Below are 57671 nucleotides of genomic sequence, written 5' to 3'. Positions count from 1 at the left end.
ATAGCCCATTAAACTTTATTAATAATCGGTTTTTCATATCTTGATCATTGATTGTGAATGTATAGACATTCGAATCAATTTGCACGGTTATTTCCGATTCAATTATTGTAAAGCGGTATAAATCATCTATGGATTGCCCAACTTGATAAGGGGAGGCATCCAGGCTCTCTCCTGCAATGTATACTTGATTAATGGTATCCCCGTTAACGCCTACCATCATATATGAATCGAATGCCTTGTTATAAACCCACCATTCATAACCGAATGCGGAAGGCTCGATTCGGTCAGGTTCCCCATATGAATTCACCATTTTTTCTGTGTGTTGTCCAATAAGCGTCGAGAGCCCTTTTTCGGGTCGGGGAATTGAGTCTTTCCCGGAAGGGGCTATTAAGTTTTCCTGCGGCAAGGCTTGACCCTTAGGACCTGGAGCTTCCAATAAATCATTTTCTTGAACAGTTTGGTCGGAATAAAAAATGACAGTCATGATAATTGCTAATAATATTAAGATTCGAACCAATACTTTCAATAAGACAACTCCTCATTAGGAAAATGATGAGTCTATTATATCAGTGCAAAGCGTATTGACACAATGTTGTCATTGCAACAGATGCAAAATTGCACTATTATAAAATGGAACGCGTTACTTAGGGTAAAGCATGTATAAGGAGGACGATTTTATGTATTTTGAAAACACAGGTATTGAAAATACAGCAGCTGATTTAGAATTATTAGATGAAATTATGTTAAATCATGGTCTTGTACGTGAAGGACAATGGGATTACGAACGTGTAACGTATGACAAAAAATACGAAATTAAAGAAGGCACATTCTATTTACGTATTTTCGGCTTCACTAAAGATGGCGATGTCGGCGCTCACGATGCAATCATTACTTTGATGAAACCAGTTGTAGGAAAGCACTATTTCCCACATGGTGTTGAATATGGAGATCAAGAAGTCTTCCCAGCACATTTGGTTAAATCTTGTCAGCAAACATTGGCTGCTGTTAAAGCAGATATCACTGCTTTTGAAATTCGCGCATAATAGAAACGCCGAAGAATTTTATTTCTTCGGCGTTTTTTCTATAGCTTTTCAAATGTGCCTTTGTTGTCTATACTTATACAATATGGAAAAATGAGGTGTTGCTGATGCCCAAATGGATGAATAAGAAATTTTTAATTATTGCTTTATTGATTTTACTGCTTATCCTCTTTCTAACCTTTGTACTCCCGCTGGCTATACCTATTCTTTTAGCTTTACTGACTGCTTTTTTACTTGAACCTCTAGTTAAATGGAGTAAAGATAAGTTTAAATGGAATCGAAAAACAGCTGTTATTACCGTTTTCATTTTATTCTTATTAATCATTACTGCCACTTTGTATTTCACGATTACACAATTGGTCGGTCAAATCATACAATTGACTAAAATCGCACCTGATTACTTCAATACCCTGTCATTGTCATGGATGAATGTACAAAGCAAATTATTCAGTTTTACTCAGGGTATGCCTATCGAAGTGGTCTCTTCAATCAAGAATGAATTAGATGAATTTTTAAACCTCATGCAGGAAGCCATACTGGGGATTGTAAGCTACGATAGCATCAGTAAGTTGCTCACAGGGATACCTAATTTCTTAGTCAGTTTTATCGTATACATAATCACGTTATTCCTGTTTATGTTAGACTTGACGGATTTAAAGAAAATGGTCTTTCGCCATCTAACACCTGCAACTGCTGAAAAAGTTCGTTTTATGACTTCACGATTAAACTCGGTGATCTTTGGGTTTATGAAAGCACAACTACTCGCGAGTCTATTTATTCTTGTAGGTAGTTTTATCGGTCTATTATTTATTGCCCCAGAATATGCCATCATTATGTCTATCGTTATTTGGATTATCGATATTATTCCGATTTTAGGTTCAATTGCCATTGTCGGTCCATGGTCCATATACCAATTTATCATTGGAGACGTCGCTATGGGAACAAAACTAGCGATCCTTGCATTGGTATTACTTGTCATCCGTCGTGCAGTAGAACCTAAGTTAATGGGCTCACAAATTGGACTTTCCCCACTAGCTACATTAATTGCGATGTTTATCGGTTTACAAATATTTGGATTCCTTGGATTGATCATTGGTCCATTTGTCGTTATCATTTTTACTACCGCGAAAGAAGCTGGGATTATTAAAACGAATTTTAAACTATAAAAAATGCCAATCGCCCATATAAAATGGTGATTGGCATTTTTTATATTAAAATCCTAGAATTGCTTTGAATACAGAAGTAGTTTCCCCACCATTGTAAATGATATAAAGCAATAAATAGACCATTACCCCTGTGATAGCAGTGAAGAACCAGATAACACTTGTAATTGGACCTAGTTTGCGGTGTCTCTGTAAATTATCCTTATACCCCGACCAGATGGTAACTAGTCCGAAAACAGCACCTGTGGTCGCAAGAATGATATGGAAGACTAAAAATGTTGTATAGAAAATTTTATATTCTTCGGGTCCACCAAATGCTGTGTTCCCTATAAACAATGTTCTAGATACATAAATAATGAAGAAGGTCAGTGCAGCAATCGCAGCTGCAAACATTGTTTTCTTATGTGCTTCAATTTTTCTTTGTTTGATCAAAGCCCAGCCAATCGCAACAAGAACGGCACTTAATACAATAAAAAACGTACTGATGGTCGGCAATACAAGTGGATTCATTTCATTTTCTCCTAACACTCACCTATTTATGAAAGTTGATTATTTGTTTGCTGCATATGCTTGGCGATCCAATAACGCTTGTTGAGTAATTTCATCAGCATTTTCCTGTTCTGAACGGTACCACTGGAAAAATACAATTGCTAATATAACTCCATAAATGATTTCTTGAATAATCTTCATAATTATTCCACCTAATTGTTGGTCTTCCATTATGGGCATATTCGAAAATAGTTCAGGACCGGACAAAGTTAACCCAGATAATGTGGATGAAGGAACACATAGCTCCATCGCTTTTAACCAAGCGTCTCCATTCGAATAAGTGTCATACATCGGATGACTCGCAAAGATGATCAATGCGCAAGCAGGTGTAATTAAAATGGCGCTACCTATGATGTACCCAATTTTACCCAAACCATGAACTTGGTGTTCACCCTTTAATTTATTCATGATTGGCCACCATAATAGAATGGCTGACAAGAACAAAATGATAGTGAAAATGGTGTGGTATAGTTCATTTTGTTTAATCGTATCAAAAACAAGTGGGATGTGATAGATAGAAAACATTCCACTGAACACAATTAGAGCCAACAAAGGTTTGGTAAGGAATCTGAACGTAGATTGGATATATCGCATTCTGATGATTTTTTGCCAAATCCAGCTCGGAAGTCCTACAATTAACAATGGAGGAACTAACATTAATAATAGAGCCATTTGTGCCATGTGAACTGAGAATAGAATATGACCCATTAAATCTACAGGTGATCCTTTCACTGCATAAAGCAAAAGCATGGCACTGACAAACGCTGTAATTTCCTTTTTGGTAACGGGTTGAGTATCTTCAAACCAATGCTGCTTTTTTGAAGTGATAAAAAAATATAGACCAATGACTAGTAACGTGGATAATATAAAAAACGGACTCCATAACGCTTGAAATCCAAATATACTTAAAGGCATCGTTTATCGCTCCTTTTTTCTTCAGTAACCTCATTATAAATCCCATCATCCATAACTTCAATGAACGAACTATGAACAATATAATCAAATAGCCTGAATTTCAATAGAAAACGATTTACGTATGTAAATTATTAGATTTACGATTTATAAAAGGCACAAATGATTATGTAGTTTATTTGCGCTAGCCGCATGTTTCGCTGAGACACCTAGCCATAAAAAAAACGAGCGGGGAAAGATAAAACTTTCCTCGCTCATTTCGATGTTAAATTACCACCAAACAATTGTTACGAACGTCAAGACTGTAATTAAACCTACAATTACACCACTGTACAAAAACATAGATGCAGTTTCATGTCCCTTGTGGCTCATGTGCATGAAGTAATACAGTTGTAAAATAACTTGAATTACAGCTAATAACAAAATGATTGGTACAACTAAGTTTGGAGAGAAACCAGCATAAACTGCCGTAAATGCGATCAAAGTTAAGAAAATCATAATCGCAAACGTTGTCAATTGTCCACGCATTTCATTTGCAGAACGGCGACGTTTATACTCATACTCGGTTTGAGATTTTACATGAGTGTGTACATCGTGTGCCATCTTAACCCATCACTCCCATCAAGTATACTACCGTGAAGATAAATACCCAAACTACGTCAATAAAGTGCCAGTATAGAGATGCCAAATAGAATTTAGGAGCGTTGTAAAGATTCAAGCCACGCTTCGCATTTCGAACCATAAGAAGGGTAATCCATCCTAGTCCAACCAAGACGTGAGCTCCGTGTATTCCAACTAGCGTAAAGAAAGCTGAACTGAAAGCACTTTGACCGTAAGTAAATCCTTCATGTACATAATGTTTAAACTCATAAATTTCAAAGCCTAGGAATGCAGCACCAAGTAATACAGTTACCATCAACCAAGCTTGCATCGCTTTGAAGTTATAGTTTTTCATATGATACATTGCATAAACACTCGTTAAAGACGAGGTCAAAAGTAACATTGTCATGATAAATACTAACGGTAATTCAAACAAACCTTGTGTCGTGAATTCCATACCACTTGGTCCCTTGTTCTTAAGAGCAAGGTAAGTTGCAAACAAACTTGCAAAAGTTACAGTTTCTCCACCAAGGAAAAGCCAAAATCCTACGAATTTGTTTTTACCTTCTAATGTGGAATTTTCCGGGTGATCCGGCCAAGACTGTGGGGTGTACTTAGTATTTAAGTCCATTAGTGTTTACCCCCTTTTTCATCCACTAAATCTTCTTTATGAACATGATATCCATGGTCATCTTTTAATGAACGGTAGATCATTGAAGCAAATGTAATTCCTAATCCTAAGAGAATGACAGGCAATGCCCAAGATTTTTCGCCATTGTATAAAGCACCAAATGCAGCTACGAATAGACCAAAAGAAATGACAACAGGAACAAATGAATTGTTAGGCATATGGATATCGCCAACAGGCTCTGCGTAAGTCATACCTTCTTTATTTCCTTCTTGTTTTTCAATCCAGAATGTATCTAGACCACGCACTAATGGTGTTTGTTTAAAGTTGTAGAAAGGCACAGGTTGTGGAACAGCCCATTCTAAAGTACGACCATCACCCCACGGATCACGACCAACTTTTTCGTTTTTAATGATTGTCATGATGATGTTAACCACTAGAACAATTACACCTGCTGCCATGAAAATAGCACCAATTGAACTGATCATGTTATAAGTGTCCCATCCTTGATCTGCAACGTATGTGAATACACGACGTGGCATCCCTAGTAAACCTAAGAAATGTTGGATAAAGAACGTTAAATGGAAACCAATGAAGAATAACCAGAACGTAATTTTACCAAGTTTTTCATTTAACATCGTGTTGAACATTAACGGCCAGTAGAAATGTAAGCCAGCTAATAATCCAAGTACTACCCCACCTACAATAACGTAGTGGAAGTGAGCAACAATAAAGTATGAATCGTGTAATTGATAATCAAGAGGTGCAGCTGCTTGCATGATCCCCGTTACACCACCTGCTACGAAAGATGGGATGAACCCAACCGCATAAAGCATAGGAGTAGTAAAGACGATACTTCCGCCCCACATTGTAAGTAACCAGTTAAATATTTTAACACCTGTCGGAACGGCAATTGCCATTGTAGCAACAGCAAAAATTGCGTTAGCAGTTGGTCCCATACCTACTGTAAACATATGATGCGCCCAAACCATGAAGCCTAAGAAACCGATTAATACAGTTGCAAAAACCATAGCTGAGTAACCAAACAATCGCTTACGTGCGAATGTAGGGAAAATTTCTGAGAAGATACCGAAAGCCGGTAAAATCAAGATGTATACTTCAGGATGTCCGAAAATCCAGAATAAATGTTCCCAGATAATTGTATTACCACCCATTGTATGGTCAAAGAAATTACCTCCGAACATACGGTCTACAATCATGAATAAAATCCCTACAGTCAATGGAGGGAAAGCGAATAGAATTAATGCAGATGCCACGAAAGTTGTCCAAGTGAACAATGGCATACGCATATAAGTCATACCCGGTGCACGCATGTTGATAATCGTAACAAGGAAGTTAATCCCTCCGATTAATGTACCGAAACCAGAAATGAATAGACCCAATGCATAAAAGTCAATCCCGTGTCCTGGTGAAGCTAATGATAGTGATGCATATGAAGTCCATCCTGCATCAGGTGCTCCTCCCATGAACCAAGATAAGTTAAGGAATACTCCCCCGAAGAAGAATAACCAGAAACCTAAAGAGTTTAAGAATGGGAAAGCAACATCACGCGCACCAATTTGTAGTGGCATAACTGCATTCATAAAGCCTAATAACAACGGCATGGCAGCCAGGAATATCATGGTCGTACCATGCATTGTGATAATTTGATTAAACATACCTGCACTCACAAAATCATTGTCAGGTTGTGCAAGTTGTATACGAATAAGCATAGCCTCGATACCGCCGACGATAAAGAAGAATCCACCGGTAATGAGGTAAAGGATGGCAATTTTCTTATGATCGACTGTTGTTAAATAGTCCCAAAGAGTGGCACCAAAGCCTTTTTTCTGTGCGATTGAACTCACAACTTTAACCTCCTTCTTGTCATTCTGTAGAAGATTAATCTTCTACAGATAGTCCCATTAAGTATTCTGTCAGAGCTGTGAGCTCTTGATCTGTGAAATCCTTGCCATTATTGATTTCTTTCGGTTGTGGCATTAAGTTTCCAGGTTTGTGTTCTTCTGGATTATTAATCCATGATTTTATTTTTTCCGGTGTATGCTCCATGAATCCAGCTACTCGATTACGATCGCCGAATGTTGCTAAGTTAGGACCTACCCCACCAGTTGAACCTGCACCTGAAACAGCATGACAAGCAATACAGCTAGTGTTGAAGATTTCCTGACCTTGCTGAGCAACGTCACCTTCTGGTGTTTCTTCTTTAGAAGCTTTCATGTCAGCAACCCAAGCATCGAAATCTTCACGATCTAAAGATTTCACTTTGAAGTCCATTAATGCATGTGAAGGACCGCAAAGCTCTGCACATTTACCATAGAACACACCATCTTGAAGACTTTCTGAAGGGTTATCGAATGTTAAATAGAATTTGTTGAGGTTATCAACGTTATTATCCAATTTACCACCAGCTGCTGGAATCCAGAATGAGTGTTTTACATCGGCTGCTTTAAGGTTAAAGTAAACTTTCTCTTGCGTTGGTACAACTAGTTCTTGAGCTGTAACGATTCCTAAATCAGGATACTCAAATTCCCACCAGTATAGATTTGCTTTAACGTTTACCGTTACTGCTGTTTTGTCACCTTTTGCATTAACTTTATCCATACCACTGACATCTGCCAATTTATATGTAGAGACTACAGTAGGAACTGTCAAAATTAATAGTAAAATAATCGGGACAATAGTCCAAATAAGTTCTAACTTGTGACTTCCTTCTACTTGCTTCGGAATTACATTTTCGCCCACTTTAGAACGACGGAACTTGACGATTGCAAGAATATAAACAATCATTACCACAATAATTACAAGTACCATGATTGCTGTTGAAAGCACCATTAAATCCAATTGATCTCTACCGACTTGTCCTGCTGGAGTAAGTGTAGATAAATGTTCTTCACCGCATCCAGACAAAAAGACCATTAGAGCTGTCAGCAGTGAAAAGAGACGCCACTTTTTGATCCCTTTCATCATAGCTTAATCAAACCCCTCTTTCGTAGTTGTATTCATGTGTAAATCGGACTGTGGTTCCATTCTATATGAATTCTATATTCACAGAAAGAATCCCGATAGTTTAGCTAAAAATCGAGAAAATAATCATGGAAACAAAAATGATGGTCATGTAATTTAAAGAATAAATAAACATGCCTTTTGCCCATTTTAAATCATCTTCCGCTTTAAAGCCTTTTAGTGCAAGTACAAGCCATCCAATATTAAGCACAGTTGCAAGCACAAGGAACCATGTTCCAAGTTCCATGAGTAAGAATGGAAGAGGGAAAAGAACTAAAATCCAAAGCAGCATGGAGCGCTTTGTATGTGCAAATCCTTTAATAACCGGCAACATCGGAATGCCTGCTGCACGATATTCTTCCGTTCGTTTCATAGCAAGTGCATAAAAGTGAGGAGGCTGCCACGCGAACATGATGAGGAATAATGAAAGTGCGCCCCATCCAAGTGTAGGTTCAACTGCTGCCCATCCGATTACTGGAGGAATAGCCCCTGAAATACTCCCAACAATTGTATTGCTCACATGTCTTCTTTTTGACCACATGGTATATAGGACAACATAACTGATAATACCAGCAAGTCCCCATACACCAGCTGAAACCGATGCCATAAATAACAAAATCTCACCAACAACCATGAAGGATAGAGCAACGGACAATACGGCAGTCGGTTTAAACCGTCCAGTCACAGTTGGCCTAGATTTTGTTCTTGCCATAATTGGATCTATATCTTGATCGATGAAGTTGTTCATTGCGGCTGAACCAGCAATTATCAACGCTGCACCGATAAGAGTATAAATCATTAAGTCTAGTTCATCTAAAAAGTGACGGTTGGAAAATTGAAAAGCCAACCACAATCCTGTAAACGTTGTCACAAGGTTTGAGTTTACAATTCCAATCTTAATCAATGCAAGAAAGTCTTTAACAAATGATGTTGTTTCAAGATCCGCATCAGTTCTTGCAGTGATCGCGCGACCGTTTGACATGAAACTCCCCCTTTCAAAGTTGTAAGCATATTCCGCTACCCTTACTATATCGAAAAACTTCTCTTAATTCTATAATTAAGTTGAAATTCGATAAAAAGCCACAGCGGTTTCCTGTCAATGTGACACAACATATCTATAGTAAAGCATTTTATAAAAAGTTTTGTGAATGGAAAGAGAATTTTTTATGAACAATTTGTGAAATGGGTATCCTTACTGTTGTTGTTTATCGGTTTAACATTGTTTTTTATCATGTTCTTAGCTATTATCAAACAAGCAGGTATCGCATTTTCGCGATCAGTATAGACAAAGTAGGTGTCATTCATGCAACAAAGTAAATACTTAAAGTGGTTTGCTGTTGCTTCTACTATCGGCATGTTGCTCATCCTTCTTGGTGGAGCGCTTGTGACGAAGACAGAGAGTGGAATGGGTTGCGGCAGACATTGGCCTGGATGCAATGGAGAGCTAATTCCCGACAAAATCACGACAGAAGTTTTAATTGAATTTTCTCACCGTGTCGTTACGGGCTCGGTAGGTTTTCTCATTCTGGTCTTATCCATTTGGTCATGGAAAGCAATGGGGCATATACGTGAAACCAAATTTTTAGCTTTTATGGCGATGTTTTTCTTGATTTTACAAGCCCTTATCGGAGCAGCTCAAGTTTTATGGGGGCAAGGTGACTTTATATTAGCGTTGCATTTTGGTATTTCCTTGTTATCTTTTGCTTCCGTTTTGTTATTAACACTTCTGGTTTTTGAAGTTGATCGTAAATTTGATGCCGACAAGCTTCGGATTGGAAAGAAACTGAAGTGGCATACAATCGGAGTTGCCCTTTACTCATATGTTGTTGTTTACACAGGCGCCCTCGTCCGTCATACAGATTCTGGTTTAATCTGTGCGGAATGGCCAATGTGCCGCAATGGAGATTTCTCTTTACCTATGAACCTCTACGAGTGGGTACAAATGGGTCATCGTGCGGCGGCTGGATTAATTTTCATTTGGATTGCAACAATCGCATGGCATGCATTCAAGCATTATAAAGATCAACGAGTATTGTATTATGGATGGATCATTGCATTTGTTATCGTTTCGCTTCAGGTCATAGCAGGTATGCTCGTGGTACTCACGAAGCTTAACTTATACTTCGCTTTAGTTCATTCATTGCTCATCACTCTACTCTTTGGGTTATTATGTTATATGATTTTGCTCCTTTCTCGAAGCCGGAACAAAAAAACAGTCAGCTAAAAGCAGTTTCCGCGTTCATGCGGAACTGCTTTTTTATGCATAATCGATAATTTCGACGGTTAAAGCCAAAAAAAGCATCAGTTTCGACCATTACAGGTCTAACTGATGCCATAAATCTCAATTTAAACTTTTTCCATTTCAATCAACAAGTCGCCCGTTGTAATAGAAGAGCCGCTAGTTACATGAATTTCTTTCACCAAACCGTCGTAAGGAGCCTGGACAGTAGTTTCCATTTTCATCGCTTCTGTGATAAGCAAATGGTCACGGCGTTTCACTCGACTTCCTTTATCTATCACTACTTTCAATACCGTTCCTGGCATCGTAGCACCAATATGATCTGGATTTGAAACGTCTGCTTTCGGTTTTTGCGTAATATCCGATTCAATCGTCATATCCTGAATAATAACTTCCCTAGGCTGTCCATTCAACTCGAAATAAAGGACGCGATTTCCGTCAGATTGAGGTTGGCTAATCGATACCAGTTTTACAAGTAAAGTTTTGCCTTTCTCTATCTCAACTTCAATTTCTTCGCCTAAGCGCATGCCGTATAAGAATGTTGGCGTATCCAATACAGAAACATCACCAAATTTCTTGACCATGTCCGAAAATTCATCAAACACTTTTGGATACAATGCATATGCCAGTACCTCATGAATTGTGACAGGACGACTTAATTTATGGAATAGCTCTTCTTTAAGCTGCTCGAAATCGACAGGTTCTAATAATTCTCCAGGACGAACTGTAATCGCTTCGCGTCCTTTTAAAATCACTTTTTGCAATTCTTTAGGGAACCCACCGTACGGCTGCCCAATATATCCTTGGAAGAACTCGATAACTGAATCAGGGAAATCGATCGTTTGTCCACGAGTCAGTACTGTTTCTTCCGTTAAATCATTTTGAACCATGAAGAGCGCCATATCTCCGACAACTTTTGATGAAGGCGTAACTTTTACAACATCACCAAACATTAAGTTTACAGTCGAATACATTTCTTTTACTTCTTCAAAGCGTTCACCCAAGCCAACTGCTTTCGCTTGTTGCTGTAAATTGGAGTATTGGCCACCTGGCATTTCATGAACGTATATTTCAGAATGTGGACTCATCATACCAGATTCGAAATCCTGGTAGTATTTGCGAACATCTTCCCAGTAGTGTGAAAGTTGCTCCAATGCTTTAATATCAGTTCGCACTTCACGTTTACTGCCTTTTAACGCATATGCTAGCGTATTTGTGCTTGGTTGGGATGTCAGACCTGCCATCGTTCCTAAAGCCGTGTCAACAATATCCACACCAGCATCTATTGCTCTGCCGTACAAGTAAATTCCGTTGCCGCTTGTATCATGCGTGTGCAAATGAATCGGCAGTGAAACCGTGTCTTTTAATTCTGAAATTAATCGATACGCGGCTTCAGGTTTCAGCAAACCAGCCATATCTTTAATCGCTAAAATATGTGCACCTGCAGCTTCCAATTCTTTTGCCATTTCTTTGTAATAAGTAACTGTATATTTGTCACGGCTGTCGTCTAATATATCACCTGTATAACAAATTGCCGCTTCCGCTATTTTGCCTGATTGTCTCGTTGCATCTATGGCAACTTCCATCCCTTTGATCCAGTTTAAACTATCAAATACACGGAAAACATCAATTCCTGCTTCCGCTGATGTCTGTACAAATTCACGGATTACGTTGTCCGGGTAGTTTTTATAACCCACGGCATTTGCCCCTCGAATCAGCATCTGCAGCAACACATTCGGAATCATTTCTCGCATTTTAATGAGACGATCCCATGGGTTTTCTTTCAGGAATCGGTAGGCAACGTCAAATGTTGCACCGCCCCACATTTCAAAAGAAAATGCATCATGCATGGCTCTCGCAGACTGCTCTGCAATTTCATACATGTCATGTGAACGTACGCGAGTAGCAAGTAAAGATTGATGTGCATCACGGAAAGTAGTGTCCGTCACCAACACGTCTTTTTGTTCATGAATCCACTTAACCAGACCATCAGCACCACGCTCAGTCAGAATTTGTTTTGTTCCGGCTGTCGGAGGAGTAAGCAAATCAATCTGCGGTTTTCTCGGCATGATAAACACTGGTTTTGATGCTTTTTCGATTCCAGGGAAACCATTCACTGTTACGTTCCCAATATAGTTAAGTAGCTTTGTCCCTCGGTCTTTACGGGTTGGAAACAGGAATAATTCCGGTGTGGAATCAATAAAGCTCGTATTGAAATTTCCAGTAATGAAATCTTTATGTTTTACTACGTTTTCTAAGAATGGAATATTCGTTTTAATGCCACGGATACGGAATTCCTGTAAGTTACGATCCATTTTAGCTGCTGCTTCTTTAAACGTTTTCCCCCAAGTTGATACTTTGACAAGTAGTGAGTCATAGTATGGGGAAATAACTGCCCCCTGGAACCCATTACCAGCATCTAGACGAACACCAAATCCTCCACCTGAGCGGTAGACCATTAATTTACCGGTATCCGGCATAAACTGATTTAATGGGTCCTCGGTTGTTACTCGTGATTGAATGGCAAACCCGAATAACGGAATGTCTTGTTGTGCCGGCATGCCGATTTCTTCATCATACAAAAACGAACCATCGGCTATGTGAATTTGTGTGTGGACGATATCGATTCCAGTAATCATCTCGGTAATCGTATGTTCCACTTGAATTCTCGGATTCACTTCGATGAAGTAAAACTCATCTCCTGCTACTAAAAATTCAACTGTTCCGGCATTTATGTACTGTACATTATTCATTAATTGAACTGCTGCATCACAAATGCGATCACGCAATTCTTTTGATATGGAATTGGATGGGGCGATTTCAACGACTTTTTGATGTCTACGCTGAATCGAGCAATCACGTTCATACAAATGAACCAAATTACCATGCTTATCCCCTAAAATTTGAACTTCAATGTGTTTCGGTTTGTCCACAAATTTCTCTACATATACTTCATCTGATCCAAAAGCGGCTTTCGCTTCTGATTTCGCCCGTTCATAAGCGGATTCCAAGTCTGCCGCAGTAGGAACCACGCGCATCCCACGACCGCCACCACCTAGCGATGCTTTAATCATTAAAGGATATCCATTGGCTTCCCCAAATTCTTTTACTTCCTGAACGGATTGCACAGGGCCATCACTACCTGGTATTACAGGTATGCCTGCGAGAACAGCTTGTTCTCGTGCTTTAACTTTGTCTCCAAACATGTCCAAATGGGTTGAAGTAGGACCGATAAAAATGATTCCTTCCTCTTCACAACGTCTTGCAAAATCCACGTTCTCAGACAAAAATCCATAGCCAGGATGAATTGCGTCTGCTCCACTAGTTTTTGCAATCTGCAAAATGCCTTCGATGTCTAAATAGGCATCAATCGGCTTTTTTCCATCTCCTACTAAATACGATTCGTCTGCTTTGTATCGATGAAATGAACCATTATCTTCTCTCGAATAAATCGATACGGTACGCAAGTTTAATTCGGTACAAGCACGGAAAATGCGAATAGCAATTTCTCCGCGGTTAGCTACTAATATCTTCTGAATCGTTTTCATAAGACGACACCCCTTAGCTTCGCGTTTTTTCGTATTTGACAAACATGGACACATTTAGCAGTATGCCCATAGCTAAAGATAACAAAATCACAGAAGTTCCGCCATAACTTATAAATGGTAGTGGTACTCCAGTTAGAGGAATCAGACCAAGCAATCCACCTAGATTGATAAATGTCTGGAAACCTATGAAACTTCCAAAACCCGCTGCAATCATACGGGCATGTGGGTCTTCTGCCGATAAAGCAATGACCATTGCTCGTAATACGATATATCCTAGACCACCGATAACAATCAATACCCCGAATATTCCCAGTTCCTCAGCGATGATCGCCATGATAAAGTCTGTTTGTGGTTCCGGTAAATAACCTAGTTTCTGTACGGACTGTCCAAGCCCAAGACCTTTTAGACCCCCTGCACCGATCGCCAAATAACCATTTACCACTTGGTATCCATAGCCTTGTTCATATTCAAATGGATTTAGAAAAGCCTCAATTCGACCTAATCGTCTTTCCGTAATAAATTTATCTCTTACTAAATACAAAAGTGGTGTTATTAAAGCAAGTGCGCCAATGATAATACCACTTATTTTTACAAAGGTCTGGATACGGATACCACTAGCAGCCATTACAGAAATGGCCGTAAAAAAGATAATCATGGCTGAACCCATATCTACTTCACTCAACACCAAGGCAACGGCCAATACAAGCACTGTTACAGGAGGTGCAATTGACTGGTTAAAACTATCAATGGGACCTTTTCTCGCTTTATTGGCAAATACACCGGCAAAATAGAGCACCATAATTATTTTTGCGAGCTCTGAAGGCTGGATATTCCCAAATCCAAGATTAATCCAACTCTTCGCACCACCCGCAGCATAGCCAATAAAATGAACGGCTACCAGCAATATAAACATAACAACCAACATCGCAATCATCATTGGTTTTTTTCGATAATGCTTATAAGGAAATAGAGCACCAACCAAAAATACTGGAACCGCTAATATCAAATTCAAGATTTGTTTTTTGTAAAAGTGATCCGGCTCGAAATCGTATCGATTGACGGACCATACCATGCTGGCACTGTAAATCATCACCAAGCCAAACAGGCATAAAAACATATATGTAATAAATAAGGAGTAATCAAAGTTTTTTGCATAGCGCTTGATGTATGGGATCATTTTTGAAACCTCTTTTTCTTTTTTTCTAGCAAAAAAACTCAAACACATGTTGAGTTTGAGTTTTTTACTTATTTCTCTGTATAAGCATCGTGCAACACAGATAATTCTTTTTCAAGTGTAGAAAGAATTAACTTTCCTTCTTCACGCTCAATAAGCCCTAATTTTACTGCGAAATCGATTTCTTTAGATAGACCGTACATTTGGGTATCTAAGACTTCTTCGTAAAGTGGGCATTGCGGCATCGTCAAATGGTCCATTTGAACCTTGATAAGTTTTGCTATTTTTTCCGCATCAGCTTTTAATAATTCCATAGCTTTCTGCTGGTACGATTGTTGAGATTTAGTATCCATGAGGACGCCCCCATTACCTTATATTGTCTTAGTAAAGTGTATCTTTCTAGTGACAAAAATGCAAGTATCGCTTCCACTGTGAATCTTTCTGAACTTAATTCTTTTTTACCTATAAGCAAAGGGTTATACTAGTAGAAGAAATGCAACTTGCAAGGAGGCACCAACAAAATGGAAACGATTATTCCTATTAAAGGCAATGTTAAATTTAAAATTACTTTAGATCCTGGTGTTTGGATTTTTGATGATCGACGAATTGATTTAAAAACATTTTTCACTGAACAACAACTAGAAAAGAATGAACTGGATGAATATACTAAAAATATGTCTGCCCATTGGTCGCGTGAAATCATGGAGGGTGCAACATATCCACCTACATTAAAAACAGAGAAAAAATACGAGAAGACAAAAATTCTGACTGGGACTTTTGGTATTTATTTAAAACATTTTTTAAAAAATGCGGAAGTCAATGATGACGCAAAATCTGTCATTATCGAAACTGCGAATGGCGAAGAACATTCTTTTACATTGGAACAAGCAGATTTGTTAATTTTTAAATATAGCCAGGACGGGAAACCTTTACTTGAAGATGGCCCAGTTTATGTCCTTCTTGCAGATGGATCGAACTTGGAAAATCCCATCAAACATGTACAAGCAGTCCGAGTAGATTAGGAGGTCGTTTTGATGCGTGTAAAATGTGTCATTTGTGATAACATCAACCAATTACCTGATGATTCACCACAAGCAAAAAAATTGCGTAATCGACCAATTCATACGTATATGTGTGATCCGTGCCATGAACGTATAGAAGAAAAGACGCAAGCACGATTGGCAACCGGTGACTTTATTTTTTACAAAAGTTCACGCAGAATAGAAGAAGATTTCTAATGTTTACCCGTTCACATATCGTCAATTCACTTTACATTGGCATATTTAGCGGGATTTTATTAGGTCTCTTAATGAAATTTATTCAATCTGTAACGAATGTACATGTCTATACTTTATTGCTTAATGTTGACTTCATCCCTATTTTCGGTAGTGTACAATGGCCCGAAACGATTGAATTCTTATTTCATATACTCATCTCTATAGTGATCGCATTCGCCTTTGTTACCTTTGCGAAAAGATTGCATATCGAAGACAGTCTTCCAAAATTGTGGTTACTTAGTTTTTTACTTTGCTTACCAACGTTCGGTTTGTATTTTATTCTTAGTGCACTCGCCATTAAAGAAGTTCCAGTATGGAATGATTGGCAGGCATTTGGCTATTGGTCACTTGCACACTTGTTTTATGTTTGGTTACTTCCCATGTTATATAGAAAAAAGAGAAGCACTAGCTTGCGCTAGCGCTTCTCTTTTTTTCATTATGCAAACGAATTTTATACAAAATCAATATCATTGCGGCAATAATTAATCCTTCTACTATTGGTAGGAAGAAAGCTAAAAAAGTAAGCATGATACATCCAATCAACAAAAATAAGTAGATTACGATGTTTTGTCCCATTCTTAATTTTTTAGCAAATCCTAATTTGTACACTACCGCCGATAGTAAGAAGATGACAAGATACAATGCGTATCCTGCCACATCATAGTTCGGAAGGATTTCATAAAGCCAACGTGCAACTGGGTACATCTTGTCATAGACAAATTGCTGTTCAGCCAAGATTTCTCAACCTTTCTATCGCGATTAACTATTTTCTGCAGTTTTCGCCTTTTTCGTTACACGTTCACGTTCGTTTTTATCAAGAACTTTTTTACGTAAACGAATCGATTGAGGTGTAATTTCACAGTACTCATCATCATTTAGGTATTCAAGTGATTCTTCCAACGTCATGATACGTGGTTTTTTACGTGTAGTTGTCGCTTCTTTGTTAGCAGAACGGATGTTATTGGCAGCTTTCATCTTCGTAATGTTAACTGTTAAGTCATTATCACGAGTATGCTCTCCAACGATCATTCCTTCATAAATATCAGTACCTGGTTCAACGAAAATTGTACCGCGGTCTTCAATACCTAGAATTCCGTATTCAGAAGCTTGTCCTGTTGCCATCGCCACTAGAACACCTTTACTACGTCCGCCTACGCGACCTTTTTGCATTGGTTGGTAGCTGTCGAAAGTATGGTTGATGATTCCGTATCCACGAGTTAACGTCATGAATTCAGTTGTGTATCCAATCAAACCACGAGCAGGAACCATAAAGATTAAACGTACTTGACCTGAACCATTGTTGACCATATCAAGCATTTCACCTTTACGCTCACCCATTGATTCAATGATTGAACCTACATGTTCTTCAGGAATATCAATTTGTACACGCTCAACCGGCTCACAACGAACCCCATCAACTTCACGAACAATTACTTCTGGTTTTGAAACTTGTAATTCAAAACCTTCACGACGCATGTTTTCAATCAAGATAGATAAATGTAATTCCCCACGACCGGATACAACCCATGCATCAGGAGAATCAGTTGGATCTACACGAAGTGATACGTCTGTTTCAAGTTGAGATTGAAGACGCTCATCAATTTTACGAGATGTTACCCACTTACCTTCACGTCCAGCAAATGGACTGTTGTTCACTAGGAACGTCATTTGAAGAGTCGGCTCATCAATGCGCAAGATTGGTAATGCTTCAGGATGCTCAGTTGGACAAACTGTTTCTCCAACGTTGATATCTTCCATCCCTGATACGGCAATTAAATCACCTGCAGAAGCTTTTTGGATTTCAACACGTTTAAGACCCATGAAACCAAACATTTTTGTTACACGGAAGTTTTTCACTTTCCCGTCTAGTTTCATAAGAGATACTTGTTGTCCTACTTCCATCGTTCCACGGAATACGCGACCGATACCAATACGGCCAACATAATCATTGTAGTCAAGAAGAGATACCTGGAATTGAAGAGGCTCTTCTTTGTTGTCTACTGGAGCCGGGATATGTTCAATAATTGCATCATAAAGTACTTGCATGTTTTCATCTTGCTCTGCAGCAACTGGTGAAAGACTTGCAGTACCGTTCATACCTGATGCGAAGATAACAGGGAATTCCAATTGATCATCATTTGCTTCCAATTCAATGAAAAGTTCAAGAACTTCATCTACTACTTCTTCTGGGCGAGCAAAGTCACGGTCAATTTTGTTTACAACTACGATTGGTTGTAAGTTTTGTTCCAAAGCTTTTTTCAATACGAAACGAGTTTGTGGCATACAACCTTCGTAAGCATCCACAACAAGTAGAACACCGTCTACCATTTTCATAATACGTTCAACTTCTCCACCAAAGTCAGCGTGTCCAGGTGTATCAAGAATGTTGATTTTCACATCTTTATATTGAATCGCTGTGTTTTTAGCAAGAATCGTAATACCACGCTCGCGCTCGATATCACCTGAATCCATCGCACGCTCGTCCACATGTTCATTTGAACGGAAAGTACCGGATTGTTTTAATAATTGGTCAACTAAAGTTGTTTTACCATGGTCAACGTGGGCAATAATTGCAATGTTTCTTAGGTCTTGACGTAAATTAGTCATTGTTTCACTCCATATTCTTTTTTCGAGTCCTTAACTGTGTTATTATAGCACATGTTGTTACTATTTGTCTGATTTAGAATTGTAAGAATATTATCGCTTTTGTGGAGGGTACTTTGTGAAAAATATTAAATGGGTATTTGTACTATATTCCCTTTTAGCTCTATTATCGATGTTTGCGATTGGAATATCTGTTGGATTACGTAGTGTGATTGGCATCTTTGCAAGTATTACACTACTTATTATTGTCATGGGTTTCGGATTTAAAACGAAAAAGAAAATGCGTGATGAAGGAACATTATAAGCAAGTTATGATGTGAAAAATAAAAAAGGAAGGAATGGACGCACTCCATTCCTTCCTTTTTATTTCATGGTAATATAATTCGCCAATAAAGAATCGTGCAAACTCTTACGTGCCACAATAAAGGTGTCTTGCCCTAAAAACTTTAAAGGTTGTCCATTCAAATTGGTCGCTACGGCTCCCACTTCTTCGGCAATGACAACACCTCCAGCAACATCCCACGGCGATAAACGCATGGACATATAAGCATCAATTCGCCCTGTCGAAACATAAGCAAGCTCAAGTGCTGCAGAACCATATGAACGGATTCCACGAACATCTTTGACCAATCGAATAAGCCCTTCATTTTCAATATGTCGATTCGGAACCACCCAACTCGCATTCATTCCAATAATTGCTTTGGAAATCGTTGTCGACTCCAACATTGGAATTGGCTCATCATTTAAATAAGCACCATGACCTTTCTGAGCACTGTATAACTCGTCATTCATAACGTCATATATGTAACCAAAAACTCCAACACCATCTTTAAATATGCCTAATGAAATGGCGAAATTTCGTTGTTGGTGAATAAAGTTCATTGTTCCGTCTATAGGATCTAACATCCACACATAACCATTCAATGACTCGAGAACATCACCGAATCCTTCTTCACCTAAAATTGCATGTCCAACGTAATCTTTTCGGATATGCTCAATGAAAAATTGTTCAATTTCTTTATCCATATTAGTTACCAAATCATTGGCATCTGCTTTTGATTCGATAACTAAATCATAAGTTAACGAGTGGCGAATCTTTCTGCCTGCTTCTTTGATTAATGCTTTTGCATAGCGATCGAGTTGTTGAAGTTCCAATGAAATTGCCGCCTTTCTAAATCTTTCTCTTCTCATATTATAAACAAAAAAACACCTGATGTCAGAAATAGACGATCAGGTGCGTTTAAGTATAAGGGCTGGATTTCTTTTTAGTGTAAAGCATGGAGAGCCTTCAATTGCTTATGAATTTCGCCAAGCCTTACTTTGCTCTTGTCGATTTCTGCTTGATTTTTCTCTTGCATCGCATCGTACAAAGAGGCAAGTTCATAGTCAAGGTCTAATTTCAATCCGAAAACCATCTTTTTCTCAACGTCTTCTTTACGAATGATTTGGACAACTTGTTTCATGTCTTACACCCCTTTTCTTTTATCTAAATATTCAGAATGTTTTATATACAATATGGCGTTAAGTTGTTTTTGTCAACTCCATAAAGCTTACTTACAAGATTTTTTCCCACTTTTTGATTAAAATAAACATAGGAAGTACGAAAGGTGGAAAAAAAGTTGAAATATCAATGGGAAAAGGATGATTTTGAGGTTTTTCAAATAGAAGGTTTAGAACATCGTATGCAAGCTTTGATAGAAAAAGTCCGACCAAAGTTCGAAGCTTTCGGTCATACATATGCAGCTTATTTTTCAAGTAACACAGGCGGTGAATTCTTTCCGCATGTCGCGAAGCATGCCAGACGTTCCGTAAATCCACCAAAAGATTCCTGGGTGGCATTCGCTCCATACAAACGAGGATACAAAGCGATTCCCCATTTTCAAATCGGTTTATGGGGTACGCATGTGTTCATTATTTTGGCTGTCATTTATGAAGTACCAGATAAAGTACAAATTGCAGAAAGATTATTGAAAAAGAAAAGTTTGTTTAAGAAACTCCCTCAAGACTTTATTGTTTCAGGCGATCACATGTCCCCTAAAGCAATTCCACTTAAAACGGCACACAAAGAACAATTGCCTTCTTTATTGACGCGTTTAAAAGAAGTGAAGAAAGCCGAGTTTTTAGTTGGACGCCATCTTTCAAGAGAAAAGGCAATTGAAATGTCAGAGGAAGAATTCGCCTCATTTGCTGAAGAAACATTTGAAGCGTTATTACCTGTCTATTATGTGATGGTTAATAAATAACATAACAAGGATTCGTTAAAGACGAAAAACGCTCAGAGAAATTTTCACTCTGAGCGTTTGTTTTGTTTTGTCACTTGATTGACGAAACTTGCAAAAAGATGTTTTTACAACGTGAACGGCGATTTTTCCTACGTGAAGGTCAATTTTTCCTACGTCAACTCCAATTTTTCCTACGTCAACCTCGATTTTTACAACCAAGAGTCGGGTTTCGCCTTTCAGCCTCAGAAAAACCGTTCATTATAGACGAAAAACAAAGAAACTTCTCACAATCGGATAAGAAAAGAAGGAACCTGCCAAAATTTCATCTTTGGCAGGTTGTTTCCCGAGCAAAAGCGTATATTCTTTCGTAGACCAATAGCATTTAACTTTTGATTTTAAAAGAATTTCTTATTTACAATCTAGCCAGCTTAAATTATTTCCCTGCCCCTTTAATGATTGCACCTTTAGTCGTTTCTTTCATTTTTTTGATGATTGGATAACAAATATAGCCGCTTTCTTTTTCGAATTCCCTGAAGTAAGTTTTCTCTTCAGCCATTGACGGAACTACCTCTTTAAAACGTCGATATTTTTCCATCAAGACTTCTCGGTTTACACCTTGTTCGTAAGCGTATTCTATGACTTCAAAAAATTGAACGACAGCGATTATTTCCTCAGTCGACCAATCTTTTGAAAATGGATATGCAAAACTCATGTTTATTCACCCTTTCCTTACTTCCATTTTAAGCGGAAGTCTTCTGCTTGTGAAATCATTCGAGTAATTAATTGTTCTACTGACGGGATGTCATCAATTAAACCTGCTACTTGTCCAGCCCAACCAAAGCCCTTTTCAGCATTACCTTCATAAATATATTGTTTGTTTGCTTCCCCACTAATATACTCTCTTAAAGCTTCGTATGTCGGCATCTCAACTTCAATTTCACGGATTTTTTCCGCCCAAGGATTGATTAAGGCGCGGGCAGGTGCGCCTATGGATCGCTTGATTACTGTCGTGCCAGTTTCAGAACTATCAATTAAAGCTTGTTTGTAGACATGAGAAGCATGAACGCATTCTTTTGTTGCAATAAAACGAGTACCCATTTCAATTCCTTCCGCACCAAGCGCGAGCGCAGCCATGAGACCTCTGCCATCCCCTATTCCACCAGAGGCTATTACAGGAATGGACACAGCATCTACTACACGCGGGACAAGTACCATTGTTCCAACGTCATCACGACCCAAATGCCCTCCACCCTCCTGGCCCACAACCATGACAGCGTCAGCACCAAGTTCTTCCGCTTTTTGCGCTTGTCTTGTAGCAGCTACCAACACCAGTTTTTTTATATCCGTTCCTTTTAATTGATCAAAAATAGGCGTAGGATTTCCTCCTGTCATCGAGACAACCGGCACCTTTTCTTCAATAGCGACTTCAAGCATATGCGAAAACGGCCGACCCTGATCCCCAATGGCAAAGTTCACGCCGAACGGTTGATTGGTCATAGTACGTACTTTATGTATTTCGTTTCGCAGTGCTTCAGGTGACTCGAGACTCATTGCCGTAATCTGACCAAGTCCTCCAGCATTCGAGACAGCAGCCGCTAAATCCGCATACGCAAGATATGCAAGTCCACCTTGAATGATTGGATATTTAATATGTAGTAATTCTGTTATTCGTGTTTGCCAGTTCATTTTTAGTTTCCTCCTATCAATTAATTGTACTATATTCAATTTTATTGTCGAAATTCCTCTAATATTTATGGTCATTAGCTATACTAAATGCTATAATTCACTTGTTTTTCATTTTCATTTTTAAATCGGTATTCCAAAATATTTGAATGCCATCATTAAGAAAGTTGAGGTGGTACGTCCATTGTCTCAGTTAGAAACCCCTTTATTTGATGTCTTGCTAAAACATCGCAATCGACATCCTATTCAGTTTCATATTCCCGGTCATAAAAAAGGTAATGGTGTCGACCCTGCGTTCCGTGAATTCGTAGGCGATAATATCCTATCTATAGATTTAATCAATATTGCCCCACTTGATGATTTACACTCACCAAAAGGTGCGATTAAAAAAGCGCAAGAATTAGCAGCAGAAGCTTTTGGTGCCGATTATACATTTTTCTCTGTTCAAGGTACAAGCGGTGCAATTATGACGATGATTTTAAGTGTTGTCGGTCCTGGAGATAAAATCTTAGTTCCGCGCAATGTTCACAAATCTATTATGTCTGCCATTGTATTTGCTGGCGCAAGTCCAGTCTTCATACACCCAGAAGTGGATCCGGAACTTGGAATATCACACGGCATCTCTGCAGAATCTGTGGAAAAAGCTTTAGATGCTCATCCTGATGCAAAAGCCGTTCTTGTCATTAACCCTACTTACTTCGGTTTTGCTGCAGACTTAACACGCATTGTTGAAATAGCACACAATCGTAATATTCCCGTTTTGGTGGATGAAGCACATGGTGTCCATATACATTTCCATGAATCTCTACCGGTATCAGCTATGGCTGCAGGTGCTGATATGGCTGCCACTTCAGTTCACAAACTGGGCGGTTCAATGACACAAAGCTCAGTATTAAATGTTCGTGAAGGCTTGGTATCACCTAAGCGTGTACAATCCATTTTATCGATGTTAACAACAACTTCGACATCATATCCAATCCTTGCTTCATTAGATACTGCGCGACGCCAGTTAGCCATTCATGGGCATGATTTATTGACAACTGCCATTCGATTAGCAAAAGATACACGCAAGCGAATCAATCAGATTCCAAACTTACACTGTGTAGGAGAAGAAATATTGCGAACTTCCGCAACACACGATATGGATCCTACTAAATTGTTGATCAGTGTCAAAAATTTAGGGATTACAGGACACCAAGCGGAAGAATGGTTACGCGAAAAAGCAAACATCGAAGTTGAATTATCCGATTTATACAATATTCTGTGCATCGTGACGATTGCGGATTCCAAAAAAGAATTGAACTTGCTTGTCAATGCCCTTCAGCGTATGGCCCAATCATTTGAAGCGGATGCTGAAATCGTAGAAGCATTTGTAACAATGCCTGATATACCACGTTTAGCCATGACGCCTCGTGACGCTTTTTATGCGACAACTGAAGTTGTACCGTTTGCAGATTCTGTAGGTCGTATTTCAGCTGAATTTATTATGGTATATCCTCCGGGTATCCCAATTTTCATACCAGGTGAAATCATTACGGAAGATAATATCGCTTATATTCATATGAATATCGAAGCGGGCTTACCTGTACAAGGGCCAGAAGACGATGAATTGAAATTGATTCGAGTTATTAAAGAACATAAAGCGTTCTATTAAAGTAAATGAAGTAAAAAAGGCTGAGTCTCCTTCACTGGGAGGCTCAGCCTTTCTTGTTAGTCATTATTCCCCTGTTACACCTTGTATGGTAGCAGGGTCGATCATGCCGTACCCTTTTGCTCGTAAACCTTCTACTATTCCACCAAGGGCTTCAGCGGTCCATTTTCGGTCATGCATTAATAAGTTAGCACCATTTGTTAAATACTCTGTATTAACCATGATATCTTTCAAAGCATTGGCATCTTGGTAATTCGATTCCCAGTCGTATCCGTAAGTCCAATTCATTAACAGCATGCCTTGTTCTTTTACGAGAGCTTTACTAAAATCAGTATTTGCTCCGAATGGGGCTCTGAAAAATTTCGGTTTTTCCCCAATTACAGCTTCAATCGTTTCACTCACCTGCATGATTTCAGCACGCTGTTCATCTTCAGTCAGTTGTTTCAAGTTCGCATGCGTTTGCGTATGGTTACCAATAGCAAAGCCCATGTTATGTATTTCTTTTAATACTGCTTTTTTTTCGTCACTATCCAAAAAATGTCCATTTACAAAGAAAATAGCTGGTGCATTCAAAGCTTTTAACGTTTTTGCCATTTCTAGTGATCGTTTGTCAGGTGCGTCATCAATCGTTAATAGAACAACTTTGGAAGGCGCATCGGCAATTGGCTTGAACGACCAATTGGCTTCATTCAACGTATATAGAGGCTCCAAGGGTGCAGTTACCTCTTCTGTCTCTTCTTGTGTATCCTCTTCATCATTTTCAACTTCTTTATCTTCAACTACCTCGTCCTTAACTTCCTGTTGGGTTGGTGCGGATGTAGTTGTTTTTGTTTCTTCGCTTCCACAAGCAGCCAGCATTATTGCTAATAAACTCATACTCATTAGTTTTGTGTATTTCATGATGTATCACCGTGACCCTTTCGAATGTCATTTTAACATGATTTTCCACTGTCTATCCAGAGACTAAAAAAAGTCGTACAGGTTTACCCTGTACGACTCTAGTATTAACTTATTTTGTAATGATATGAATTGGGTGACCCATAACCACTTCAGCAGCTTCCATTGAGATTTCTCCCAAAGTTGGATGTGCATGAATTGTCATAGCAATATCTTCTACTGTCATACCCGCTTCAATAGCTAAACCAAGTTCAGCAATCATATCAGAAGCACCTTGACCGACAATTTGAGCACCTAATAACAAACCATCCGATTTACGTGAAACAAGTTTCACAAAACCGTCTGTAGCGTTTAATGCCAATGCACGACCGTTAGCACCGAATGGGAATTTCCCAGCCGTTACTTCAAAGCCTTCTTTTTTAGCTTGTTCTTCATTTAAGCCAACTGTTGCAAGTTCAGGATCTGTGAAACATACAGCTGGAATTGCTAAGTAATCCACCACCGATGTTTGACCAGCGATAACTTCAGCTGCCACTTTACCTTCGTAAGAAGCTTTGTGAGCAAGCTGAGGACCTGAAACTACATCACCAATTGCAAAAATGTTTTCGATGTTTGTGCGAACTTGCTTGTCAACTTCGATCAAGCCACGTTCACCCATTTTGATGCCGATTTCTTCTAGACCCATTTCATCCGTGTTTGGACGACGGCCTACTGTTACTAATACATAATCCGCTTCGACTTTTTTCTCTTCGCCGCCTGCCTCGTACGTAACTGTAACGCCTGAATCTGATTCTTCGACGCCTTTTGCTGATGCTTTCACAACAACATTGACACCTTTTTTCTTCAAGCCTTTTTTAACGATTTGAGTCATTTGTTTCTCGAATCCAGCTAAAATATCGTCGCCGCCTTCGATGATTGTTACTTCAGAACCTAGGTTTGCAAAAGCAGTTCCTAGTTCAGTTCCGATATAACCGCCACCGATAACAACTAATTTTCCTGGGATTTCTCCAAGAGCCAAAGCTCCTGTTGAACTTAACACACGTTTTGTAAATTTGAATGATGGAATCTCAACAGGACGTGAGCCTGTTGCGATAATCGCGTTTTTGAATTTATACGTTTGTGCTGAATTTTCGTCCATTACACGAACAGTGTTAGCATCAACAAAGTATGCTTCGCCACGAACGATTTCAACTTTATTCCCTTTTAGTAAACCTTCAACGCCACCCGTTAATTTTTTAACGACACTGTCTTTGAAAGCTTGGGCTTTTGAAAAATCAATTGTAACTTCAGATGCAGTAATACCCATATCATCTGAATGTTTTGCTTGTTCAAAACGGTGACCGACTGAAATTAACGCTTTAGAAGGAATACAACCAACGTTCAAACAAACGCCGCCTAAATGTTCTTTTTCAACGATTGTCACTTTTTGACCAGTTTGCGCAGCACGTATGGCCGCAACATATCCGCCAGGGCCTGAGCCGATGACGAGCGTATCTGTTTCGATTGGGAAATCTCCTACTACCATGTTTTTACGCCTCCATTAATAAAAGTTCTGGATTGCTAAGCAAACGCTTAATGTTATTTAATGCGTGCTGAGCAGTCGCACCGTCGATCATACGATGATCAAAGCTCAATGATAATGCTAACACAGGAGCGGCTACAATTTCACCATTTTTTATGACAGGTTTCTCTGCAATACGACCAATTCCTAAAATAGCAACTTCAGGATGATTGATTACAGGAGTGAACCATTGTCCACCAGCAGAGCCAATATTCGTGATTGAACAAGATGCGCCCTTCATTTCTGAAGGTGATAACTTCCCATCACGAGCTTTTCCTGCAAGCGTATTGATTTCATCTGAAATCGCAAAGACAGATTTACGGTCAGCATGTTTGATAACCGGTACTAACAAGCCTTTTTCAGTATCAGCTGCAATCCCGATATTGAAGTAATGCTTTTGAATGATTTCGCCAGCTTCGTCATCCAATGAACGGTTGAAGTCTGGGAACTCACGAAGTGTGCTTACCAATGCTTTTACAACGTATGGTAAATAAGTCAATTTCACATTCTTCTCCGCTGCTAAATCTTTAAATTTCTTACGGTGTGCAACAAGCTCGGTTACATCAACCTCGTCCATTAATGTTACATGAGGAGCTGTATGCTTCGAGTGAACCATCGCTTTGGCGATTGCTTTACGAATACCTGACATCTTCTCACGAGTTTCAGGGAATTCACCTTCCAAAGATGGAGCGGCAGGTTTCGCTGCTTTTTCAACTTTTTCTTCGCTTGTTGATTCTTCATTTGCAGCAACTGTATTTTGTTCAGGTGCTTCAGATGTTTGCCCACCATTCATATATGCTTCGATATCTTCTTTCATCACACGGCCATTTTTACCTGATCCGTTGACTTGAGAAATTTCGACATCATTATCACGTGCAAATTTACGCACGGAAGGCATCGCAATTACGCGACCATTTGGGTCTTTTTCAGTCTTCGATGTTGCGTCTGCTTTAGGAGCCGCTTTTGTTGGTTCAGCTGCTTCTTTTTCAAGAGCTTGATCTTTTGCTACTGGCGTTGCTTCTTTTTCTACTTCTTGTCCAGCTTCTGCAGTAGCTTGTACTTGAGCTTCTGTTTTCTCTTCTGCTTTAGGTTCGTCTTCGTGACCACCTTTAAATTGAAGATCTTCATAGCCTGGTGCGTCGATGCGAATCAAGATTTGGCCTACAGTTGCAACTGTACCTTCTCCAATAAGCACTTCTTCCACTTTTCCTGCAACAGGAGAAGGAATTTCAACGACAGCTTTGTCATTCTGAACTTCACATAAAATATCATCTTCGCCAATAGTGTCGCCCGCTTTAACAAACCATTTTACGATTTCGCCTTCGTGTATACCTTCACCGATATCCGGTAATCGAAATTCAAATGCCACAAAATTCACCCTTTCAGTTGTGAGTGTTTACTATCTTTAAGTCCAAAAGACCAACAAGAAATCTTGACTGGACTTTTTGAACTTACAATTAGAATGTTAGTACTTTTTTAGCTGTTGCTACAATGTCCTTCGAGTTTGGTAACCAAACTGATTCCGCTTGAGCGAATGGGAAGATTGTATCTGGTGCAAATACACGTAATACTGGTGCTTCTAGGCTAAGAATTGCACGTTCGTTAATTTCAGCAACTACGTTAGCAGCAATACCTGCTTGTTTTTGTGCCTCTTGAACAACAACCGCACGTCCTGTTTTTTCAACAGAAGCAATGATTGTTTCAATATCCAATGGTTGAACAGTACGTAAATCGATTACTTCTACTGAGTAGTTTTCTTTTTCAAGTTCTTCTGCAGCTTTTAAGCTATCGTGTACCATTGCGCCGTAAGCAATAATCGTTAGGTCTGTACCTTCACGTTTTACTTCCGCTTTACCTAAAGGAATTGTGTATTCTTCTTCAGGTACCTCTTCACGGAATGAGCGGTATAACTTCATGTGTTCCAAGAAAATAACTGGGTCATTATCACGGATAGCAGAAATTAATAATCCTTTAGCATCGTAAGGTGAAGAAGGAATAACTACTTTCAAACCAGGCTGAGAAGCTACCAAACCTTCTAAGCTGTCCGCGTGCATTTCAGGAGTATGAACACCGCCACCGAATGGAGAACGGATTGTTACCGGAGCACTGTATTTGCCACCGCTGCGGAAACGCATACGAGCTAATTGGCCACTGATCGAATCCATTACTTCATAAACGAAACCAAAGAACTGAATTTCTGGAACTGGACGGAAGCCTTCAAGTGAAAGACCAACCGCTAAACCACCAATACCTGATTCAGCTAAAGGTGTATCAAATACACGATCTTCGCCAAATTCTTTTTGTAAGCCTTCAGTCGCACGGAATACACCGCCGTTATTTCCAACGTCTTCACCGAAGACGAGGACGTTTTCGTCATTCTTAAGCTCTGTACGGAGTGCATCCGTAATAGCTTGAATCATCGTCATTTGTGCCATCGGTTACTTCGACTCCTTCTCTTTGTAAAGTTCATATTGCTCTTTTAAGTGATATGGCATTTCTTCGTTAGGATCATACATAATTTCCATTAAGTCCGTCACTTTTTGTTTCGGAGCAGCATCAGCCGTTTTAATGGCATCTTTGATTTCTTCTTTAGCTTGTTCGATTACTTCATTTTCTTTTTCTTCATTCCAAAGATCTTTTGCTTCTAAATAAGCACGGAAACGAACCAATGGATCTTTCTTTTCCCACTCTGAATCTGTATCAGATGTACGGTAACGTGTCGGGTCATCCCCTGCCATCGTATGTGGTCCATAACGGTAACATAATGTTTCAATTAATGTTGGGCCTTCACCATTCACTGCACGTTCACGAGCATCGCGTGTTGCAACATAAACTGCCAATGGATCCATTCCATCAACTAGGATACTTGGAATACCTGCTGCAACTCCTTTTTGAGCGATTGTTTTAGCAGCTGTTTGCAATTCACGTGGAGTTGAGATTGCAAATTGATTATTTTGAACAATGAAAATAGCTGGAGAGCGGAAAGCACCTGCAAAGTTAATACCTTCGTAGAAGTCACCTTGCGAAGAACCACCATCACCTGTGTAAGTCACAGCAACTGATTTTTTGCCACGCTTTTGCATACCAAGTGCCACACCAGCCGCTTGGATGAATTGAGCACCAATAATGATTTGAGGCGGGAATACTTTCACGTTCTCAGGAATCTGATTCCCCATGAAGTGCCCACGAGAGAAAAGGAATGCCTGTGAAAGTGGCAACCCGTGCCAGATCATCTGAGGTACATCGCGGTAACCAGGTAAAATGAAATCTTCTTTTTCAAGTGCATAATGAGAAGCTAATTGAGAAGCTTCTTGTCCAGCTGTCGGTGCATAGAAACCTAAACGTCCTTGTCTGTTTAAAGAAATAGAACGTTGGTCAAGAATACGCGTATACACCATGCGGCGCATTAATTCGACTAATTCTTCATCCGATAAATTCGGGTCTGCATCTTTGTTAACTATCTCGCCTTCTTCATTCAAAATCTGAAACATTTCAAATTTTTCTTCGATGGCTTGAAGTGTTTCTACTGGTCCTAATTGCTTGGCATTTTTTGCAGCCATGTTAACACCTCTCCTTAAGTAACTGTATTAAAAAAACTGTAAAAATCGAGTGATACAATGTTCATTCTTCCCTAGTATACTCAACTTTATTTTGGTGGTCAATGATTGGAAACTCTAGTGAAATATGAGCTTGTAATTGAAAGACTATTCACTTTTCTTGAAACTGTACTAGTACAAATAAACCTCTGTATTATAAAACGTATTAATCTCTCACTCTCTCTATCACGCAAAAAAACGACCTCAAATTGAGATCGTTTTACTTTTCTTCTTGTAAAGAATCATACACAGACTCTTTCTTTTCATTTAATTGTTTTGTGGCATCATTGAATGCATTAATAGCTGATTGAACAACTTCGTTTTGTTCATTAACTTTGACCACTTGTTTTTGGAGTTCAGCTTGTTGCGTTTCTTCCTTTGTTAGCATTTCATATAATGCGCTTTGTAGATCAGTTAACTTTTGATATTCTGCGCTGACTTGGTCATGTGCTTCATAACGCGCATCCATGACTCCCTGCAAATCGGAAACGGATGATTTAATTTGATCATCTTTGGCATCTTCTACTATTTTATCTAAAGTGGAAAGTGATTCCTGTGCATTTTTAATGGAATCATTCTCTTCTTTTAATAGAGTCAATCTTTTAGCCAATGACGATTTTAATTCTTCAACTTTTACACTTACTTCTTCTTTTTGATTTTGAGTAAGCTCCATCGTTTGATTAAATGTAAGCTGTTCTTTCTTTTCTAATTCAGCCAATTTTGCTTGCGCGTCACGATATCCTTGTTCTTCATCATATACTTTTGTTAATGAATCTGATAATTGCTGCTCAGCAGATGTTCCGATTGAACATGCGGATAACAAAAGTGAAGTAGACAAGACGGTACCAATTACAAAATTTCTCATTTTAATAACCTCCCAAATCTTTTTCTACTATAGTCCTTCAAGTGAAAAATTTCAACTTGACTAAAGTAGTCATTTTCGTTTGCACGATGGCTAACGTTCGCTATACTAAATAAAGAATGAAAGTTGGAAAGGAAGACCACGATGTTTGTTATGAAAGATATTATTCGCGAAGGGCATCCGACTCTGCGAAAAAAAGCACAAGAAGTAGCATTTCCGCTCTCCTCTGAAGATGCAAAACTTGCAGAGGACTTGTTGGACTATGTAAAAAATAGTCAAAATCCAGAAATGGTAGGGCGCTATGATTTACGTCCTGGTATCGGAATTGCTGCACCCCAAGTAAATGTATCAAAGCGTATGTTTGCACTGCACTTACCAGATGATGAAACCAAATTAAGTATAGTTGCCATAAATCCTAAAATAATCAGTCATTCAGTTGAAAAAACGTATATTACGGTTGGTGAAGGCTGTTTATCAGTTGATCGTTCGATAGAAGGATATGTGCCAAGGTACGCACGAATAACCGTTAAAGGCTTCTATCCAGACGGAAAAGAATTTAAGCTCCGTTTAAAAGGATTGCCAGCTATCGCTTTTCAACACGAGTTGGATCATTTGAACGGGATTATGTTCTTTGATCACATCAACCAACAAAATCCTTTTGCTGATATTCCAGATGCTGTTCCATATGAACGAAAATAAATAAAAGGTTCCCGGAATTTTCGGGAACCTTTTCTCTTTTTATTAAATGAGCTTTAAATATCTCATAGCATTTACTAATCCATCTTCGTCGACATGAGTGGTCACATATTTAGCTCGTTTAAGCGCTTCTTCATGTCCATTGCCCATACAAACGCCATAACCTGCTGATTCCATCATTTCGATATCATTAAGCCCATCTCCAAAAGCAATTGTGTCTTCAAGAGCGATATTTAGTTTTTCACATAAAAAGTGTATGGCATTGGCTTTAGACGCCCCTTTAGGCAAAATATCAACAGATACTCGATGCCATCTGACGAATTTCAAAAGCGGAAAATTTTCTTTATAGGTCTGTTCTTCTTCTATAGAGCAAAACACAAGTGCTTGGTAAATTTTTTGATTTTGGAAAAAATTTTCCTCAAATGCAGGATGAGGGTACTTCAGGCTCCCGAAACTCTCTTCCACATGTGGGTGAAACGCAATAGATGAAACCATTTTTTCGGCATTCATATATACAATGGGATGATTGTTGCTATCCGCATAGGCAGATACCGATCTGAGAAGTTCCAGATTAATTTGCGTATGGGATACCACTTCCCCTTTATAGACAATATATTGACCGTTAAAACAAATGTATGAATCAATCTCCAATTCTTTCAGGACATCTTGAATCATGAAAGGTGCTCGTCCAGTTGCGATAAAAACTTCATGACCATTTTTTCGAGCTTGAAAGACAGCTTCTTTCGCCTTTGCCGGTAACTTTTTTTCGGAATCATATAACGTTCCGTCAATATCGAAAAATAATACTTTTTTCAAAACCTTCACCCTTCCTCGAGTCCTTCAGTGTACTAAAGACACGGCCCCTTTACAAAAGTTGCAATTTTCTGTATAATGATGTATGAGGAGTGATTTGCCATGTTAAAGCGTCTAAAAAAGAAATTGTTAAGACGATTGGGCGGCATACTCGGGAAAAAATCAATTGCATAATTTTTTGTCCTGCTATTTATAGTAGGGCTTTTCTTTATTTTAAAAGGCGCTCGTGATAATATAAAGAGAATGAAATTATTTTGAACGTGAAAAAGGAGAGCAAAACATGATTTACAAAGTTTATTACCAAGAAAACGTGCTTGAAGTGCCAGTTCGCGAAAACACAAAAAGCCTTTACATCGAAGCATCCTCTGAACGCGAAGTTCGTTACGCGTTAAAGGACCGCAAGTATAACATCGAATTCGTACAGCTACTCGAAGGTAATCATTTATCTTACGAACAAGCTAGCGAAAACTACACAGTGGAGAAAATTTAAACCACATGAAATTTGTTAAGAATGATCAAACAGCGGTTTTCGCACTCGGCGGACTGGGCGAAATCGGTAAAAACACTTATGGTGTTCAATTCCAAGATGAAATAATTTTAATTGATGCAGGTATTAAATTCCCTGAAGATGATTTACTCGGGATTGATTATGTTATTCCTGATTACACGTACCTTGTGAAAAATGTAGACAAGATTAAAGGTCTATTTATTACTCACGGTCACGAAGATCACATCGGCGGTATTCCCTACTTGCTCAAACAACTGAATATCCCTGTATATGGAGGCAAACTTGCTCTGGGTTTATTACGAAATAAACTAGAAGAACATGGTTTATTGCGTACGACAAAGATGCATGTAATCGCTGAAGAAGACGTGATTAAATTCAGAAAGACTTCAGTGAGTTTCTTCCGTACAACGCACAGTATTCCTGATGCTTACGGAATTGTAGTTAAAACTCCACCAGGTAATGTTGTACATACAGGAGATTTTAAATTTGATTTTACACCAGTTGGTGAACCGGCTAACTTAACGAAAATGGCTGAAATTGGCCGTGACGGCGTGCTGTGTTTACTATCTGATAGTACAAATGCAGAAGTTCCCAATTTTACAATGTCGGAACGGAAAGTCGGCGAAAGCTTGTCGGAAATTTTCCGTAAAGTGGATGGTCGTATCATTTTCGCTACTTTTGCATCAAATATTCATCGTTTACAACAAGTAACTGAAGCGGCTGTCCATCACGGACGTAAAATTGCTGTTTTTGGACGAAGCATGGACAATGCGATTACAATCGGGCGTGAGCTTGGATATATTACTGCACCCAAAGAAACATTCGTAGATGCTCAATCATTAAATCGTCTACCTGCGAATGAAGTGATGATTTTATGTACCGGTAGCCAAGGTGAACCTATGGCAGCGTTGTCTCGAATTGCAAATGGCACACATCGTCAAATTCAAATTCAACCAGCCGATACCGTAATTTTCTCATCTTCACCGATTCCTGGTAATCGTACAAGCGTTAACCGTACAATCAACTTGCTATTCCGTGCAGGAGCCGATGTTATTCATGGTTCATTGAATAACATTCATACTTCCGGTCATGGTTCTCAAGAAGAACAAAAATTAATGTTACGTCTGATGAAACCTAAGTTCTTTATGCCGATTCATGGTGAATATCGCATGTTAAAAATGCATACTGAACTAGCAGTAGATTGTGATGTTGAGCCAGAAAACACATTTATTATGGAAAATGGTGATGTTTTGGCACTTAGCCAAAACCAAGCAGCTGTTGCTGGTCGTATTCCTTCAGGTGATGTGTATATTGATGGTAGCGGCATCGGAGATATCGGTAATATCGTTTTACGAGATCGCCGAATTCTTTCTGAAGAAGGTTTAGTTATTGTTGTTGTTAGTACAGACCAAGAACGTCAGAAGATTGTTTCAGGTCCAGACATCATTTCTCGTGGTTTTGTTTACATGCGTGAATCAGGTGCGATGATTAACGAAGCGCAACATATGTTAAATCGTCACTTACAAAAAACAATTCAATCTAAGGCAACTCCTTGGTCAGAATTGAAAAACGAAATTACAGACGTATTGGGACCGTATTTATACGAAAAAACAAAACGTCGTCCAATGATTCTACCAATTATCATGGAAGTATAATCCCATGTAAAAAGCTGTGCGACCGACACGTAATGTGTCGGTTGCACAGCTTTTATTTTTGCGAGCTTTATTTACGATTCGCTTTTCGTTAATGCATTGCTTTTTTTTCAAAGCGAATAATATCTGCGTCAGCACCGATGACAATCAGAACGTCATTGATTTGGATTTCTTCATCTGCTTGAGGAGAAACAAGAATTTCCGCTCCCCGCTTAATTGCAACAATGTTTATTCCAAACTTCGCACGGATATCTAAATCAATTAATGTAGAGCCAGCCAATATTTCATTCGCTTTTATTTCCATGATTGAATGTTCATCCGATAACTCTAAGTAATCCAGTACATTATTTGTCATGATGTTGTTGGCGATACGAATACCCATATCACGTTCAGGATGGACCACTTGATCTGCACCAATTTTACGCAATACTTTTTCATGGTAATCATTTTGCGCTTTAACGGTGATTTTATTGACACCAATTTCTTTTAACATCAAAGTTGTTAAAATACTAGATTGAATGTCCTCACCAATTGCCACGATTACATGTTCAAAATTACGAATCCCAAGTGATTTCAACACAGATTCATCTGTCGTATCTGCAACAATTGCTTGTGTTGCAATTGATGCAAATTCATCGACACGATCAGCAAACTTATCGATTGCCATAACGTCTGCACCTTGTTCAATCAGTTCTCTTACAATACTTCCTCCAAATCGACCTAATCCTATAACTACGAATTCTTTCTTCATCTTTCAACCTCCGTTGCGGAACGAATGGACATAGTGTATCACAACTTTAATTGACGCTCAATTCATTTTAGGGCTTCTCCAAATTGGGACATAACCAACTGGTGATAATGACCACGGTCTTTCATTAAAGAATCATGATCGCCTGATTCAAGAACACGTCCATGTTCCAGCACAATAATCTGGTTTGCTTCACGGATAGTCGAGAGTCTGTGAGCAATCATAATGGCCGTCCGATTCTTAAGTAGTGTACGCAAAGCCTGTTGAATTTGCAGTTCAGTTTCTGTATCAATGGAAGCTGTTGCTTCATCCAAAATGATAATTCTAGGATTTGCTAGAAGTGCTCGTGCAAAAGATAACAGTTGACGTTCACCAACAGATAAGATGTTTCCGCGCTCTTCCACTTCTGTATCGTATCCATTCGATAAACGCTCAATAAAACGATTGGCCCCCACAGCTTCTGCCGCTTTCATTACTTCTTCATCCGTTGCGTGAGGATTACCGAAGCGAATATTATCCATAATTGTACCTGAGAAAATAAACGTTTCCTGAAGGACAATACTAATTTGTTCACGTAACGCACTTAATGATAAATCGCGGATATCCATTCCATCCATTTTCACTACACCGTCTGTCGGATCGTAGAAACGCGATACAAGGTTGGCAATTGTTGTTTTACCAGAGCCCGTATGACCAACCAGGGCAACGGTTTCCCCCGCCTTCATTTCAAGAGAAATTCCTTTTAATGCAAGGCGATCTTTTTCGTAACCAAATTGAACATTTTCAAATTCGATATGTCCTTGCAATTGATTGATTTTGGTTGGGTTAGCTTTTTCATGCACTAGTGGCTGCTCATCCAAGAATTCGAATATGCGTTCAGAAGATGCCATTCCCATCAGTAACTGGTTATAGATCTGTCCTAAGCGTGAAATTGGTTCCCAGAACATGCCGAGATAAAAGGCAAACGCGACGAATGCGCCAAGGTCAAGTTGGTTATTTTGAATTAAATACGCACCATACAAAATCAAAACAACTGAACCAACGGCATTTGTCATTTCTACGAATGGGCGGAACATGGAGTTCTTTTTAGTGGCAACCCTCCATGATTCAAAGCTTTCTTCATTTATTCCATTAAAGAAAGCCATATTTTCATTTTCTTGAGTAAATGATTGAGTGATTCGCATACCTTGAATACTTTCATTCAAATGGGAATTGATTTTTGCTTGTTTCATCCTTACATCTTGCCATGAACGACGAATGTTTTTACGTAACGTCGTCGAGATGAAGAACATTAACGGCAAAATAACAAGTACTGCTAAAGCAAGTGGTGGACTGAGTGTGAACAGGATGATGAGAACTCCTGCAAGAAGCAGTAAATCCATCAGTAAGTTTATTACCCCGTTCGTAAACAATTCTTGCAAAGAGTTAATATCATTCATGATTCTGACGAGTATTGAGCCGGCTGACCGTTGATCGAAAAATCGATGAGATAGCCATTGAACATGGGTAAATAAATGTTTACGCAAATCGTATATCACATTTTGACCGAGCTCATTCATCCATCGTATTCGGTACCGGTTGGCAACCGTGTTGATAATATACAAAACGGCAATAGAGCTGACAACCACCCAAAGCATCTGTGTATCTTTATTTTCCAATGCTTGATTAATGGCATACTCCCCTATCAGAATAGGGATGATCAATCTGATTAGTGTTGTGATCGTGACGGCGATAAAAGCTTTTGGTAACAGCGTTTTTGAATAAGGTTTTACGTACTTAAACAGCCTAGCGAGTTGAGACCAGTTAAACGGTGCATCAATTACATCATCCGAAGAGTAGCGGAATCGTTTTAATACACTTGGATTAATTTGTTTAGTCAATGTGATTCCGCCTTTCTATGCATAAATATTTTCTAGTTGATCTTTATATTGAATTTCAAATATCCGTTTATACAAACCCTGTTGTTTAATCAATTGATCATGAGTTCCACGCTGAACAATCTTCCCATGTTCAAAAACGATTAATTCGTCTGCATGTTTTACAGAGGAAATTCGATGAGCAATAATGAACGTCGTACGGCCTTTCATCACTTCTTCCAATGCTTGCTGAATGTGAAGCTCCGTTTTCATGTCCACAGCACTAGTTGCATCATCTAATACTAAAATGGCAGGATTTTGGCATAAGGCACGAGCAATTGCAATTCGTTGTTTTTGTCCGCCTGATAAACCAAGTCCCCGTTCACCTAGCATGGTGTCATAGGTTTCTGGTAGTTCCATGATAAATTCATGTGCATTGGCACGTTTCGCCGCATCAATGATTTCTTCCATCGTTGCATCTGGACGGCCATATGAAATATTGGCTTTAATTGATGAAGAAAATAAGAACGATTCCTGAAGAACGAAGCCAATGTTAGAGCGTAGTGAAGTGAGTGAGTATTCATCAACAGCAATGCCATCAACTTTAACTGTCCCTTTTGTCGGTTCATAAAAACGCGTTAACAGTTGAGTTAAACTCGTTTTACCTGAACCTGTGGCTCCTATTAGACCTACACGTTTACCAGCTTTAACTGTCAGATTCACATCATCAAGAGCTAATTGATCTTCTTCACGATATTGAAGCGTAACATTTTCAAAAACTACATGCCCTTTCATATTGGAGCCATCCACGGCATCTACTTTTGATTGAATCGGTTCAGGTGCTTCTAGAACTTCAAGTAAGCGTTCACCTGATGCTTTGGACTGGGAAAATAAATTGACCGTAAAGCCTAGGTTCATGATAGGAAAAATAATGTAGCCAAGCAGACTGTAAAATGCCACGAGGCGTCCGACACTTAATTGACCATCCATCACGAGAAATCCACCATAGCCTAATAAAAAGACCACACTGATATTTCCGAGGAATTCCATCACTGGGAAGTACTTTGCCCAGATTTCAGTTGTAAATAAATAGCGATCTTTATAATCCCCATTTGAATTGTTGAATTTATTAATTTGAAATGATTCACGGGAAAGTGACTTAACTGTATGAATCCCGCTAATGTTTTCTTGAACATTGGTATTTAATTTACCGAACGATTTACGGATGTCACGGAAAGCAGGATGTACCAGTTTATCGAATCGCAGCACTGCAATGACTAATAACGGCATGGAAGCCATCGATACAAATGTTAATGATACGGAGTAGTAAAACATGACACAAAGAGAAACGGATACTAGAAATACCAGACGGAACAACTCAACGAATCCGAACGATAAGAAGAATCTGAACCCTTCGACGTCTGCAGTCAGTCGGGACATTAAATCCCCTGTCTTTGCATTGTCGTAATAAGAAAATGGCAAACGCTGCAATTTTGCATATAACGCATTTCGTAATTCATAGACCGACCGAATTCCGAACATATCACCCGTGTACTGCCCAATGTACGTCGCAATTCCTTTGATAATCATAAGACCCATAAAAATCCCAGCAAGTTTCCAAGCTAGATCATATTGCTCTCCCTTAATAACACGGTCAATCGTCTGTTGCAAAATGATTGGATAAGCAACTGTAATTAACAACGTTATCAAGAGCATGAACAAGGACCAAAAGAATAAATGCTTATTTGGCCAGTAGTATTCTTTCAATTTTTTAAAAATTCCCAAGCTATTTCCCCCTAATTCGAAAGACATAGTATTTAATATATCGGATTCCGAAATAAATGACTACCCCCTTTTGACTGATATTTTACATAAATTGAAATTTTCATTTTAATCTTCTGTCATTTCAACTCAATCTAACTTTTTTGGACAACAAAAAAAGCGCTCGACATAAAAGAATGACAGAGAAATTTATCCCTGAATTCCATTATGCTGAGCACTTCTTTTTGTAATTAAAATGTCTTAAGAATTACGCATTTCTTCTAACACGCGGTTAACACGTTTTTCAAGCATCTTCATTCCACTGCCACCCGCTTGGAAGTGACGAAGTTGACCATCTTTATCAAAAACGTAATATGCAGGTACATATTGATTATCAAAAGCATCTGTCAATTTCATATCATTGTCCACATAAATTGGCTGTTTAATATCATGTTCTGCAGCGCTTTTCTTAATTTCTGACAGATCCATGTCTTTCTCTGAACGCGGCATATGGACAGCTAATACATTCAATTCATTCTTATATTGATCACGAAATGCATTTACTTCTGGCATTGCTTCTTTACATAGACCACAACTTACAGACCAAAAATGAATAAGTGTTGGTTTTTTGCCAATCAATTCTCTTTTTGCAACTTCTCCATTTAGCCATGCAGTGGCACCTGATAAATCAGGCATAGGTGAACGTAATTTCATTGTTTTTCCTCCTCAATGATACATGTAAAAAATCCCCACTGCGTATCGTATGCGTGGGGAAACTTGGTGTCTAATTAATAAAGCGCATGAAACAAGGCCTAATTGTGAGCCTCGTTCAAATAATTATAGAGTTTTTTGACCTGGACGCCAGTTTGCTGGGCAAAGACCACCAGTTTGAAGAGCTTGTAATACGCGTAGAGTTTCATCTACATCGCGGCCAATATTATTGTGGAACACTGTTTGGTATTGCATTTCACCTTCAGGGTTGACGATGAATAAACCACGAAGAGCAATTCCTTCTTCTTCAATTAACACACCATATTCACGTGATACTGCATGGTTTGTATCTGCAGCTAATGGATATTTCAATTCACCTAAACCATTGTCTTGACGAGCTGTGTTAATCCAAGCCAAATGAGTGTGGATTGTATCTGTAGAAACACCGATAATTTCAGCGTCTAAATCTTCAAATTCATCATAGCGATCTGACATTGCTGTGATTTCAGTTGGACATACAAAAGTGAAATCCATTGGATAAAAGAACAAAACTGTCCATTTATCGTTTTTCATGTTTTCTTCCAAGCTTACTTTACCGAAAGACTTATCTGCCAGCACTGCGTCCATTGTGAAACGAGGTGCTTGTTTACCTACCATACGTTCAGTCATGTGAAAACCTCCAAGAAGTTATTTATCTGCCAACGAATTGTATTCGTTATTAGCACAATTTAAAGAATAACAAAGTCCTTAATGCAAATCAATTCATCAGCTTTTAACTAGCATAAGGAAATAATTTTTTCGTCGAATTCGTGTCGAATGTTTAGTATGCTCATCTTGAGATAAACTATTCAAGCGAGAAAAGCAGAAGCTTTATTCTTTATCTAACTTAAGACACGAAGAAAGTTGTTTAATTTCTAGATAAATTTGCGTTTAATAACAACATTATGATGTTGTTTAATAAACTAAAATAAAAAAGACCTTCAGCAACCTTATGTTAAAGGGCGTTTAGGTCTTAATTCACAATATTCACATGTTGGATCTGTACAAGCTTCTTCTCTCCATGCATTGCATGGCTCGCAGTAACAAGCGTCGTATTCATCATGATACGATAAAGGTTCAAAACAATCATTACAATAATCACAGATTTCATCATCGGCAATGACACGGTTTTTCACCAAAAGAAAAGTGCCTTCAATTTGATTTTGTGATTTTTTATGTTGTCGTACTTTAGGATCCAAAAATAACATCATGGTTCTTCCCATAACCGTCACTCCTTCCGAGTTTCATGTTAACATATATATATGAAAGAAAAAATAGTGGAGGTCTTGAAAATGGATTCAACTGCAAAAATACATCCTCTAACTTTGAACCAGGCTTACATGTCATTTCTTTTTCCATTTTCTTTCCATGAAAAAGAACGTGAAAACCTTGCTGATCATTTACGAAAAAACCACTTCACGTTTTTTTCATTAGATCAAAAAGATTTACAGCATGGATTTTATGGTGAAGATATAGAAGTTAAACATGAAGAATTGGATCAATATTTTTTACCATTCCTGGAACGAAAATTATTCCCCCAACGTACCGATCAACAAGGGTTTCTTCGCTTTTCCAAGCGCGTCAATGAATCCTTTATTCTGGATGTTCATGACACTTCTTTTTCCTTTTTTGTTAACAGTATTGATGTCATGATTTGTCCTTTTGGCATTGGCCTGATTACAATCCGGACTGAAATGAACAAAGAACAAGAAAAATTATCTGAAGTGCTCGATTTTATGAATCATTTTCGTGTGTTAGAACCAAAACTTGATGAAGAAAAAGGAGCCACAATACGAAAAGATGGTCGGGAATTCAACACAACGAATGAATTTGTATTTGGCTATCTCTGTCCTTCTCTCAAAGCTTACATCGTTCATGATGATAAACGGGCAGGCTATTTCGGCAGCCTTCCTTTCTTTGAAGACGAACGTATGCTATCTTCAGGTTTTTTCATTGCTGACGGTGAACATCCGATTAGTGGAGATCAGTTATATCGAATGGGCCAATTGGATGGAAAAAATCCAGAAGGCCGCCCCTTCATGTCTAGTACAAATGCTGAATACATCGAGCGCTATGTGCAAAAACATGTACATGACCGTTGGGCACCTGATTCATATACAGTTACTTCCGACCATGCCCAGATTACCGTTTCCATAAAAACTCGTGAACAATTGGCGAGACCGCTTTCGCAATTCATGGGAACGCATCATTATAATTTGTTGCTTCATTATTTCTACAAAATCATGTTATTGCGAATGTCATTCGAATATAGCGAGATCCAATGGGAGCAGGATGAAGACTATGTGGAAGAATTAATCGAATTAATTTCTAAGTTTTCCTCCAGATATTATTTTGGGGAAGTTTCTGCTCGGACAGAAGGAAAAGAGTTAACTAAAACATATCGAGATACGTTTCATTTGAATTCACTTTACGAAGAAGTTAAACAGACATTGCATGAGCTATATCGTGCACAAGAGAATCAGTCAAATAAACGTCATAATATGTTGTTATTTATGCTAACCGTATTTACAGTAGTATCCGGTATTTATGGAATGAATCTGGTCATTGAAGATTGGAAAGGCAAAACTGATTGGTCCAAAGTACCTGGCTATTCATTTTTTGAATGGATTTCACTCATTACCGCATTAGCCGGCATTTCTCTATCGGTAATTTTATTAGTAACAACTGGCGGCAAGGGCCTATGGAAGAAAATTAGAAAATGGAAACGTGATCAATATAGATAAATTTAAAAGTATATAAAATCGTATTCGTATTTAATGCACTCGTTCAAAAATAGAAGGTGGTCGGCTATTTCTTTCGCTTTCCGCGGACGAAACGCTAGCCTCCTCGGCTCAGCCTGCGGGGTCTAGCATGTTCCGTTTTTTCCGCAGGAGTCTTCATAAATAGCCAACCACTTTCCTACTTATATATTTTTAGAAAAACGTGTTAATAGTGCTTTCTGTTGATTGGAGTGGAGGCGGCGACAACAAGACTGCTCCTGCGGTTACTCGTCGCAAAGAAATTGGCACACCAATTTCTTTTCAGCGGGAACAGCACGAGCTGAAGGCCCCGGAAGAAATGAAATGTGCAAATGAAAGTTTGCACATTTCATTTGCGACGAAGCTAGCGGAGCGATGCAGGAGCAACGTTTTTTAGTGATGAGGAGACTGAAGCCGTGCCCGCGAAACGCGTCCGCCGCAACGGAAATCAACATTTCTTGCATTGGTTATTTCATTTGTCATTCTATTGTTTGTCTATAATCTGAAATCCCATCTTTCTAAGATGGGATTTTTTTAGGATGTTAAAGATTGCTACAGATCTTAAATTAAACTCTTGCAAAAATTGGTTGAATTTGTATAATAAAAGACATTTATAGTAAACTCAAAGTATTGTGATAGTAAACTTACATAATCATTGTTTGCTATTAATAGCACCTGGGAGGAGCACCTCTTTATGCAAATTGGGAACAAAATCAAAAGCTTACGCATTAAGAAAGGGTTAACTCAGGAAGAATTAGGCGAACGTACTGATTTGACGAAGGGATATATTTCCCAATTGGAACGAAATTTGAATTCCCCATCCATTGAAACTCTTTTTTCATTACTTGAAGTGCTTGGAACAAAACCGAAAGATTTTTTTGATGATGAAAAAAATCAGAGAGTTGTTTATTTGGAAGAAGACCAGACCGTTTTTACTGATGACGAAAGGAAATACCAAATCCGCTGGCTAGTTCCGGAATCAAACGACAAAGAAATGGAACCCGTTCTCGTTAAATTTTTAGAATCGGGAGAATTTAAACAATTCGAGCCTTCATTATCCGAAACATTTATGTATGTCTTAAATGGCAAGGTAAGACTCACTCTTGGAGCTCATGAGTATTTCGCTCTGGAAGGTCAATCCCTGTACTTTGAAGCTTCAGAGCATCACCAACTGACGAATCATTATAACGGTGAAACAGAAGTTCTGATAATTGCTACACATTCTTATTTATAATTCAGGAGGTCAATCATGACAGACACAACCATTATCCGCTTTGAAAACGTCACAAAATCTTATGATAGCGCGACACCTGTGTTAAACAATGTGAGTTTTGAAATTGAACGTGGAAAATTTTATACATTACTTGGTCCATCCGGTTGTGGAAAAACCACAATTCTTCGTTTGATTGCCGGTTTCATGGAACCAACAAGTGGTGACATTTATTTTAATGGCAAAAAAATTAATCATGTTCCAGCAAATGAACGACAAGTTAATACGGTTTTCCAGGACTATGCCCTCTTCCCTCATTTAAATGTTTTTGAAAACATCGCCTTTGGTTTACGTATTAAAAAGTTAAAAAAAGATGAGATTACTCGCCGAGTTTTGGAAGCACTTAAGTTTGTCAATTTAGAAGGATACGAGAACCGTGAAATCGTTGAAATGTCCGGTGGTCAAAAACAACGTGTGGCGATTGCGCGCGCGATTGTCAACGACCCAGAAGTGATATTGCTTGATGAACCATTATCTGCTCTTGACCTTAAATTAAGAACCGAAATGCAATATGAACTCCGTGAATTACAACAACGACTTGGCAAAACCTTTATTTTCGTAACTCATGACCAAGAAGAAGCATTGGCCATGTCCGATGAAATTTTTGTTATGAATGCTGGAGTCATTCAGCAAAGCGGCACACCAATGGATATTTATGATGAACCAATCAACAGATTCGTTGCGGATTTCATCGGAGAATCCAATATTGTGCCAGGTCTGATGATTTCCGATTATCGTGTACAATTTGGCGGAAAAGATTTCGAATGTACAGATAAGGGATTATCCCAGAACGAAAAAGTGGATATTGTCATCCGTCCGGAAGACTTGGAAATTACCACTGTCGATCGAGGTAAAATGACAGTTAAAGTAGACACCCAATTATTCCGAGGGGTTCATTATGAATTATCGACATTTGATAAGGATGGGAATGAATGGCTTGTCCATTCCACGAAAAAGGCTGTAGTCGGGGAAGAAATCGGTTTGGATTTTGACTCGGAAGCGATTCATGTCATGCGCTTGAATGAAACGGAAGAAGAGTTTGACAAGCGTCTGGAATCGTATGGAGAAGAGAACTATGCAAAATAACACAAACCGTTCATATTATTTAGTCCCTTATATCGGATGGATGATGCTCTTTGTTATTGCACCACTCGTGCTTGTTATTTATTTCTCTCTGTTTGATTTACATGGCAATTTTTCATTCATCAACTATAAGAATTTCTTTACTTCCGTTTATTTGAAATTGACCTTGAGTTCCTTTTGGTATGCTTTCCTCATTACTGCTTTCACTTTAGCCATCGCATACCCTACTGCTTACTGGTTGACGAAAACAAAACATAAACAATTATGGTTATTGCTTATCATAATTCCATCATGGATTAACTTACTGCTAAAAACATATGCGTTTATTGGTATTTTTGGTGTAAAAGGTCCTTTAAACAAACTGTTTGAGACGATGGGAATCGGCACTCAACAAATTCTCTATACCGATTTCAGTTTCATTTTCGTTTCCGTCTATATTTTTATTCCATTTATGATCTTACCGATTTTTAATTCTCTAGATAAATTGAATCCAACTCTAATCGATGCTGCACGTGATCTAGGCTCATCTTCATGGACCACATTTACGAAAGTAATTTTTCCGTTGACAATCAATGGCGTGAAGTCTGGCATACAGGCGGTATTTATTCCTTCCCTCTCATTATTCATGATTACAAGACTAATTGCAGGGAACAAAGTTATTACGTTAGGGACAGCAATTGAACAACAATTTTTAGTGACTCGAAACTGGGGAATGGGTTCGACCATTGCTGTATTCTTGATATTGTTTATGGTCATTATCATGATACTGACTGGCCAAAAAGATAAGGGGGCTCTCTCTAATGAACAGATCAAGTAAATTATCAAATGTTTATTTAGCCCTTGTTTTTATCATTTTGTACACACCGATCCTTTATTTGATTTTTTATTCATTCAACAGTGGTGGTACGATGTCCAGTTTTAAATCATTTTCTTTAGAACACTATAAAGCTGTATTTGCTGATACACGACTCATCATGATTCTGATTAATACAATCATCATCGCATTATTGTCAGCCCTCTTATCCACGGCAATCGGAGTGATTGGTGCAATCGGCATTGTGTATTTAAAAAACCGTAAATCTCGCAATGCGCTATTATCATTAAACAATGTTTTGATTGTTAGCCCAGACGTAATCATCGGTGCATCTTTCTTAATACTATTTACAATGGTAGGCGTGAAATTAGGCTTTGCTTCTGTATTGATTTCACATATCGCTTTTAGCGTACCGATCGTCGTTATTATGGTGTTACCGAAATTACAGGAAATGAGCAGTACTTTAATTGATGCCGCGCTGGATTTAGGTGCTTCCAAACGGGAAGTCTTGAGCCGTGTAATCATTCCGTATATTAAACCTGGGATATTCGCAGGTTTCTTTCTAGCCTTGACTTATTCTTTGGACGATTTTGCGGTCACCTTTTTTGTAACAGGAAATGGGTTTACTACCTTATCTGTTGAAATTTATTCGATGGCACGTGCAGGCATCACACTAACCATTAATGCATTATCGGGTCTATTGTTTATCGTCACTCTATTATTAGTACTCGGGTATTACTTCATGACGAATCGCACCAAGAACCCGCTTAGAACGGGGGTACCGAAATGAAAGAAATCATCCGAGCGGCAGTAGCAATACTGATCATTTGTGCAGTTTTATTCTATGCCAATAACCAGTTGAATAAATCTTCTGGAAGAGCAGGCAGCGACACAATAAGCGTTTACAACTGGGGAGAATACATTGACCCCGAGCTTGTTGAGCAGTTTGAAGAAGAAACAGGAATCACCGTTGTTTACGAAACTTTTGATTCAAATGAAGCAATGATGACTAAAATTGAGCAAGGCGGAACCTCATATGATGTGGCAATGCCTTCTGAATATGCGATTGAAAAAATGAAAGAGAACGATTTATTGATTCCAATCGATCATAGTAAAGTCCCTAACTTGTCTAACATAGACCCTTACTTCCTAGACTTGCCTTTTGATCCTGGCAATGAATATTCCATTCCTTATTTTTGGGGTACGGTTGGAATCGCCTTTAATCCTAAACTGTTAGATGGTCAAACGTTTGAAAGCTGGGAAGATTTGTGGGACCCTTCTTTAAAGCAGGAAGTCATTTTAGTGGATGGTGCGCGTGAAGTTATGGGTATGGGATTGAATACACTCGGATATTCACTCAATACAAAAGATGAGCAACAACTGCAGGAAGCTACTGATAAATTAAAAACACTGTCGCCTAATATTAAAGCCATTATTGGGGATGAAATTGTAGAAACGATGCGACGCAGTGAAGCTGCCGTTGCCCTTGTCTGGTCAGGACAGGCTGCAGATATTATGTATGTAAACGAAGACATAGATTATGCTGTGCCAAAAGAAGGCTCAAATTTATGGTTTGACAATATGATTATCCCAAAAACGGCAGCGAACGTTGATGGGGCTCATAAATTTATCAACTTTATGCTCGATCCCGAAGTAGCTGCACAAAATGCAGATTATGTTGGGTATTCGACACCGAATGAACAGGCGATTGAATTAATGGATCCTGAAGTAACTGGTGATGAACGTTTTTATCCGACGGAAGAAATGCGGGAACGTCTTGAAGTCTATAAGAATCTCGGCTTGGAAACCCTTGGAAAATACAATGAGTTATTCCTGGAATTCAAAATGGATGCCCAGTAATGGATTGTCTCAATTAACAACACAATCTGCTCTGATATTGGGTAGGTTTCAGCATAATGAAAAAAGGTGGTTGGCTATTTCTTTCGCTTTCCGCGGACGAAACGCTAGCCTCCTCGTCTCAGCTGTCACTGACAGCTGAGACTGTGGGGTCTAGCTTGTTCCGTTTTTTCCGCAGGAGTCTTCAGAAATAGCCAACCACTTTCCTACTTAAATAGTTTGAAGAGAAAAACTGACAGAAGCAATTTCTGTTGATTGGAGTGGAGGCGGCGAAAACAAGACTGCTCCTGCGGTTACTCGTCGCAATGGAAATCAACATTTAATGCAAGGCACCTTTTCAAAAATTATCCAAGTATATTCACTTATTTTATTCTTTGTCTACTGTCTATAACCTGCCCGCACGTTAGGCAGGTTTTTCTAATGGCTTTTTTTATGTTATGTGGTAAACTTTTAGTTACTCGAAACAGTTTGAGCAAGAAAGAAGGATGTACTATGGCGAGTAAATCAAATCGCTTTGCACTTTATGTGCTAATGTTTAATATGTTCATTGCTATGTCAGGCATCGGATTAATTATTCCAATTATGCCAGATTACTTGGATACATTCGGAGTGGCTGGTCAGGCTCTCGGATTTCTGATTGCCATGTTTGCTTTTTCCCAATTTTTATTTTCTCCATTAGCTGGTGACTTATCAGATAAATTTGGTCGTAAGTATTTAATTATTGTTGGCCTGGTTATTTTCGGATTGTCTCAATTGATGTTCGGAATGGCTTCGGATTTATGGATTTTGTATTTAGCACGGTTCTTTAGCGGCGTCGGGTCGGCATTTATCGTTCCGCCAATGATGGCATTTGTCGCAGACATTACAACTGAAGAAGAACGTGGTAAAGGAATGGGGTTACTAGGGGCTTCGATGTCTCTAGGGTTTATGATTGGACCAGCCATCGGTGGTTTTTTGGCAGAGGTTAGTCTAAGGTTCCCTTTTTATGTAGCTACAACTGCCTCTCTTGTGGCAGCAGCTATTTCACTATTTGTGTTGCCTCAAACAGCACCTCCTGTCGTGCAAGCTGGAAAGCTCGCTAAACGGGAGAACCTTTATAAACAAATGAAACGCTCAACGACTACGCCTTATTTTGTCATGTTAATCGTCATGTTCGTGTTTTCATTTGGACTAGCCAATTTTCAGGCAACCATTGCGTTATATGTGGATAAAAAGTATGCCTTCACACCCGGTGAAATTGCGGTGTTAATTACAGCTGGTGGCTTTGTCGGTGTAATCGTTCAAACTTTTGTAATCAATAAGTTGTTCAAAAAATTTGGCGAATTGAAAGTAATACTCGTAAATTTACTTGTGTCTGCTCTTGCCATGATCTCCGTTTTGTTTGTAGATGGCTTCTGGCCGATTCTGATTGTATCGAGCGTATTTTTCACCGCTGCATCTTTGTTGAGACCAGCAGTGAATACTTTGATTTCAAAACAGGCAGGAACCGAACAAGGATTTGCTGCCGGAATGAACAACGCCTATATGAGTTTAGGGAATATGGTCGGTCCAGCATTGGCAGGAATTTTGTTCGACATCAACATGAGTTTCCCTTATATGGCAGGAACGTTTATTTTAATTATTTGTTTTTTCATTGCTTCTCTTACCCAAAGAAAACAATCATCTATCGTCGCACAATAAGAAAAAGGTTGTCCCTGGAAGTTTATACCTCTGGGACAACCTTTTTCTTTTCATCCTTATAAAATCTGATATTCAAAATATGGTTCTTCTTGATTTGTGTCATTGAACCACTTCATCCCCATATATTGAAAACCTGCTTTTTTAAGTATTTTAGTAGAACTGTTGTTTTTGGGATCGGCAGAAGCAAAAATTCTTTGAACTCCTATTGTTTGCTTTGCCAGTTCGATACAGGATATAGCCGCTTCGGTTGCATATCCCTTCCCCCAACTGGATTTGGAAAAGTGATAAATTAATTCAACTTTTTCCAACCCATTCGCTATATTGAACCCAGCAGCTCCAATTACAAGTCCGGATTCTTTCTCTACCACTCCATAAACAGATAATCCCATTCTTTCATGGCATGCTTGATAGGACATAAGAACTTTCCCTAACATTTCATGTGGAGTAATACCACCACAATGAAACATCACTTCGGCATCACCCCAAAAAGATGTCGATGCTTCTTCATCTTCAAGCGAAAAAACCTTTAATTTCAACCTTTCACTTTCATGAACGATCATGACCTATTTTCCCCCCAATATTTTTAGCGTTTCTTCTTGCCTTTCAGCAATTGAGCAACATTTGTATCATTGGCGGGTGAAACGTATTCATCTGTCGATTTCTTCATTTTAGAAGTCATTCCTGAAATCATACGCCAACCAAATCTTCTTAGTGTAATATCAATGAAAAATAAAATCATCGCAATTAAGACGAGCCATTTTTGAATACTTTTGCTTTCTGAACTCTCAAATTCTATATCGCGCATCGCTTGTTCAGGACTGGTAAGTACTTTCCCCCCTGTACGCTTAGCGATTTCCTCCATCAATCCTTTGTTAGGCGGCTGAATTTTGTATTCCTCACTATAAGGAATTGAAAGTCCTGCTTGATACATACTGTTTTGTTCATTGGAAATCCTTAGGAAAATCAGACCTGGATCTGCATCGAAGGAAACACGGCTTTTCCCAGGAGAAATCGGTTCAGAGAGACTTTCAATTTCTTCACCAGCTTCATTTACTGCTACAATATCCAAAAATGATGATTGACCCGATGGATCTGAAACGGAATAGGAGCCATCCTCTGATTTCCGAATGTCGAATGGAACTTCACTATAAGAAGGTAGTAGTCGAGATACTGCAGTATTCCAAAAATTCCCCCACTCACTGTAACGTGCAAAGTCACCACTCCACGCTCCCGATGAATCAGAAGTATACGCAATCGTTCGTCCTAAACCATACATCCATTCCGCAATAACCGGATCTTCTTTTGTACTTTCCGCAACGACGGTCGCAGTTTGTTTAGCAGTTGTTGCAATATAGGCATTTAATTGAGGTACCCCTTCGGCAAAGAGACTAGTCCAGGCCGCATCCCCTCGTATGATAGGATAAAAAGGATTATCTTCAATATATGTCCTTGAAATCATCACGGTTTCCCTTGATAAAATTGCCGGTATCGTGCTTTCATCACTGACATCATAGAAACGTCCTGTGCCGAATTGTGCTAATTCTTCAAGCAATACGCGGTCTGCATCTTGACCGATCGCAACGGTGGATAAAGTAATTTTATTATCACCTAGACCTTCTGTAATCAGTTCTTCATAATCGTTTTGAGTAGCAGACTGGCCATCCGTCAATAAAATAATGTGTTTACGCTGTAATTTGAGATCAGATAGACGTTCGTATGCAAGCTCCAAACCAGGATAGATTTCCGTTCCTCCACCTACAGATACGGAGAGGATTTTTTCGAGAGCTTCTTCCTTATTAGTCAAAGTCTTCGCTTCAATAATCTCCCAGGGACGATCGTCAAAGGCAATAAAGCCTAACGTGTCATCGTCCCGCAATAATTCAACTGATCGCGCAGCCGCTTCTTTTGCAAGCTCAAATTTATTCCCATACATACTACCAGAGCGGTCCATGACAATAATGAGCCCAAGCGAAGGCAATTGTTGCTTACCTTTCACTTCCATTTCAACAGGCAACAATTTTTCAATCGGTGTTTTGAAATATCCACCTAATCCATAACTATTGTCTCCCCCAACCATCATAAATCCGACACCAAAATTTTTGACTGCTTGTTCAATAACAGTCATTTTGGCTTCACCCACTTGATAGCCGGGAACGTTATCAAAAATAATAGCATCATAGCCCAAGTAATTGGATAGGTCGTATGGTAAATCTGAAGCTTGGATGGCCTCTACTTGAACCACTTGATTATCAATATAGGTTGGAATTGGCGAAGTCAATTTGTCACCGCTAACAACCAACAAATGTGGTGCGCTTTCAACCATTGTTACACTCGTCAATTGGTTATTTTCAAGCAATGCATCCCCAGGGACGTTTAGTTGAACTTGATATTTTAATAAGCCTTCTCCAACTGAAGCGTGTCTAAGAGTAAAGGTATTAGATCCCGGCTCAATTTGGACAGATTGTTTGGAAAGAAATTGGTCGTTCTGAGATAGGAGAAGTTCACCTTGACCTGCTTTTGTTGATTCCACTTGAACAATCAGTTGTTGCTGTTCTCCTTCAAAAGCTACTGGAGGTGTTTCAAAACTAGTAATGGCAACATCATCTGATTCAGGACGATTTAAGATATACGTATCTACTTCCACATTACTGCCGGTCATTCTCGAAAGCTGATCCGATATGGACCCAACATTTTCAAGTCCATCTGATAGTAAAACGATGCGCGTCGCTTTTTGTTGATCTGCTAGATTAGTTGCTAATTGAATACCCTCAGAAATATTCGTTCTGCTTTCATTTTCAGAACCGATAAATTCCGGTACATCCTCGGTTAACAATGATAGGGGTACTTGTGTCTGAAATTTTTCGTCAAACGAATAGATACCTACGGCTTGGTGATTTTTCTTCTCAGCAAGAGCTTTGATAAGAAAATCAGTGTACTGCTCTTCCGTTCCTGCAGTTGAAGCTGATCGGTCTACTACAAACAATAATTGCTCTTCTTTTATCGGTAGTAATAGATTAGGCATAGCCAATGCAAAAATCAGGATGCTTACTGCTACGACACGGGTGAAGAAGATAAACTTGTGCTCGCGGGTATATCGGTTTTTACTTTTCCACCATGCAAATGCAAAATAGACAGCTGGCAAAATGAATAACAAAAGCCAAGCTGGTGAATCAATTCGTAATCCCACGACGTCGCTGCACCTCCCATTCAATCATCAGCAATAATACAATGAGAAGTAAAAACCATGGAACCATTGAAGTTTTGACGGTCTCTTGAATATCTTCTTGCGAAGCAGAACCGATAGCAAAAGACGTACCTTTTTCAATGTGTTTCTCTTGTTGTTCGAGTGCCACTGCAAATTGTTTTTCTGACTTTCCTGATGTCAAAACATATAGTCCTGGTCGACTTGGCGCTGAAAATTGTCCGCCATTTTGAATCGTTTTGATATATTCATTGGAGTTCGAAAAAACTTCCCATTCACCTTTTTCTTCATCCGCAACCAAAGAAAGTGATTTGCGTTCGTTTGGTGAAAAAGTTCCGATCTCTTCAGAGTTCGATGCCATTTGTTCCCTGGCACTCCACAAAAACAAGGGAAATGAGGGATGGAGTGGCCAATCTGTCATCTGAATATCGGATAGTATGATTAAATCTCCCTTGTCCGAACGTTGGATAAATGGTTGTTCTGCAACTCGGGCAAGTGTCTCATATTCAGGAAATGGAGGGTACAGGTTACTGACGAAAATATCCGACATATCCGCGTATGCAAATACATCATCTCGCTCTGTAGTAATTGTGCCATTCACTTCTTTTGCATTTTCATCATTTCGTCCAATCAATAGTACAGGTGATTCTGAAGCTTTGAGTTGAGATGTTTGGTTAGTCACAACTACTGCCTCATTAGGTAAGTCCCCTATCTGCTCAGTGGGAACAGAACTTACTGGAATATCCATGGCTTGAAAAGCTGCTGACACGAGCTCATGAAGATTTCCATCTACATAGGTTTGAGCAGATTGCTTTTGCATTAACACGAAAGACTCGTTATCAACTTTATAATCATCGTCAATTTGTAGTGTTGCTTTCAAACCTTCAGCACTGGGTAATTCTTTGAAAGATAGCGACAGCGTATCGTTTGCTGGAATGACAACGGACTCTTTCAGTAATACCTCTTCATTTTCGATGGAGTGGATTTCCAAAGTACCATTTTTTTCTGTTGGCGTTTCATTTTCTAGCTGAGCAAGTGCCGCTACTCCTTTTTCTGAAGCCGTGGCACCAAAACGCAAGATGGAGACGTTTTCCAGATTCTTTGGTGCTCCGTTTACAAACCAGGTGATATTTTCGTTTTCTAATGGGAGTTCGCTTCGTTCCACGTGATCCGTAAATAAATAAATGGCTGTTTCTTTTGCAGTCATAAGAGACTTCGTGAAATCTAACATTTTAGGCAAGTTCTCTTGTTCATATTGAACTTCCAAACCTTCAATTGAAGATCGAATAACACTTAAGTTAGTCTCGTCACGCAATAAAATGGTTGGTTCTTCACCAGTTGTTATCAATGTTAAAGGCTTTCCGGCCAGTTGTTCAGATAGCGTCATCATTTCTTTCTTATGGGTGTCAAAAAGCGCTTCGCCATTGTCTTCCGCAAGCATTGTGGCTGAAGTATCAACGACCCAAATAATGTGCTCACCTGCTATTGCCTGTGATTTCAAATATGGTTGCAACAAGGCGAACATTAGCAATATCAATGCGATCATTTGCAAATAAAATAAGGCATTTCGTTGTAAATATTGAAGATATGGTGAAACTTTTGTTTCTTTCATAACGGTTTCCCAGAACATCGTTGAAGAAATCTTTTTTTCTATATATTTTTTCCGAAAAAAATAATAGAGTAGGACCGTGATCGGGATAATCGCCGTCCATAAAAATACTAGTTGTCCAAAGCCCATAGACGGCTCACCTCAATTTATCCAGTTTGACCGAATCATTTGATGGAAAAGGATATGACTGATATCATCTTTCGTTTCCACTTTTAAAGTGTGAATGCCGAAACGGCGACACAAAATATCGAGTTCCTGAAAATGCTGATGTCTCTTCTTTTCATAATCTTCCACAATTCTGGATGAAACTGTCACATTCAAACGTTCATCTGTCTCGCGATCAACCAATTGTAAGTCCCCAGAGAACTGTGGGGCTACTTCATCACTTGATTGTATAATAATCAACCGGATGTCTTGTGAAAATCTTGGCATGGAGCGCAAGCATCTTTCCCAGTCCGCGATTGGTTCCAAACCATCTGTGATGATAAATAATACCGTACAATCTTTAGCACTAAATTGTGCAGCCTGATTGGTGAAAGACGTGTTCATGGTTGGGTCGGTAAGGTTGGTTATGTATGATGAAAAAGCCTTTCTGTATACCGCTCCTTTTCTTCTGAAAGGGGCAAGCTTCTCCTCAGTAGGCGTCGCAAACGATAACCGATCATCTCTCCCTAATACAAGATGACCGAGTGAAATGGTCAATTGTTTTGCCAAAAGCCATTTTTTTTCTTCTTGCATCGATTTTGTACTATCCAGTAGAATATGAACACGCATTTCTTGCTCATCCAAAAAACGTTTAATAAAATATTTATCTGTCCTAGCAAAAACATTCCAATCAATTTGCCTTACATCGTCACCAGGGTGATACTCTCTGAAGTCTGAAAAGTCGAGTGAAGACCCAAAGCGCATGGAGCGATGGGACCCTTTATGCTGACCGCGCAATTTTGACTTTGTTGATATTTGTAATCGTCCAATTTTGGAGGACCAATCCTCCGGTAAAATGGAATCTTTTTTCATGAAGTTTGTCCTTGTTTGATGGATTGAACTAAATCTCTGAGAATGGAATCGGCAGTTTTCCCTTCCGCTTCTCCTTCGTAATTTAAAAGCATGCGATGACGAAGGGCAGGTATAGCAACTGATTTAATATCAGCAATTGAAACGTGGTAGCGTCCGGCAACGAGTGCACGGGCTTTAGCCAATCGAATTAAACTTTGAAGTCCGCGCGGTCCACTGCCGTATTGTACATATTGTTTTACATCATCTGTTGCCTCATCATTTGGGTGTGTGGCAGAAGTTAAATCAATGGCATACGCAAGCATATCATCAGCAATCAACACTTCTCTGACCATATTTTGGGCAATAATCAATTCTTCTGCATTCATCACTTTTTGAAGTTGAATATTCTTCGCACCAGTCGTTCTGATAACGATTTCTTTTAATTCCTCTTTTGAAGGGTACGGTATCACTATTTTGCATAAAAATCGGTCCATTTGAGCTTCAGGCAGTGGATACGTTCCTTCCATTTCAATTGGATTTTGTGTGGCAAGGACAAAAAATGGTTTAGCCATCTGTTTTGTATCACCAAGAACTGTCACTGTTTTTTCACCCATCGCTTCTAGCAATGCACTCTGTGTTTTTGGTGTGGCACGGTTAATTTCATCCGCTAAAACGAGTTGGCTGAAAATGGGACCTTGTTTAAATGAAAATGATTGTTTGCCATCTTCCGATCGTTCAATCATGCTCGTTCCTGTGATATCTGAAGGCATTAAATCAGGTGTGAACTGAATTCTTGAAAAGGATAAATCTAAAACTTCAGAAATGGTTCGAATCAACATTGTTTTTCCTAAGCCAGGCAAACCTTCCAGTAACGCATGCCCATCTGCCAAAACCGAGTAAAGTGTAAAATCAACAGCCTCTTGCTGGCCAACGATATATTGACCAATTTCCTGTTTAACTTGGTTTAAACGTTGACTCATTTCTTCATAATTTCTAGGTGTAAATGACATGAGAAACCTCCATTATTCGCTTGATTCCAGTGATGAGAAGTAATCCTGAACGATACGTTGTAAATCTGGTGGTAATTGAAGCCGTTCAGAACTTTTCAGATACGAATCTTTGTATGACCCAATTACCGACTCATAAGGTTTGACTGTTCCTTTTGTTACAGGTACCGCACTTTCCTGCTCCTCGGCGGAGGAACCTTCTCCAATTTTCCCGCTATCTACAGTTGACTGGCTTGAACCTCCGATTCTGGACGGAACCGATAACAAATCCCGACTTCCTGACCCGGACCCACCTTTCAGTCCACCTTGGCCTTGACCTTGACCTCCACCTTGCCCTGCACCTTGTCCTTGACCCTGTCCTTGACCTTGTCCTTGTCCTTGACCTTGTCCTTGTCCTTGTCCTTGTCCTTGTCCTTGTCCTTGGCCTTGACCCTGTCCTTGGCCTTGACCCTGTCCTTGGCCTTGACCCTGTCCTTGGCCTTGACCCTGTCCTTGGCCTTGACCCTGTCCTTGGCCTTGACCCTGGCTTTGACCTGTAGGGCTTTGTGTACCTGTTTGACCTTGGGCTGATCCTTGAGTCCCCGTTTGACCATTGCTTGAATTGGAACTGGATGGATTGCTCTGACCTTGTGCTGTTTGTACAGGATTTCCATTTTGTTTTCCTAATTTACTTAAGGCTGTTTGTGTCTTACCAGCCTGTTCAGCTAGATCTTTTGTGGCTTTTTTCAGAGCAGCCAATTCTTCTTTTTCCTCTGCTGTCAGTCCATCATTCGGATTCCCATTTAATTTGGCAGCCTCTTGTTTGTCAGTCAGTTTTTGCTCACGTAACTGAAGTTCTTTTTGTTTTTTGATTAATTCACGCAATGCTTCTTCTGTTGTTTCTGTTTCCTTTAAATCATTTTCTAATTTCTGAAGTTCTTTCTTCAGTAATTCTGGTGTGTTTTTCTTTAATGTCTTGGCTACTTCATTTTTTATTTGTTTCACTAATTCTTTTTCAAGCTCTACGTCTTTAGCTCGAAGTTGAGTTTCTGATGGGAAGGCAATGAGGAAAAGCAATAACATGGAAGCAATCCCAATGCCACTTAATGACTTCAAACGCCATAAGTCCTTTTTTCTCAGCTTGAATACATCAAAAGATGTTTTGGTCATATTAGCTGTTTTTTCACGCAGAGACAGCAGTAAACCTGATTCATTATCGCTGGAATGTAATGAGGTAATCAGCAAATTCTCAGGAAAATATTGATCAAACTTAAGCATGGAGGACGAATACGTCGGCTTTCTATAAACGCCCCAAACCAACACAAGGGCAAAGCAGATACCACCTGCCCCCATTGCCCACTGAACGTAAAAAGGAAATACAAATAACCGAGAAGCTAGAAA

General features: G+C 39.1%; 55 protein-coding genes (2 of these 55 cut by a window edge). 19 read left to right on the top strand and 36 right to left on the bottom strand.

Going from position 1 to position 57671, the window contains the following annotated elements; genetic code table 11:
- Window positions 1-526, bottom strand: the 5' end (the start) of a protein-coding gene (locus ACQKEV_RS06075; protein ID WP_427444348.1) for a CAP domain-containing protein. The gene continues 551 nt to the left of window position 1, outside the view; 526 of the gene's 1077 nt are visible here — the first part of the coding sequence; its start codon is at window positions 524-526; the stop codon falls past the left edge of the window.
- A 151-nt stretch (window positions 527-677) separates the two neighbouring features.
- Here ACQKEV_RS06075 and ACQKEV_RS06070 point away from each other — a divergent pair, with 151 nt between their 5' ends.
- Window positions 678-1043: a YugN family protein gene (locus ACQKEV_RS06070; protein WP_427444347.1), complete on the top strand. Its 366-nt coding sequence runs from the start codon at window positions 678-680 to the stop codon at window positions 1041-1043.
- A gap of 104 nt (window positions 1044-1147) precedes the next feature.
- The gene (gene ytvI, locus ACQKEV_RS06065; protein ID WP_427444346.1) at window positions 1148-2206 is read left to right on the top strand and encodes a sporulation integral membrane protein YtvI; all 1059 of its coding nucleotides are present in this window, start codon (window positions 1148-1150) and stop codon (window positions 2204-2206) included.
- A 45-nt stretch (window positions 2207-2251) separates the two neighbouring features.
- Here the strand turns inward: ytvI and ACQKEV_RS06060 are convergent, their stop codons facing one another.
- The 7 genes from ACQKEV_RS06060 to cyoE all read right to left on the bottom strand — a co-directional run bounded on the left by ACQKEV_RS06060 (window position 2252) and on the right by cyoE (window position 8898).
- On the bottom strand, window positions 2252-2713 hold the full coding sequence (locus tag ACQKEV_RS06060) for a DUF420 domain-containing protein (RefSeq protein ID WP_427444345.1): 462 nt from the start codon (window positions 2711-2713) through the stop codon (window positions 2252-2254).
- Window positions 2714-2752: 39 nt separating this feature from the next.
- A complete protein-coding gene (gene ctaG / locus ACQKEV_RS06055) occupies window positions 2753-3667 on the bottom strand; it encodes a cytochrome c oxidase assembly factor CtaG (protein ID WP_427444342.1) in 915 nt (304 codons plus the stop codon).
- A gap of 267 nt (window positions 3668-3934) precedes the next feature.
- Complete coding sequence (ctaF, locus tag ACQKEV_RS06050; protein ID WP_269925531.1) at window positions 3935-4267, bottom strand: cytochrome c oxidase subunit IVB; 333 nt, start codon at window positions 4265-4267, stop codon at window positions 3935-3937.
- 1 nt (window position 4268) lies between these two features.
- Window positions 4269-4895: a cytochrome (ubi)quinol oxidase subunit III gene (locus ACQKEV_RS06045; protein ID WP_427444339.1), complete on the bottom strand. Its 627-nt coding sequence runs from the start codon at window positions 4893-4895 to the stop codon at window positions 4269-4271.
- Entirely contained in the window at window positions 4895-6760 is a 1866-nt protein-coding gene (gene ctaD / locus ACQKEV_RS06040; protein WP_427444336.1) for a cytochrome c oxidase subunit I, read from the bottom strand. The genes ACQKEV_RS06045 and ctaD overlap by 1 nt, the downstream gene beginning before the upstream one ends.
- Window positions 6761-6794: 34 nt before the next feature.
- Window positions 6795-7880, bottom strand: a complete 1086-nt coding sequence (coxB, locus tag ACQKEV_RS06035; protein WP_427444333.1) for a cytochrome c oxidase subunit II — start codon at window positions 7878-7880, stop codon at window positions 6795-6797.
- A gap of 100 nt (window positions 7881-7980) precedes the next feature.
- Entirely contained in the window at window positions 7981-8898 is a 918-nt protein-coding gene (gene cyoE / locus ACQKEV_RS06030) for a heme o synthase (RefSeq protein WP_427444330.1), read from the bottom strand.
- A 321-nt stretch (window positions 8899-9219) separates the two neighbouring features.
- On the opposite strand from cyoE, the gene ACQKEV_RS06025 reads away from it, so the two are divergent.
- Entirely contained in the window at window positions 9220-10140 is a 921-nt protein-coding gene (locus ACQKEV_RS06025; protein WP_427444328.1) for a COX15/CtaA family protein, read from the top strand.
- A gap of 122 nt (window positions 10141-10262) precedes the next feature.
- Here the strand turns inward: ACQKEV_RS06025 and pyc are convergent, their stop codons facing one another.
- The 3 genes from pyc to ACQKEV_RS06010 all read right to left on the bottom strand — a co-directional run bounded on the left by pyc (window position 10263) and on the right by ACQKEV_RS06010 (window position 15230).
- Window positions 10263-13703 (bottom strand): pyruvate carboxylase, encoded by a 3441-nt coding sequence (gene pyc, locus ACQKEV_RS06020; RefSeq protein WP_427444325.1) that lies wholly within the window; start codon window positions 13701-13703, stop codon window positions 10263-10265.
- Between the two features lie 13 nt (window positions 13704-13716).
- A complete protein-coding gene (locus ACQKEV_RS06015; protein WP_427444322.1) occupies window positions 13717-14880 on the bottom strand; it encodes an FtsW/RodA/SpoVE family cell cycle protein in 1164 nt (387 codons plus the stop codon).
- A 68-nt stretch (window positions 14881-14948) separates the two neighbouring features.
- A complete protein-coding gene (locus tag ACQKEV_RS06010) occupies window positions 14949-15230 on the bottom strand; it encodes a DUF1507 family protein (protein WP_427444319.1) in 282 nt (93 codons plus the stop codon).
- 168 nt (window positions 15231-15398) lie between these two features.
- Here ACQKEV_RS06010 and ACQKEV_RS06005 point away from each other — a divergent pair, with 168 nt between their 5' ends.
- Genes ACQKEV_RS06005 through ACQKEV_RS05995 form a run of 3 tightly spaced genes read left to right on the top strand, consistent with a single transcriptional unit; the run spans window position 15399 to window position 16573 of the window.
- Entirely contained in the window at window positions 15399-15899 is a 501-nt protein-coding gene (locus ACQKEV_RS06005) for a peptidyl-prolyl cis-trans isomerase (protein WP_427444317.1), read from the top strand.
- A 12-nt stretch (window positions 15900-15911) separates the two neighbouring features.
- Window positions 15912-16115 carry a YlaI family protein gene (locus ACQKEV_RS06000; protein ID WP_427444314.1) on the top strand — a complete coding sequence of 68 codons (204 nt, stop codon included), beginning with the start codon at window positions 15912-15914 and terminating at the stop codon, window positions 16113-16115.
- Window positions 16115-16573 (top strand): hypothetical protein, encoded by a 459-nt coding sequence (locus tag ACQKEV_RS05995; protein ID WP_427444311.1) that lies wholly within the window; start codon window positions 16115-16117, stop codon window positions 16571-16573. The genes ACQKEV_RS06000 and ACQKEV_RS05995 overlap by 1 nt, the downstream gene beginning before the upstream one ends.
- On the opposite strand, the gene ACQKEV_RS05990 is transcribed toward ACQKEV_RS05995, so the two are convergent.
- Entirely contained in the window at window positions 16560-16889 is a 330-nt protein-coding gene (locus ACQKEV_RS05990; RefSeq protein WP_427444308.1) for a YlaH-like family protein, read from the bottom strand. The two genes, ACQKEV_RS05995 and ACQKEV_RS05990, sit on opposite strands and share 14 nt — an antisense overlap.
- Before the next feature lie 24 nt (window positions 16890-16913).
- Window positions 16914-18761: a translational GTPase TypA gene (typA, locus tag ACQKEV_RS05985; protein ID WP_427444306.1), complete on the bottom strand. Its 1848-nt coding sequence runs from the start codon at window positions 18759-18761 to the stop codon at window positions 16914-16916.
- A 115-nt stretch (window positions 18762-18876) separates the two neighbouring features.
- Between typA and ACQKEV_RS05980 the strand changes: the two genes are divergently transcribed.
- The gene (locus ACQKEV_RS05980) at window positions 18877-19062 is read left to right on the top strand and encodes a YlaF family protein (protein ID WP_427444303.1); all 186 of its coding nucleotides are present in this window, start codon (window positions 18877-18879) and stop codon (window positions 19060-19062) included.
- Window positions 19063-19121: 59 nt separating this feature from the next.
- Here the strand turns inward: ACQKEV_RS05980 and ACQKEV_RS05975 are convergent, their stop codons facing one another.
- Window positions 19122-19913: an inositol monophosphatase family protein gene (locus tag ACQKEV_RS05975; RefSeq protein WP_427444846.1), complete on the bottom strand. Its 792-nt coding sequence runs from the start codon at window positions 19911-19913 to the stop codon at window positions 19122-19124.
- Between the two features lie 110 nt (window positions 19914-20023).
- The gene (locus ACQKEV_RS05970; protein WP_427444300.1) at window positions 20024-20221 is read right to left on the bottom strand and encodes a hypothetical protein; all 198 of its coding nucleotides are present in this window, start codon (window positions 20219-20221) and stop codon (window positions 20024-20026) included.
- A gap of 156 nt (window positions 20222-20377) precedes the next feature.
- On the opposite strand from ACQKEV_RS05970, the gene ACQKEV_RS05965 reads away from it, so the two are divergent.
- On the top strand, window positions 20378-21001 hold the full coding sequence (locus ACQKEV_RS05965; protein ID WP_427444297.1) for a YktB family protein: 624 nt from the start codon (window positions 20378-20380) through the stop codon (window positions 20999-21001).
- 412 nt (window positions 21002-21413) lie between these two features.
- Here the strand turns inward: ACQKEV_RS05965 and ACQKEV_RS05960 are convergent, their stop codons facing one another.
- Window positions 21414-21692 carry a UPF0223 family protein gene (locus tag ACQKEV_RS05960; RefSeq protein WP_427444294.1) on the bottom strand — a complete coding sequence of 93 codons (279 nt, stop codon included), beginning with the start codon at window positions 21690-21692 and terminating at the stop codon, window positions 21414-21416.
- Window positions 21693-21709: 17 nt separating this feature from the next.
- Window positions 21710-22666: an NAD(P)H-dependent flavin oxidoreductase gene (locus ACQKEV_RS05955; RefSeq protein ID WP_427444291.1), complete on the bottom strand. Its 957-nt coding sequence runs from the start codon at window positions 22664-22666 to the stop codon at window positions 21710-21712.
- A gap of 181 nt (window positions 22667-22847) precedes the next feature.
- Here ACQKEV_RS05955 and ACQKEV_RS05950 point away from each other — a divergent pair, with 181 nt between their 5' ends.
- Window positions 22848-24317, top strand: a complete 1470-nt coding sequence (locus tag ACQKEV_RS05950; RefSeq protein ID WP_427444289.1) for an aminotransferase class I/II-fold pyridoxal phosphate-dependent enzyme — start codon at window positions 22848-22850, stop codon at window positions 24315-24317.
- Window positions 24318-24380: 63 nt separating this feature from the next.
- Here ACQKEV_RS05950 and ACQKEV_RS05945 read toward each other — a convergent pair whose 3' ends face one another.
- From ACQKEV_RS05945 to ACQKEV_RS05920, 6 genes are all read right to left on the bottom strand, one after another.
- Complete coding sequence (locus tag ACQKEV_RS05945; protein WP_427444286.1) at window positions 24381-25214, bottom strand: polysaccharide deacetylase family protein; 834 nt, start codon at window positions 25212-25214, stop codon at window positions 24381-24383.
- A gap of 109 nt (window positions 25215-25323) precedes the next feature.
- Entirely contained in the window at window positions 25324-26736 is a 1413-nt protein-coding gene (lpdA, locus tag ACQKEV_RS05940) for a dihydrolipoyl dehydrogenase (protein WP_427444284.1), read from the bottom strand.
- Window positions 26737-26740: 4 nt separating this feature from the next.
- Window positions 26741-28141, bottom strand: a complete 1401-nt coding sequence (locus ACQKEV_RS05935) for a dihydrolipoamide acetyltransferase family protein (protein WP_427444281.1) — start codon at window positions 28139-28141, stop codon at window positions 26741-26743.
- Window positions 28142-28229: 88 nt separating this feature from the next.
- Window positions 28230-29207 (bottom strand): alpha-ketoacid dehydrogenase subunit beta, encoded by a 978-nt coding sequence (locus tag ACQKEV_RS05930; RefSeq protein ID WP_427444278.1) that lies wholly within the window; start codon window positions 29205-29207, stop codon window positions 28230-28232.
- Between the two features lie 3 nt (window positions 29208-29210).
- Window positions 29211-30332: a pyruvate dehydrogenase (acetyl-transferring) E1 component subunit alpha gene (gene pdhA / locus ACQKEV_RS05925; RefSeq protein ID WP_427444276.1), complete on the bottom strand. Its 1122-nt coding sequence runs from the start codon at window positions 30330-30332 to the stop codon at window positions 29211-29213.
- 256 nt (window positions 30333-30588) lie between these two features.
- Window positions 30589-31233 (bottom strand): YkyA family protein, encoded by a 645-nt coding sequence (locus tag ACQKEV_RS05920; protein ID WP_427444273.1) that lies wholly within the window; start codon window positions 31231-31233, stop codon window positions 30589-30591.
- A 141-nt stretch (window positions 31234-31374) separates the two neighbouring features.
- Here ACQKEV_RS05920 and def point away from each other — a divergent pair, with 141 nt between their 5' ends.
- The gene (gene def / locus ACQKEV_RS05915; RefSeq protein WP_427444270.1) at window positions 31375-31929 is read left to right on the top strand and encodes a peptide deformylase; all 555 of its coding nucleotides are present in this window, start codon (window positions 31375-31377) and stop codon (window positions 31927-31929) included.
- 42 nt (window positions 31930-31971) lie between these two features.
- Here the strand turns inward: def and ACQKEV_RS05910 are convergent, their stop codons facing one another.
- Complete coding sequence (locus ACQKEV_RS05910) at window positions 31972-32742, bottom strand: Cof-type HAD-IIB family hydrolase (RefSeq protein WP_427444268.1); 771 nt, start codon at window positions 32740-32742, stop codon at window positions 31972-31974.
- Between the two features lie 277 nt (window positions 32743-33019).
- Here ACQKEV_RS05910 and ACQKEV_RS05905 point away from each other — a divergent pair, with 277 nt between their 5' ends.
- Both ACQKEV_RS05905 and rnjA read left to right on the top strand, forming a co-directional pair.
- Window positions 33020-33229, top strand: coding sequence for a DNA-dependent RNA polymerase subunit epsilon (locus ACQKEV_RS05905; RefSeq protein WP_427444265.1), 210 nt, complete (start codon window positions 33020-33022; stop codon window positions 33227-33229).
- A 5-nt stretch (window positions 33230-33234) separates the two neighbouring features.
- Complete coding sequence (gene rnjA / locus ACQKEV_RS05900; protein ID WP_016427836.1) at window positions 33235-34902, top strand: ribonuclease J1; 1668 nt, start codon at window positions 33235-33237, stop codon at window positions 34900-34902.
- 88 nt (window positions 34903-34990) lie between these two features.
- On the opposite strand, the gene ACQKEV_RS05895 is transcribed toward rnjA, so the two are convergent.
- The 6 genes from ACQKEV_RS05895 to ACQKEV_RS05870 all read right to left on the bottom strand — a co-directional run bounded on the left by ACQKEV_RS05895 (window position 34991) and on the right by ACQKEV_RS05870 (window position 41237).
- On the bottom strand, window positions 34991-35650 hold the full coding sequence (locus ACQKEV_RS05895) for a potassium channel family protein (RefSeq protein ID WP_427444261.1): 660 nt from the start codon (window positions 35648-35650) through the stop codon (window positions 34991-34993).
- 62 nt (window positions 35651-35712) lie between these two features.
- The gene (locus ACQKEV_RS05890) at window positions 35713-37527 is read right to left on the bottom strand and encodes an ABC transporter ATP-binding protein (RefSeq protein ID WP_427444259.1); all 1815 of its coding nucleotides are present in this window, start codon (window positions 37525-37527) and stop codon (window positions 35713-35715) included.
- 15 nt (window positions 37528-37542) lie between these two features.
- The gene (locus tag ACQKEV_RS05885) at window positions 37543-39288 is read right to left on the bottom strand and encodes an ABC transporter ATP-binding protein (protein ID WP_427444256.1); all 1746 of its coding nucleotides are present in this window, start codon (window positions 39286-39288) and stop codon (window positions 37543-37545) included.
- A gap of 237 nt (window positions 39289-39525) precedes the next feature.
- The gene (locus tag ACQKEV_RS05880) at window positions 39526-39978 is read right to left on the bottom strand and encodes a TlpA family protein disulfide reductase (protein WP_427444253.1); all 453 of its coding nucleotides are present in this window, start codon (window positions 39976-39978) and stop codon (window positions 39526-39528) included.
- A gap of 123 nt (window positions 39979-40101) precedes the next feature.
- Complete coding sequence (locus ACQKEV_RS05875) at window positions 40102-40644, bottom strand: peroxiredoxin (RefSeq protein WP_427444250.1); 543 nt, start codon at window positions 40642-40644, stop codon at window positions 40102-40104.
- Between the two features lie 320 nt (window positions 40645-40964).
- On the bottom strand, window positions 40965-41237 hold the full coding sequence (locus ACQKEV_RS05870; RefSeq protein ID WP_427444247.1) for a hypothetical protein: 273 nt from the start codon (window positions 41235-41237) through the stop codon (window positions 40965-40967).
- A 69-nt stretch (window positions 41238-41306) separates the two neighbouring features.
- Here ACQKEV_RS05870 and ACQKEV_RS05865 point away from each other — a divergent pair, with 69 nt between their 5' ends.
- The 7 genes from ACQKEV_RS05865 (at window position 41307) to ACQKEV_RS05835 (ending at window position 49477) form a co-directional block, all read left to right on the top strand.
- Window positions 41307-42758, top strand: a complete 1452-nt coding sequence (locus tag ACQKEV_RS05865) for a hypothetical protein (RefSeq protein ID WP_427444244.1) — start codon at window positions 41307-41309, stop codon at window positions 42756-42758.
- A 709-nt stretch (window positions 42759-43467) separates the two neighbouring features.
- On the top strand, window positions 43468-44007 hold the full coding sequence (locus ACQKEV_RS05860; protein WP_427444242.1) for a helix-turn-helix domain-containing protein: 540 nt from the start codon (window positions 43468-43470) through the stop codon (window positions 44005-44007).
- A gap of 15 nt (window positions 44008-44022) precedes the next feature.
- A complete protein-coding gene (locus ACQKEV_RS05855) occupies window positions 44023-45129 on the top strand; it encodes an ABC transporter ATP-binding protein (protein WP_427444239.1) in 1107 nt (368 codons plus the stop codon).
- Window positions 45119-45943: an ABC transporter permease gene (locus tag ACQKEV_RS05850; protein WP_427444236.1), complete on the top strand. Its 825-nt coding sequence runs from the start codon at window positions 45119-45121 to the stop codon at window positions 45941-45943. The genes ACQKEV_RS05855 and ACQKEV_RS05850 overlap by 11 nt, the downstream gene beginning before the upstream one ends.
- On the top strand, window positions 45927-46730 hold the full coding sequence (locus ACQKEV_RS05845; RefSeq protein WP_427444234.1) for an ABC transporter permease: 804 nt from the start codon (window positions 45927-45929) through the stop codon (window positions 46728-46730). The genes ACQKEV_RS05850 and ACQKEV_RS05845 overlap by 17 nt, the downstream gene beginning before the upstream one ends.
- Window positions 46727-47800, top strand: a complete 1074-nt coding sequence (locus ACQKEV_RS05840) for an ABC transporter substrate-binding protein (RefSeq protein WP_427444231.1) — start codon at window positions 46727-46729, stop codon at window positions 47798-47800. Before ACQKEV_RS05845 ends, ACQKEV_RS05840 begins: the two co-directional genes overlap by 4 nt.
- Before the next feature lie 429 nt (window positions 47801-48229).
- Window positions 48230-49477: an MFS transporter gene (locus tag ACQKEV_RS05835; RefSeq protein ID WP_427444843.1), complete on the top strand. Its 1248-nt coding sequence runs from the start codon at window positions 48230-48232 to the stop codon at window positions 49475-49477.
- A gap of 56 nt (window positions 49478-49533) precedes the next feature.
- On the opposite strand, the gene ACQKEV_RS05830 is transcribed toward ACQKEV_RS05835, so the two are convergent.
- The 6 genes in view from ACQKEV_RS05830 to ACQKEV_RS05805 are tightly spaced (at most 23 nt apart) and all read right to left on the bottom strand, a layout consistent with a single transcriptional unit that may run on beyond the window.
- Window positions 49534-50037, bottom strand: a complete 504-nt coding sequence (locus tag ACQKEV_RS05830; protein ID WP_427444229.1) for a GNAT family N-acetyltransferase — start codon at window positions 50035-50037, stop codon at window positions 49534-49536.
- Between the two features lie 23 nt (window positions 50038-50060).
- Window positions 50061-52664: a VWA domain-containing protein gene (locus ACQKEV_RS05825; RefSeq protein ID WP_427444226.1), complete on the bottom strand. Its 2604-nt coding sequence runs from the start codon at window positions 52662-52664 to the stop codon at window positions 50061-50063.
- Window positions 52648-54417 carry a vWA domain-containing protein gene (locus ACQKEV_RS05820; RefSeq protein ID WP_427444224.1) on the bottom strand — a complete coding sequence of 590 codons (1770 nt, stop codon included), beginning with the start codon at window positions 54415-54417 and terminating at the stop codon, window positions 52648-52650. The genes ACQKEV_RS05825 and ACQKEV_RS05820 overlap by 17 nt, the downstream gene beginning before the upstream one ends.
- A 12-nt stretch (window positions 54418-54429) precedes the next feature.
- Window positions 54430-55305, bottom strand: a complete 876-nt coding sequence (locus ACQKEV_RS05815; protein ID WP_427444221.1) for a DUF58 domain-containing protein — start codon at window positions 55303-55305, stop codon at window positions 54430-54432.
- Window positions 55302-56294: an AAA family ATPase gene (locus ACQKEV_RS05810; protein WP_427444218.1), complete on the bottom strand. Its 993-nt coding sequence runs from the start codon at window positions 56292-56294 to the stop codon at window positions 55302-55304. Before ACQKEV_RS05810 ends, ACQKEV_RS05815 begins: the two co-directional genes overlap by 4 nt.
- Window positions 56295-56306: 12 nt before the next feature.
- Window positions 56307-57671 carry the 3' portion of a hypothetical protein gene (locus ACQKEV_RS05805; RefSeq protein WP_427444216.1) on the bottom strand. Its footprint extends 123 nt past the window's final position, so only the last 1365 of its 1488 coding nucleotides appear in the window; its start codon lies off the right edge, out of view — the gene reads right to left on this strand; its stop codon occupies window positions 56307-56309.

Origin of the sequence: Paenisporosarcina sp. NPDC076907, from assembly GCF_050269735.1 — a bacterium.
In the GTDB taxonomy this organism is placed as follows: Bacteria; Bacillota; Bacilli; order Bacillales_A; family Planococcaceae; genus Paenisporosarcina.
This window is presented reverse-complemented; position numbering and strand designations above follow the sequence as displayed.

Coding starts and splice junctions, on each gene's coding strand:
- ACQKEV_RS06070 (WP_427444347.1), top strand. CDS start 678: ATGTATTTTGAAAACACAGGTATTGAAAATACAGCAGCTGATTTAGAA.
- ytvI (WP_427444346.1), top strand. CDS start 1,148: ATGCCCAAATGGATGAATAAGAAATTTTTAATTATTGCTTTATTGATT.
- ACQKEV_RS06060 (WP_427444345.1), bottom strand. CDS start 2,713: ATGAATCCACTTGTATTGCCGACCATCAGTACGTTTTTTATTGTATTA.
- ctaG (WP_427444342.1), bottom strand. CDS start 3,667: ATGCCTTTAAGTATATTTGGATTTCAAGCGTTATGGAGTCCGTTTTTT.
- ctaF (WP_269925531.1), bottom strand. CDS start 4,267: ATGGCACACGATGTACACACTCATGTAAAATCTCAAACCGAGTATGAG.
- ACQKEV_RS06045 (WP_427444339.1), bottom strand. CDS start 4,895: ATGGACTTAAATACTAAGTACACCCCACAGTCTTGGCCGGATCACCCG.
- coxB (WP_427444333.1), bottom strand. CDS start 7,880: ATGATGAAAGGGATCAAAAAGTGGCGTCTCTTTTCACTGCTGACAGCT.
- cyoE (WP_427444330.1), bottom strand. CDS start 8,898: ATGTCAAACGGTCGCGCGATCACTGCAAGAACTGATGCGGATCTTGAA.
- ACQKEV_RS06025 (WP_427444328.1), top strand. CDS start 9,220: ATGCAACAAAGTAAATACTTAAAGTGGTTTGCTGTTGCTTCTACTATC.
- pyc (WP_427444325.1), bottom strand. CDS start 13,703: ATGAAAACGATTCAGAAGATATTAGTAGCTAACCGCGGAGAAATTGCT.
- ACQKEV_RS06015 (WP_427444322.1), bottom strand. CDS start 14,880: ATGATCCCATACATCAAGCGCTATGCAAAAAACTTTGATTACTCCTTA.
- ACQKEV_RS06010 (WP_427444319.1), bottom strand. CDS start 15,230: ATGGATACTAAATCTCAACAATCGTACCAGCAGAAAGCTATGGAATTA.
- ACQKEV_RS06005 (WP_427444317.1), top strand. CDS start 15,399: ATGGAAACGATTATTCCTATTAAAGGCAATGTTAAATTTAAAATTACT.
- ACQKEV_RS06000 (WP_427444314.1), top strand. CDS start 15,912: ATGCGTGTAAAATGTGTCATTTGTGATAACATCAACCAATTACCTGAT.
- ACQKEV_RS05995 (WP_427444311.1), top strand. CDS start 16,115: ATGTTTACCCGTTCACATATCGTCAATTCACTTTACATTGGCATATTT.
- typA (WP_427444306.1), bottom strand. CDS start 18,761: ATGACTAATTTACGTCAAGACCTAAGAAACATTGCAATTATTGCCCAC.
- ACQKEV_RS05970 (WP_427444300.1), bottom strand. CDS start 20,221: ATGAAACAAGTTGTCCAAATCATTCGTAAAGAAGACGTTGAGAAAAAG.
- ACQKEV_RS05960 (WP_427444294.1), bottom strand. CDS start 21,692: ATGAGTTTTGCATATCCATTTTCAAAAGATTGGTCGACTGAGGAAATA.
- ACQKEV_RS05955 (WP_427444291.1), bottom strand. CDS start 22,666: ATGAACTGGCAAACACGAATAACAGAATTACTACATATTAAATATCCA.
- ACQKEV_RS05945 (WP_427444286.1), bottom strand. CDS start 25,214: ATGAAATACACAAAACTAATGAGTATGAGTTTATTAGCAATAATGCTG.
- lpdA (WP_427444284.1), bottom strand. CDS start 26,736: ATGGTAGTAGGAGATTTCCCAATCGAAACAGATACGCTCGTCATCGGC.
- ACQKEV_RS05930 (WP_427444278.1), bottom strand. CDS start 29,207: ATGGCACAAATGACGATGATTCAAGCTATTACGGATGCACTCCGTACA.
- pdhA (WP_427444276.1), bottom strand. CDS start 30,332: ATGGCTGCAAAAAATGCCAAGCAATTAGGACCAGTAGAAACACTTCAA.
- ACQKEV_RS05920 (WP_427444273.1), bottom strand. CDS start 31,233: ATGAGAAATTTTGTAATTGGTACCGTCTTGTCTACTTCACTTTTGTTA.
- def (WP_427444270.1), top strand. CDS start 31,375: ATGTTTGTTATGAAAGATATTATTCGCGAAGGGCATCCGACTCTGCGA.
- ACQKEV_RS05905 (WP_427444265.1), top strand. CDS start 33,020: ATGATTTACAAAGTTTATTACCAAGAAAACGTGCTTGAAGTGCCAGTT.
- rnjA (WP_016427836.1), top strand. CDS start 33,235: ATGAAATTTGTTAAGAATGATCAAACAGCGGTTTTCGCACTCGGCGGA.
- ACQKEV_RS05895 (WP_427444261.1), bottom strand. CDS start 35,650: ATGAAGAAAGAATTCGTAGTTATAGGATTAGGTCGATTTGGAGGAAGT.
- ACQKEV_RS05880 (WP_427444253.1), bottom strand. CDS start 39,978: ATGAAATTACGTTCACCTATGCCTGATTTATCAGGTGCCACTGCATGG.
- ACQKEV_RS05875 (WP_427444250.1), bottom strand. CDS start 40,644: ATGACTGAACGTATGGTAGGTAAACAAGCACCTCGTTTCACAATGGAC.
- ACQKEV_RS05870 (WP_427444247.1), bottom strand. CDS start 41,237: ATGGGAAGAACCATGATGTTATTTTTGGATCCTAAAGTACGACAACAT.
- ACQKEV_RS05865 (WP_427444244.1), top strand. CDS start 41,307: ATGGATTCAACTGCAAAAATACATCCTCTAACTTTGAACCAGGCTTAC.
- ACQKEV_RS05860 (WP_427444242.1), top strand. CDS start 43,468: ATGCAAATTGGGAACAAAATCAAAAGCTTACGCATTAAGAAAGGGTTA.
- ACQKEV_RS05855 (WP_427444239.1), top strand. CDS start 44,023: ATGACAGACACAACCATTATCCGCTTTGAAAACGTCACAAAATCTTAT.
- ACQKEV_RS05850 (WP_427444236.1), top strand. CDS start 45,119: ATGCAAAATAACACAAACCGTTCATATTATTTAGTCCCTTATATCGGA.
- ACQKEV_RS05845 (WP_427444234.1), top strand. CDS start 45,927: ATGAACAGATCAAGTAAATTATCAAATGTTTATTTAGCCCTTGTTTTT.
- ACQKEV_RS05840 (WP_427444231.1), top strand. CDS start 46,727: ATGAAAGAAATCATCCGAGCGGCAGTAGCAATACTGATCATTTGTGCA.
- ACQKEV_RS05835 (WP_427444843.1), top strand. CDS start 48,230: ATGTTATGTGGTAAACTTTTAGTTACTCGAAACAGTTTGAGCAAGAAA.
- ACQKEV_RS05830 (WP_427444229.1), bottom strand. CDS start 50,037: ATGATCGTTCATGAAAGTGAAAGGTTGAAATTAAAGGTTTTTTCGCTT.
- ACQKEV_RS05820 (WP_427444224.1), bottom strand. CDS start 54,417: ATGGGCTTTGGACAACTAGTATTTTTATGGACGGCGATTATCCCGATC.
- ACQKEV_RS05815 (WP_427444221.1), bottom strand. CDS start 55,305: ATGAAAAAAGATTCCATTTTACCGGAGGATTGGTCCTCCAAAATTGGA.
- ACQKEV_RS05810 (WP_427444218.1), bottom strand. CDS start 56,294: ATGTCATTTACACCTAGAAATTATGAAGAAATGAGTCAACGTTTAAAC.